Source organism: uncultured Metabacillus sp., from assembly GCF_947503125.1.
Classification (GTDB): Bacteria; Bacillota; Bacilli; order Bacillales; family Bacillaceae; genus Metabacillus.
Genome location: NZ_CANNCR010000004.1, coordinates 57,672 through 115,342, shown reverse-complemented (window position 1 = coordinate 115,342; position 57,671 = coordinate 57,672). Strand labels below are relative to the sequence as shown.

Here is a 57,671-nt window from a genome sequence, read left to right as displayed (position 1 = left end):
GTTTCATCCCGTTCTTCATTGCCATCCTTATGCCAGCCGACAACGTCTGTATATTCTTCGTTTAATTTAGAAATATAAATCGTCATGTTTTCTTCACTGGAATAGATCAGATAAGCCGTCCCGTCATCATCCTTAAACAGGTTCATATCACGTGCCATGCCTGGCTGATCCGGCTGTCCATTATATTCTGCATCCTCTGGAGCTCTATCCATACGGTTGCTTTCTTGATAAACAAAAGGTCCGGTAGGAGAGTCACTTAACGAATAGCCTGCTTCAGCTTTCGCATACATCGCATTCGATGTTTCAGAAGGGCCATCTGTGTGCATCCACATGACATATTTCTTCGTTTTTTCGTTGTAGATTACTTTAGGTCTTTCAATTACCCTATCTGTACCGATGTCATTCAAGATATCAGCTTTATCAGTTCGTCCTTCATATAGCTTTGAAATAAGCGGATCGGTTTCGAATTGTTCCATTGATTCAATAGCCGTTAGTGCAAGCCCCTCATCCTTCCAGTTATAAAGATCTGTAGATGAATAAACTCTTACACCCCTTGCTGGAAGATAACCATTTGTTTTATCTTCACCATACCAATAATATTTTTTCGTATTTTCATCGTACATGATTCCGCCGCCATGTGCTTGAATGATGGCACCATTCGTATCTCGCCATTCTTGTCCCGGCTTAAAGGATTCATTTGGAATATCTAATGCAAGTCCGTTTATGGCTTCTTCCAAGTTTGCTAACGCCTCTCTTATTTTTGTTTGGACTTCTTTTGATTTAATATCAAGGTTATTTTCTTTGATAGAACGTACAAAAGTTTCAGCTTCTTCAATCGCATTACTTAGTGCTTCCAAGGTATACTTTGTATAGGTATCTGTCTTTTCCGCTTCTGTTTTTGCAGCTTCAATTTTCGTTTCCAAATCAGAAAGAGGAATGACAACATATTTTCTAATGATGATGTAGTTAACCAATGGATCATTATGAACCGTTAGATTAGCTGATGCCGGTCCTTTAATCAAAACATCAAGTTCCCCGTCAGTTACCTTCACCTGCTGATACGTAACTTCTTTTTCAGCTGAATAACTGCCAATATCAAAATCTCCATTTGATAGATTATTTCCTTCACCCAGAATATTAACGCTTCGGCCGCTCCAAGGATTCTTAAAGCCTAAGGTAAGATCGTACTCTCCCTCAGGTAATTCAAACTTATATTGAATTGCCTTGTCACGTGTTTGAGGTCCATTGTAATAGCGTAATGTCCCATATTTATTTCCTGTATCATTAACACTTGTGCTTGTAGTTGTGGTGACTAAGCCCCACTTTTTCCCTGTTATTGGATCAGTGCCATATATTTGCTCCGTATTACTAGAAAAGAGCCCCATTTTATCGGCTCCTTCAACAGTTTCAGGGGTAGGGTCACCTGCATTTACAAAATAAAGAATGTAGTCATTTTCTTTTAGTTCTTGTTCTGAAAAGGCTGTTGGATCTCCGCTATTTGTCTCAGCTGCAAAGGATGGTGTAATAAAGAAAGAAGATACGGCCATTAAGATGACCAGCATGAGTGAAACTACTTTTCTTGTCTTAGGCAAGGTCATTCCTCCTAAAAAATAATGAATTGGTGAAAGAGTTCTAGGAAAGCAGTTCGTGATGTAATGTGTTTCGTTTTTTCTGTTGTGTAGGTCTTGGGGTAAAAGGGTCTTCAAAAGAGGGAGGGGGCAATTCAAAATTCTGAATATTTTGAAACTGCAACCGGTTTCAATATACTGTGTATTTTTTATTCTGTCAATAAAAAGTTAAAATGAAAATAATCATTTTTTATTGGATGATGTTTTCCTAATTTTTATATTCTTCCTTGTTTTATTAAGCTTAAAACCAAGCCGAAAAAAGAGAAATATGATACAGTTGCTTTGTGTGAGATTTGAAGAAAGAATTACTTCGGATTGAATGGTAGCAGGTGATGACTCCTTTAATTTATTGAACAAAAGGTAGGGAAATCGACAGGTAATGACGAATGATTATGATAGTATTTTAAACAGGTGACTTGAGTTTTTTTCAATGACCTTCTAGAATACAAAGACATCATTAGCGATGGAGGAAACTGATGAAAAAGGAAAATATAACAATATATGATATTGCTAAAGAAGCTAATGTATCTCCAGCTACAGTATCGAGAGTCTTAACCGGAAATGCAAAAGTACGGCCACAGACCATGCGGAAAATCGTTGATGTGATTGAAAAATATAATTTTAGACCTAATAGTTTAGCAAGAAGCCTATTCCATAAGCAATCGAAAACGATTGGGTTTATTTTACCAGACATAAATCATCCATTTTTTTCAACATTGGTACAAAAAAGTGAAGCACATGCATTGGAATTAGGGTATACATCCTTTTTGTGCAATACGATGAACAACTCTGAAAATGAGTCTAAATACTTGCAAAGTTTAGTAGAAAAACAGGTTGATGGGATTATCTATCTGGGTGGTAGAATTAACGATACTGATACCGATCAGGAATATGCTGAAGAAATGAAAACAGTGATGGAAAGAATTCCTGTTGTTTTTGTTAATGGTCAAATGGCTGGGGTAGATGCACATATTGTGAGAACGGACGAAGAGTCAGGGATTGAAAAGCTTGTTGAATTATTAGTCAATCTAAATCATAAAAAGATTGGTTTTCTTGGCGGAAAAGAAGGAGTAAGTTCAACTGACTTGAAAAGGAATACTTTTGGTAAAGTGATGAAAAATAAAGGTTTAACTATTAACAGAGATTGGATTTTTGGTACAGGGTTTAGTATTGAATCAGGTGAAGAAGTTGCTGCACAATTACTTTACTTAAAAGAAAGGCCTACAGCGGTTATATGTGCCAATGATTTTGTAGCGATCGGAGTAATAAAAGTACTTACCAAATTTGGCTTAAAGGTTCCAGATGATGTTTCAGTTGTTGGGTTTGATGATATTTATTTGGCAGAGCATTTCCCTCCAGGAATAACGACTGTAAGCCAGAATTATGATCAGCTGGGTCAAACGGCTATCAATGTATTAGTAGATTTAATTAATGAGAAAGAAGCAGAAAAAGAAACAATTGTTCCAACATCACTCGTCTTAAGGGATTCTTGCAAATTATTTTCAGAATAATCAAATATAATATTGCCTCTTTCAAAAAAATGGAGTACCATAAAAATGAAAGGGGTTTCATTGTTTGGGAATAGGATCTATTAAAGATGAATGTACAATTGTTTTTCGTTAATTTTTATGAAACGGGTTTCATAATTAGTTCAATTTATGGAAAAGAGGTATTTTTATGCTCAAACAGCTGAAGAAATATAGGTACACTCCACCCGAAAATGGATATCCAGAGTGGAATAATAACCCTGAGATTTTTCAGTTAAATCGATTGGATGCTCATGCGACATTAATGCCATACAAGACAGTTGAGGAGGCATTAAAAGGTGACCGAACTTCATCTGATTTCTATCAGTCGTTAAATGGAAGCTGGAAATTCGCATTTTATGAAAATCCTGAAATAAGAAATCAAGCTTTTTATAAGCTGGATTATGATGCCAGTGAGTGGGATGAAATCAAAGTGCCTTCACACTGGCAATTGCAAGGTTATGATTATCCTCAATATACAAACCTAAGATATCCTTGGGAAGGAAAAGAAGATATCAAGCCGCCTTTTGCACCAATTAACTATAATCCTGTTGGGCAGTATATTCGGAACTTTACGATTCCAGAGGATTGGAATGGACAGCCGATTTATATTAGCTTTCAAGGAGTAGAGTCAGCATTTTATATGTGGGTGAATGGAGAATTTGTTGGATATAGTGAAGATACGTTTACTCCAGCAGAGTTTGATTTAACACCATACTTAATTGATGGAGAGAACAAGCTAGCAGTAGAGGTCTATCGTTGGTGTGATGCGAGCTGGTTAGAGGACCAGGATTTTTGGCGGATGAGCGGAATTTTTCGAGATGTCTATTTGTATTCAACTCCTGAGGTTCACATTAATGATTTCTTTGTGACTACGGAGCTGGATCAAGATTATAAGGATGCGACATTAAAAATCGAAGCAAAAATTAAAAATGTCTTTGAACAAGAAGTTAATGGTTATTCAATTGAAGCAATGCTCTATGACCAAAAAAAGAATCCTGTTTTAAAGGAATCACTCCAAATAAGGGTGGACATGAAGAATCAATCCCTTATTTCGATCTATGCTTCAACCAAAATAGAAAATCCTTTTAAATGGAGTGCAGAAACACCATATCTATATACACTTGTTTTCATTTTGAAAAATGAAAGCGGAATCATCAAAGAAACTGAAAGCTGTAAGGTTGGATTCAGAACATTTGAAATAAAAGACGGCCTCATGAAAATCAATGGCAGACGAATTGTCTTCAAAGGTGTAAATCGTCACGAGTTTGCATCAGATAAAGGAAGAGCAATTGATTATGATGATATGATTCATGATATTAAACTAATGAAACAACATAATATTAATGCCGTCCGTACATCTCATTATCCGAATCATCCGTTGTGGTACGAATTATGTGATCAATATGGTTTATATGTCATTGATGAAACAAATCTTGAAACTCACGGGACATGGAAGTATGGGCAAAAAGATGAAGGCGATACAGTACCAGGAAGCAAGGTTGAATGGCAGGAAAACGTTCTTGATCGATGTAATTCAATGTTTCAACGAGATAAAAACCATCCTTCGATTATTATTTGGTCGCTTGGAAATGAATCGTTTGGCGGGGATAATTTTCTAAAAATGCACGATTTTTTAAAGAAGAATGACCCTACGAGAATTATTCACTATGAAGGCATTTTCCATTACCGAAAATCAGAAGCAGCTTCAGATATCGAAAGCACTATGTATATAAATCCTGATGAGGTAAAGAAATATGCTGAAGAAGCTAAGAACGCGGAAAAGGCGAAACCGTATATTCTATGCGAGTATAGCCATGCGATGGGAAATTCTTGCGGCAATCTTTTTAAGTATACCGATTTATTTGAAAAATACCCTATTATTCAGGGTGGATTTATTTGGGACTGGAAGGATCAAGCTTTAGAAACAAAGACGAAGGATGGTGCACCTTACCTAGCTTATGGCGGGGACTTTGGCGAATCCCCTCATGATGGAAATTTTTCAGGGAATGGTCTCATTTTTGCAGATGGTTCGATTTCCCCAAAGATTATCGAGGTGAAAAAGTGCTATCAGAATGTTCGTTTTACAGCGAATAATATCGCAGAGGGCCAAGTTGATTTGGTAAATAACTATCTGTTTACAGACTTGCAAGAGTTCGAATTAGTTTGGCAGCTTGAAGAAAATGGTGTATTAATCCAAAGGGGAACTTCAGAGATTGAGGTAGAACCATGCTCCACGAAAACAATTAAATTAGGTTACTCTCTTCCTGAACGCTGTAAACAATCAGATGAATTTATTTTAACTGTGAGCCTGCAGTTAAAAAGTAATACAATTTGGGCTCAAAAGGGTCATGAAGTTGCTTTTGAACAATTTGTGATTCCTACTGTAAATGCAACATTAGAAAGTACTACTGTCAATTTACCTGAAACAAAAGTATTACGAGAAGAAAATGATGTAACGATAATTGGTTCCGGCTTTAATATTGTATTTAATAAAAACAATGGAGCTCTGAAGTCATATAGTTTCAATGGTGTTCCTCTACTTGAAAATGAATTAGGTCTAAATTTTTGGCGTGCGATGACAGATAATGACCGTGGGAATAAATTGCATGACCGTAGCTCCGTATGGAGAGAAGCGGGAATGGATAAAATTCTTACATCGTTTTTAGTTGATACGAAAAGTAGTTCGACAACTGTTGTTACAACCGAATACCGTTTGCCTACAACAAAATCATCTTGCAAAATTATTTATACCATAACGGGTGATGGCGAAATAACAGTAGATTATGAGCTAAAACCTGGGAAGGACCTTCCAGAGATACCTGAGGTTGGAATGATGACAACATTAGATGGAGCGTTTGACACCATCACTTGGTATGGAAAAGGACCTTATGAAAATTATTGGGATAAAAAGAAAGGTGCAAAAATTGGATTATATAGTGGTAAAGTAATAGATCAATACGTGCCATACTTAAGACCTCAAGAATGCGGCAATAAAACAGATGTAAGATGGGCATTACTTTCCAATCATGAAGGGGTAGGATTAAAGATATCCGGATGCCCTACAGTTGAGGTGAATGCGTTACCTTATACCCCATTCGAGCTTGAAGAACATGATCATGTCTATAAATTACCGGAAAGCACTAAAACGGTAGTACGGATTAATTATAAACAAATGGGTGTAGGTGGAGATGATAGCTGGGGACAAAAAACACATCCTGAATTCACGCTTTTTGCGAATCAGTGTTACACATATGCCTTTAAGCTAAAGGGAGTTAATAGGAAGGATATATAGCATCATGTCTAGATGGTGTGTTTCCTTGGATTATATATTTTTTCCAAGGGAACCGCTATTTTTGCGATTGTTTCAGTTCAAGATATGATACCAATTATTTTTCGAACAGTACGAATTTTTAAAATAAACGTAATTTTTGGAATATTAGTATTTACTTTTCATAAAAGCCCGAATATAATGAAGATATGGTAACCGCTTTCGAATTAAGGGATCTTTTGATTAGTTGTTTAACATAATTCAGTTTATTTAATTTTATGAAACCCGTTTCATAGATTTTTTGAATAAGGCTTAATAATATAAGATAAATGTTTGGTAAGTGAATTTTTGAAACCCATTTCATTTCCTTGCTAGCTTATATTAGTCTAAACCATCTATCTTTACAAATTAAAAAGTCTTAGTTTGGTAAAGACTTTTTATATGTATGGAGCATGGCAATAGATTAGTAATCTGCAAGATCACCTCATCACTGTATTTTGTAAAGTCGGTTGCTGCTTTCTGCTTGAAGATTATGTTGTTTAGGGGGGATTTATATGAAAACCGTCACTGTTCAATCACAGACATCTATCGTTAAAAAACAAACGAAAGAGTCTGCATTTAAAAGAATGTGGAAGAACCGAACCCTTCTTCTTATGTGTTTGCCTGCGATTATTTTCTTTGCTATCTTTGCGTATTTGCCAATGCCGGGGCTTTATCTTGCATTTGTAAACTATGATTATTCCCTTGGTATATTTGATAGCGCTTTCGTTGGACTTGATAATTTTCGCTTTTTGATTATGACAGGTGATCTGTGGAAGTTAACCTTTAATACGATTGCTTATAATTTAGCTTTCATTGTTTTGGGGAATTTCCTGCAAATAGCTGTAGCCATCATGCTTAACGAACTGACAAGTAAATGGTTCAAAAAGATTTCACAAACCATTATGTTTCTTCCGCACTTTATTTCCGCAGTTCTAGTTGGACTTTTAGCTTATAACATACTTAGTTACGATTATGGTGTACTTAACTCATTTTTGAAAATGGTCGGCTTAGATCCAGTACAAACTTATTCGAACCCGGCGATTTGGCCTTATATCATTGTCATTACTTTCCTATGGCAATCCACAGGTTATGGATCGATCGTTTATTTTGCTGCAATCATGGGTCTTGATAAATCCATATTAGAAGCAGCAGAAATCGATGGGGCAAATGCTTTCCAGCGTATTAGATATATCATTATTCCTTGGCTTAAACCAACCTTTATCATTTTATTACTATTCTCTTTAGGGGGAGTATTAAAAGGAAATTTCGGTTTGTTTTATAACTTAGTTGGTGCTAATAATACAATGCTTTATCCAACCACAGATATCATTGAGACCTACGTATTCCGAACATTGATGACGAATTTTAATTTTTCATTAGGAAGTGCTGTAAGCTTATATCAATCCATTTTTGGCTTCCTTATCGTCATTATTGCTAACTGGATTGTAAAAAAGGTTTCACCAGAAAACTCATTGTTTTAAAGGAGGGATGTATTTATGGAAAGTACAGCAAGACGAAATATAGATTTTTCTACCATTATGGTTCGAATTATTGGATATGGTTTTATTGGTCTTTTTGCTCTATGTTGTCTTTTTCCCTTTATTTTGATCGTATCATCATCCTTTTCGTCTGAAAAGGCAATTATGGAAAGCGGATTTGCTTTATGGCCGAAGGAATTTTCGACATTTGCATATGAAATTGTTTTTCGAAATCCAAGACTGATCATTGGGTCATATGCCGTAACGATGGTCATTACACTTGTCGGGACAGCAGTAGGTTTGTTTATAATCGCGATGACAGGTTATGCTTTGCAACGCTCGGATTTCTTGTATCGTAACAAAATATCCTTTTATATCTACTTTACAACCCTTTTTTCAGGTGGACTTGTACCGTTTTATCTCTTAGTCACTCAGTATCTGCACCTTAAAGATAATTATTTAGCAGTACTGCTGCCAGGATTATTGAGTCCGTTTCTAATCATTATGATGAAGGCGTTTACAAAGTCGATTCCGCATGAAATTACGGAATCAGCAAAGATGGATGGTGCCGGTGATTTCACAATCTTCTTAAGATTAATTCTGCCAATGTCTACTCCAGCTTTGGCGACAATCGGACTTTTCATTGCCTTGGGGTATTGGAATGAATGGTATAATGCGATGCTTTTCCTTTCACCTAATATGGAATATAGGCCTTTGCAGTTGTTTCTTTATAACGTGATTACGAGTGCCGATTTCATAAGGAACTCTGCGGCAGCTTCCAACGTAGCACCACAAGAAATACCATTGGAAACCATGAAAATGGCAACAGCAATTGTGGCTACTGGACCGGTTATCCTATTTTACCCGTTTGTACAACGGTACTTTATTCAAGGGATTACAATTGGTGCAGTTAAGGGGTAATGGAATATGATTAAGGAATCTTCCTTGTTTCATAGAGTATTAGAATGAAAAAAGATAAAGGGGAGGAAATGAAATGTTGAAGATGAGAAAGGTCTTAGTTCTATTCATGGTCATGCTGTTGACCTTTAGTCTTGTAGCTTGTAATGGATCCAGCCAAACAAGTTCAGAAAAATCAGAGCCAAGTACAAAGGTAAACGAAAATGGGGAAATTGATACATCTGAATTTGTAACCATTACGATGCTGGCGTTGGGAGATAAACCGACAAATGGACAGTTAGAAAAAGTAATGGAACAAGTAAATGCGAAATTAAAAGAAAAAGTTAACGCTCATCTTGAAATAAAGTGGATCGAATGGGCGGACTATATGACAAAGTATAATTTAACTCTAGCTTCTGGTGAACCAGTTGATTTAATCATCACTGCAACTGACTGGTTAGATGCATGGGGAAATGCACAAAAGGGCGCATTCAAGGATATTACAGATCTATTGCCAACATATGCACCTAAAACATGGGAAGAAGTTTCTGATGAGAATTGGGAGCAAACAAAATATGATGGCAAAATTGTCATGATTCCTGAGGACTCTTTTACTCAATGGGTTAACCACGGCTTTTTCTATCGCACAGATTGGGCAAAAGAATTTGGAATTACTGAGCCTATTGAAGATTTTGAAACAATGGGTAAATACTTTCAAGGCATTGTTGATAATAAACCAGGCGTTATTCCTTGGGATACACCAGGAACAAACGTTACGACAGCATGGGGATATACACAATCTTATTCAGATGCAATTGAACTTCCAATCGCTACTGGAGTATTTCCAATTTATTGGGGTAAATCTCATGATGATCCGTATACAGTTATGAGCCCAGTGTTCGAAGACCTTTTTGTCGACTATGCTAAGCTTATGAAGGATTGGGCAGATAAAGGCTACTGGCGTTCTGACGTATTGAACTATAAAGGTGACACCAGGGCTTTATTTCAAGCAGGAAAAACTGGTGCTGACCAGCATCATACAGAAACATTCTCAGGCTTGCGTGTGCAAATGGACATGAAACAACCAGGATCAGAAATTGATATGTTTGCTTGGTCTGATACACGTGACAACTTAACTGCAATGTCCGTTACTCACGGTGCTACAGCTGTAGGAGCTCATAGTAAAAACCCTGAGCGTGCCCTCATGGTATACGATTTAATTCGAAACGATGAAGAAATTTACAAATTATTCAACTATGGTATTGAAGGCGTACAATATGAAATTGTTGACGGCAAACGTGTTCGTCCTGAAGGTTATGATGAAACAAAACATTCATTCTCTTCAAACTTCTGGGGTGGCCGTGTTGACAAGTTCGAAATCCCGAGTGCTGACAAATGGAAAGGAATTACTGAGATTTACGCAGAGTACGATAAAATTAAGAAGCCGTTCCCATATGGCCGATTTGTTTTTGATAGTACACCTGTAGAAGCTGAAGTTGCTGCTCTTTCGCAAGTGACTGCACAAATGGTACCTGCGATTGCATTCGGAAAAGCTGGAGATCCGGAAAAAGCTGTTGAAGATTTCCGTAAGAGATTAGAAGCAGCAGGTTATGAAAAGGTTTTAAAAGAAATCCAAAAACAAATGGATGAATATAAAAAGCTTGTAGAAGGTAATTAATTTGAGGTTAAAGGTATGGGAAAGAGGGCTATCATACATGCTTGATAGCCCTCTTTCTATCACTACATTATATGACCATCGTTTCATGAATAAATAAGGGGTGTATGTGAATATGAAAAATGTACTGACACAAGAATGGGATCTGGCTGTTAAGAGGAGAACGTTTAACTTTGATTGGAAATTTTTCAAAGGTGATAATTCTGACGCATTTAAAAACCAATTTGATGATTCAGATTGGCGAACATTGGACTTGCCGCATGATTGGAGTATTGAAGGACCCTTTAAAAAGGAATATGCAAGTTCAACAGGATATTTGCCAGGTGGAATTGGCTGGTATCGAAAGAAATTTAAAGTACCTGAAAGCTTAAAGGGAAAGAAAATCTTTATTCAATTTGATGGAATTTATAAAAATAGTGAAGTCTGGATTAATGAACAATTTCTTGGTAAAAGACCTTATGGATACAGTTCATTTCATTATGATTTAACCCCATATGTTAACTTCGAATCACAAGAAAATGTTATTGCGGTAAAAGTAGATCACTCCGATTTTGCTGATTCCCGTTGGTATCCTGGATCTGGTATTTACCGAAATGTATTTATCCACTTGACTGATCAAATGTATATCAAGCCGTATGGAATATTTGTGACAACTCCGAACATCTCAACATCAGAAGCAGAAATCCAAATTCAAACCAGTGTTAAAAATGAAAATCAAAACGAAACTACATGCCAAATTAGACATCAGATTATAGATGCAGTCGGAAAAGAAATAGCAGCTTGTTCTTCTGTGGAGACAATTCCAGCATATGGTGAGCAAGATTTTTCTCATTCTATATTTCTAGTACAGCCAAATCTTTGGGCACCAGAAAATCCGTATTTATACAGGGTGGAAACGAAAGTAATAAAAGATGGTGAAGTGATAGATGCCGAGACTACTCCGCTTGGTGTTCGATCTTTTCATTTCGATGCGGAGTCGGGATTTTTCCTTAATGGGAAGAATTTGCAATTGAAGGGTGTATGTATCCATCATGACGCAGGGTGTCTTGGAGCAGCTGTTCCTGAAAAGGTCTGGCATAGACGTCTGCAACGATTAAAAGAAGCTGGTGTAAATGCGATTCGAATGAGCCATAACCCTCCTGCACCAGAGTTACTTGATATGTGCGATTTTTATGGATTTTTAGTCCAAGAAGAAGCATTTGATGAGTGGGAACATCCTAAGAACAAGTGGGTTGAGGGATGGAATATCGGCGAACCATCACTGGATGGATATGCTTCCGACTTTATTGAGTGGGCAGAGGTTGATTTGAGGGATATGATTTTAAGAGACCGAAACCATCCGTCGATCGTTTTCTGGAGTATTGGCAATGAAATTGATTATCCAAATGATCCTTATTCACATCCAGTATTAAAAGATCGTTACAATGTTGACAAACCTGAAGCAAAGGGAATGGGGGATATTGCAAAAAGGCTGGCAAAGGTTGTAAAGCAATATGATCCAACCCGACCTGTTACAGCAGCTTTAGCAAGTGTCATCATGTCAAATGAAACGGATTTTCCAGATGCTCTTGACGTGGTTGGTTATAACTATCAAGAGTATCGTTATCTAAAAGACCATGAAAAATACCCAAATAGAGTGATTTACGGAAGTGAAAATGGAAGGCATCACGATGCATGGATGGCAGTAGAACAAAATCACTTTATATCAGGTCAATTTATCTGGACTGGGATTGACTATTTGGGAGAAGCCCGTGGTTGGCCTATTCGTCATGCAACACCTGGAATGCTTGATCTTGCTGGATTTAAAAAGCCTTTATACTTTTTTAAACAAAGTCATTGGTCTGATAAAGATATGGTCCATATAGGTTTAACTTCTCTTAAGGAAGAACATCCTGATCATATTTATTGGGATCATGAAGTTGTCTGCGATTGGAAAGGAAATGAAGGAGAAACAGTAAGGGTAGCTTGTTGTACAAATTGCCCTGAAGTGGACTTAATGTTAAACGGTAAATCTTTCGGTATCAAAAAACGAGAAAATTTCCCAGGTGGAACAATCTATTGGGATATTCCATACTCTAAGGGTACGTTAAAGGCGGTCGGTAAAAGGAATGAAACCGTTTGTTGTACGCATGAATTAAAGACAGCGGGTGAACCTGCAAAAATACAGCTGCATTCGGATACAACAACCCTTAAAGCAGACAAACAGGATGTTGCACACGTAGAAGTAAATATTCTTGACGTGGATAATAACCTCGTCTATGACGCAAATAATCTAATAGATTGCGAGATTGAGGGACCTGGTGAAATTATTGGAATGGAATGCAGTAACCCTGCTAGCCATCAGGACTATAAAGCAACCTGCAGAAAGGCTTATAACGGGAAGCTATTAATTTATGTAAGGGCTGCTGATCAACCTGGGACCATTATAATAAAGACATCTTCAGTTGATTTAGAAAGTTCATCTGTCGTCATAAAGGTTGGTGAGGCATAATGCCGGTGCCTGGAGACTTATTTTGCACCATCCATTCAGTACACCTGAATCTCGAGCAAAAATTTATGATGTAGAGGAAACGGAAGATCGCTTTAAGGTTATTAAACCTAGAGTTGATCTGCATGGATAAATAAACATTCTGCAAAGGGGATGGTCCATTATCTATAAAGGAGGTGATGCCTATCGTACAAGGTAATGAATTATCCAAGCACTAGTTATTGTGTCCGAATTTCATAAGTGTAGGAAAAAGAAAAAGTATCCAATCATTCGTGAGATGTATAGGAGATTATTATAGTGCCATCAAGTAATGGAGGTAGAAGATGTTTCAAAATAAAAAGGTAGTTTCTTGGTTCTGTAAATTATCGATATTCTTACTTATGTTAACATTTGTTCCAACAGATATTAAAGCAAAGGAAAACAATATGTCTACGAAAAAAGATGAAAATACTCAGGAAATCAATATTGATGTAGAAAATAAGTATCAAGAAATTGATGGATTCGGAGCATCTGGTGCTTGGTCCTTTGATAAAATAGGGTCTGAATGGTCAGAGGAAAATAAGAAAAAGGTTGCCGACCTCTTATTTTCAAAAGAAAAAGGAATTGGCTTATCTATGTGGCGTTTTAATATTGGTGCTGGAAGTGAAGAAACAGACAAGGAAATTATTACAGATCCATGGAGAAGAACCGAGAGTTTTAAATCAGGTGAAAATAAACCATATGATTGGTCCAATCAAGCTGGACAGCAATGGTTTCTAAAAGCAGCAAAGGAACGTGGTGTCGAAGAATTTATTGCGTTTGTCAACAGTCCGCCTGTATGGATGACAAAAAATGGACATGGTCAGCCTGATCCTTCTGTAGGGAGCACAAATTTAAAAGAAGATTCTATCGATGATTTTGCTGTATTTTTAGCAGATGTATTAGAGCATTTTGAAGAAGAAAAATTACCTTTCCAATATATTAGTCCTATTAATGAACCAACATGGAGCTGGGATTATGCGGGACAAGAAGGGAATCGGTATAACATTGAAGATATTAAAAAAGTGATCTTAGCTTTGCATAAGGAACTTAAGAATAGAGGACTTGATACAGAAATTGACACTACTGAAGCGGTAGAGTATACATCTTTGCTAGATGATGAAATGTATGCAAAATTTACCGGCAATAACAGTGTATATAACAGTGGCAATGCCAATGGCAGTTACCCTGGAAAATATCGTGAATACATCAAAGAATTATTAGGGGATCCTGTAATGAATGAAATCATTGGAAACAAGATTAGTGCACATGCATATTGGTCAGATCATTTTTCAGGTGCAAACCGTCTTGTTCCTTTAAGAAAATATGTACGTGAAAATTTAAATCAATATGGACAAGATGTGAAATTTTGGATGTCTGAATATTGTATTTTGGGAAGCAATGGACCTGGACGAGATTTGACAATGAAGACAGCCCTTGATGTTGCCAGATTAATTCACTTTGATATGGTAGAAACTCAAGCTTCAGCCTGGCAATGGTGGTTGGCCTTGTCAAGATATGATTATAAGGATGGTTTGATTTATACGGATTATATTAATCCTGGTGATAAAGAGACGATCATTGAGTCAAAATTACTCTGGACATTAGGAAACTACAGTCGCTTTGTTAGACCTGGCGCCTACCGGGTTGATTTACAAGGGGCGAATGATCAAGAGGAACTAATGGGATCTGCTTATTATCATGAAGAGGATGATCAATTATCGGTAGTGTTTGTCAATTATAGTAATGAAGAAAAATCTGTGCAAGTTAATGTAGACAATCTTCCAGGGAAAAAGCAAGCGATTCAATTTAAACCATTTATTACATCAGAAAACGCTGATTTAGAGGAAAAGAATCTAGTCCCTGCTAAAAAAGCAGTTAAAATCCCTCCTAGATCAGTCGTGACGTTAGTTGCTCAATAAAAATGAGCAGTTCAACCTTTATACTTAGAAAAACTAACTTGAAATGAAAAAGGAGGAGGGATAAAATTTAAATCCCCCCTCTTATAGTCCTAACCTTTTTACGAACAAACGCAATACAAAGCAAGAACATCGGGAATACGATTTGCAAAGGTATATGTGCATATAATGTGATGAATTCCAAGCCGAATTTATTATAGGTAACTTGATTTGGTGAATTTACAACAGACCAAGGCGTAATAATCAGTCCCAAGCCGAGGAAGACTGATTTGGTTTGTTTTAATTTAAATAGATGTGCAATTCCAATTGCAGCTCCGAATGTCCAACCCCCTACCTTAAAAAATACTCCAGCTACCATCATTAAGATAACCAATGCATCAAATCGTTCCAGAAAATCCGCGATGGAAACCATACGTGTTGCGGTAAGTAGCGGGAAAAAATCTCTGCTATATATTTCTGGACCTAAAACCGATAGCACAATAATTAAATCCAGTGTCATCAGTAAACCAGTAGTGAGGATGACGGCCATTCCTACCCGTTTTACATAACGCTTGTTATTTAAAAATGGAAAGAACATCATGATAATCACTGCTTCACCAAACGGGAATGTTAAGACAGTTGGAAATACCTCTTTTAAAATAGGTTGTATGCCATTCCCTAATATAGGTATTAAGTTATTAAAAGTAAATGGCTTAACAGTAAATAAAAGAATCCAAATAACAAACATGGAAAAAGTATAAATCGGAAAAACTGCTTCTCCCATTCTGCCAAATGTTTCAACTCCACCCCGCAAACAATAAATCATTAAGACCATAAAACTTCCAATCACAAAGATGAGCGGAGTTTCAACTAAAATTGTTGCAGCGATAAGTTCGGCGAAATCCCGGCAAGCTCTTGAAGCTAGATAGGTAAAATACACGATGTAAATCAAAATAATTGGATAGGATAAAAACTTTCCAATTATTTTTGGGATCATCTGTAACAGGGTATCATTTGGATAATAGGATGATAATTTTGTATAGACAAACATCCAAATAATTCCGCATAATGTGGCCAATACGATGACCAACCAAGCGTCTTGCTTTGCTCCTCCGCCTAAGCCATAAACTAATGTATTCCCTATTTGAAAACTAACGATGACATAAAATAACTGGAGAGCGCTTATTTTTGTTACATCCATTTGATCACCCTATAAATAGAAAAGTGAATGCTATGACCTTGCAGTCTAATTTTTCATTTTATTAGTATGGGTGACCTAGGAAAAGATATACAGGGGAGGAATAATAAATAAAAAAAGTGCAAATTCCAATTTGAATTGCACGATGATTAAGCCCGTAAATTGCTTAGCTCTTATTTACATTTTACCGATATGCTAATCAATAAGCCCTAGTGATTTCAATCCGTTGAATATACCTGAATCCGTTACTTTTGTTGTTTTATGTTTAGCATATTGGAAAAGATCAGGGTGCGCATTTCCCATTGCAAAGCCCTCTCCAACAACGCTTAACATTTCCTTGTCATTCATTCCATCTCCAAAAGCGATGGCAGATTCTTTAGGAATATCAAGGAGTTCAAGAATATGTTGAACCGCAATACCCTTATTAACATTATCTCTGATTACATCATAGCAATGGCGAAGCCCATCAACATTTACCTGTGATAAATGAATGGAAGGATCATCCTTTTCATATAAAGCAGGCTCGTTTTCACTTAAATTAATCAGCGTAATCCCAAGTATAGAATGGATCACATCTACTGAGTAACCTTCATTGTTTTGCAAATGGAAAGAATGAATAAAATCCTTTACGACAGAGCTTTCTAAATCTGAGAAAATATTCTTCTCATGTGTGTATAAAACCAGTTCATGGCCATTGTATTTTGCAATTTCTACAAAGCTTCTAACCGTTTCAGCTTTCATTGGCGACTTAAAAATATCCTCACCTTTATGAATTGCGTATGCACCGTTATAGCCAATAAAGGATTCAATCTTTAATTCTTCAGCAATATGAGCAATTTCATGCAAAGGTCTTCCGGTAGCAAGAAATACATCTACACCTTTTTGCTTTACCTCCGCAACTGCTTTCTTCGTTGATTCTTCGATTGTGTCATCAGGTCTTAAAATCGTTCCATCAATGTCAAGAAATAAAATCTTATAGTTTGTCATTTTCTTCTCCAAATTTTCTTTATTTTTATGTAAATTTTAACATAGATCAGATTTTAGTGAAAATGTCCTGTTTATTATTTTCAGATAAGCAGCAATGTTTTATTTACAAAGAGGGCGAAATAGTGATCAAAGAAGGTTTTACTCCCCATGAAAAAAGGATTTATAAAAAAAGTTAATAATTTTGGTTTAATATTTTTCAATAAGGTAATACTATATAGCGAAATGATGATCAAACGTGTTTTGATTGATTTAGGAGGAAATTGTTAATGGCACAAGGAAGAGTAAAATGGTTTAATTCTGAAAAAGGTTTTGGATTTATCGAGGTTGAGGGTGGAGATGATGTATTCGTTCATTTCTCTTCAATTCAAGGAGAAGGTTACAAAAGCTTAGATGAAGGTCAAGAGGTTACATTTGATATTGAGCAAGGTAACAGAGGGCCTCAAGCTGCGAACGTTCAAAAAATATAAAACCGATAGAAACCATACATACAGACCCGATTAGGGTCTGTTTTTGTATGTTTTCTTTTTTGAAGAAAAACAGGTTAATCGTAGGGAATGAAAATACCACCTAAAAAAAACACAAATTCTCCTAAAGAAAACACATTCAATAAAATTCGATTCATTCGTAAAATTAGGTTATTGAAAACGCTTTCCAAGAGGAGGATGCTTATGAATTTTATTAAAAAGACGGGGCTGATCATTGATTCACTCTTTGAAAATATTGCCCTTTTGTCACTACTTGGATTAGTTATCATTGTAACCACCCAGGTAATGACAAGAAAATTCTTAAATTTTGTTTTTTTCTGGTCTGAAGAAGTTACCTTGCTATTGTTGAGTTGGTTTGCCTTTATGGCTATTGCGATTGGTTTTCGCGAAAATATACATTTAGGGATTGATGCTATTACAAACTTTTTTTCAAAGAGAGTAAATACGATTCTCGATAAAGTTATACATGCGAGTATTTTTGCATTTGGGTTATTTCTACTTGTTCAAGGCTGGGATTTTACTATCCTTATGTTAAAATCCACTTTGCCTGCAACAAAACTCCCTACAGGTATCCAGTATCTCATCATGCCGATTACCGGTATCATGATCTGTGCATACTCATTATTACAATTTTTTTCTATTAATACGAAAAGGCATCATAATATAGAGGAGGGAAATGAACATGCCGACTGATTACATGGCCATTACGATTCTGATTGCCAGCTTTGTTGGATTAGTGCTCTTGCGTTTTCCGATTGCTCTGACACTTATTGCTTCATCGCTTTTAACGATTCTCTATTTAGATGTCCCTCTTCCTGTTGTAGGACAACAAATGTTTCAAGGGGTTAATTCATTTTCCTTATTGGCTATTCCGTTCTTTATTTTAACGGGCCATATTATGAGTGAAGGGGGACTGGCGCTCAGGCTGGTTAACTTTGCAAACCTATGTGTCGGCAGGGTAAGAGGCGGTCTCGCAATGGTTAATAGTGTAGCATGTATGTTTTTTGGGAATATTTCGGGCTCTGCGGTTGCAGACGCTTCTTCTGTTGGCTCGGTCATGATTCCGATGATGAAGAAACAAGGCTATGATGCAGATTATTCTGTTGGTGTTACCATATCTTCTGCGATTCAAGGTGTTGTTGTACCTCCAAGTCATAATCTCGTTTTATATTCTCTTGCCGCAGGAGGCATTTCAATCGCAAGCTTGTTTATGGCCGGCATAGTACCTGGACTGATTCTATTAGCCTCCCTACTCATTACAGGCTATATCATTGCAAGAAAACGGGGTTATCAAAAAGGAGAGCCTGTTCCAAAAGAGAAACGCGCAGGCATCATTTTTCATGGGATTCTCTCACTTACACCTGCGTTCATTATTTTAGGCGGCATTATTTCAGGCTGGTTTACCGCAACAGAATCTGGAGCTCTAGCATGCTTGTATTCTTTCATTTTGGCTTTTGTTGTTTATCGTGAAGTGAAAATAACTAGAATTTGGACGATTTTAAAAAGAACCATGCGAACCGTATCAATGGTGTTCTTTCTCATCTCTGCGTCAGCAGCATTTGGCTGGATATTAGCTTATTTGCAAATCCCTGGAATGGTAACGGAACTGTTTCTGACTATTTCTGATAATCCACTTATCATTCTATTAATCATAAATATTTTACTTTTATTGCTCGGGGCACCAATGGATATGGCACCGATGATTTTAATCATGACACCAATCCTGCTTCCTGTTGTGACAAGCTTTGGGATGGATCCTATTCATTTTGGAATTATTCTTATCCTCAATGCTGGATTAGGACTTTTAACACCGCCGGTTGGAACCGTCCTATTTGTCGGATGTGCCATTGGTAAAGTATCGATTCAAAGTGGAACAAAAGCGATGTTGCCATTTTTCTATGCGATGTTAGTTGTATTGTTAATTATCACGTATATTCCAGAGGTTGTGATGTGGTTGCCGAATTTCTTGGCTAAATAAGGATTTGACCACGCAATAAAAAACAATCAAACTATTATAAGGGGTGTGTATGATGAAGAAAAAATTTGTCTGGGGCGTTATGGCAAGTCTATTTCTTGCAAGTTCAATTTTAGCTGGATGTTCAAGTCAATCAGGTTCATCTGCAGGAGGGAATGCTGAAACAGGAAACAAAGCAACATATACCTTTCGATTGGCGGACACACATCCACCTGACTATCCAACTGTTATCGGGGATATGAAATTTGCTGAGCTAGTAAATGAACGAACAGATGGCAGAATCAAAATTGAGGTGTTTCCATCTGCACAATTAGGGGAAGAAAAAGCGGTTATTGAACAGGTCCAATTAGGGGCCATTGAATTTACCCGAGTAAATGCAAGTCCTTTGGCTGAATTTAATAAGGAATTCTCTGTGCTTGGTCTGCCTTATGTTTTTGATTCTGATGAACATCTCTGGAATTTCCTCGAAGGAGAAACAGGGAATCAAATGTTGGATAATCTTGAAGATTCCAGAATGAAAGGTCTTGCCTATTATAGTTCTGGTGCACGAAGCTTTTATTTTACCAAACCAATTAAAAGTTTAGAAGATATGAAAGGACAGAAAATTCGCGTGCAGCAAAGTAAAGTGAATATAGACCTTGTATCAGCTCTAGGTGCTAGTGCAACTCCGATGCCGTATGGGGAGGTATTTAGTGCACTTGAGACAGGAGTAATTGATGGTGCGGAAAATAATTATCCGAGTTTTGTGTCCTCAAATCATTACCAGCCTGCAAAGCATATGATTTTGGATACACATCAACGAACGCCAGAGGTTCTCTTAATAAGTAAAGCTGCATGGGATAAGTTATCAGAAGAAGACCAAAAAATTATAAAACAAGCTGCTCTTGATTCTGTAAAAACACAAAGAGAAGCTTGGGATAAATGGGAGAAGGAATCGGAACAAAAATTGCGTGATGCAGGTGTAACCATTACTGAAGTTGACGATCTTTCGCCATGGAAAGAAGCGGTTAAGCCTGTAGTTGAGCAATATGGAAGCGAATTCAAAGAAATTATGGATGCGATAGACGAAGCACGTTAAAATAGGTAACAGGTGATCTCCAGGTCTTTATGGCCTGGATTTGCTTATTTAATTGTTTGTTAAAGATGGAGGGGAGGAACTAAAAGAGGGATGAAAAAGTTATCTAGCTTTCTTAGTACAATCTTACAATATAAAAATTATTCTTTTATGACAAAGCTTTTTCTATTCTCTAGTTTTATCGTTATACTCCCAATTGTTACTGTGGGCCTCATTTCTTATTATATCTCTTCCGTCGAGCTGAAAGAGGAGGCAACGCATTATAATCTGCAAGTAATTGAACAAGTAGAAGCTAGGATTGAGTATTATATAAGAGATTTTGATTTAACAAGTCTTAAGATTGTTAACTCGCCTGATATCAGTAAGTTTAGCACATTACAGTCACAGGAAGAGGATGAAAATGGCGAAATCAGGGAAGCGGTCCATAAGGTTTTAAAAGATGCACACTATTCAAGACCAGATATATCAAATATTACGGTCTATCTGGATAACCAATCCAGGTTCATTGATTTACTAGGAAATAGAAATTATTATCCTGCTTATAAAATAAAGAATGAATATTGGTATTCCTCAGTTCCTCATAATGGTTTAGCAATTCTCGTTAGCCGGACTCTTTCATTAAAAGATAAGGAAGAACCAGTGATCTCTCTTATTAGACGATTATATAACCCGAAAACATTACAACCTGTGGGCATGCTAATTATCGATATTAATTTTCGAAGGATACGGGAATTTTCTGATAAGGTCACTCCAGGCAATAATGGGTATTTTTTTATTCTAGATTCAAAAGGTCATTATGTTTATCATCCTAATTCAGCTATTCTTGGTGAAAAAGTAAAATTGAGAGAATTACTTCATTTGCCCTCTGAAACAAGCGGGTCTATCCTGCTGAAAAATGATCGGAAAGATTTTGTTACGTATACGGTTTCGAACGATCTTGGATGGACTTTTTTTACAGCAAATCCTTATAAAGATGTGACAAAAGGGACGATCCTGATCCGGCGAACTATTTTTTGGACGATTGTTATTTCATTAATTGTTGCCTATGTATTAGGATTTGCATTTGCGAAAGGGCTTTTGAGGCCAATCAAACGGCTTCATTTTTTTATGAAAGAGGTTGAGGTGGGTAAGCTTGATTCACGGGTAAAAATTGAAACAAACGATGAAATTGGGCAATTATCTAAAGGTTTTAATAACATGGTGCAAAAATTATCAGACCTGTTTGAGGAAGTGTATTTTGCTAAATTAAGAGAAACGGAAATGTCATTGCGACAAAAAGAAATTGAGTTGCAGGTCTTACAGTCGCAAATCAATCCTCACTTTTTATATAATTCATTGGAAACAATAAGGGGAATGGCTCTTGAAGAAAATCAGGAACATATTGCAACCATGTCCTCTTCACTTGGGAAGCTGCTGCGCTATAATTTGCGAAATGCTTCACCAACAGTTACATTACAAGAGGAATTAAAATTTAGTGAAATGTACTTACAAATCCAGAAATTTCGTTTTGGCAATCGCTTTGAATACGAAAGTGATATACCACAGTGGGCGAAGAACTTAACCGTACTCAAATTTACTTTGCAGCCGATTTTGGAAAACTGTTTTTTGCATGGGATACGGTCAGCTTCTACTATGATCAAGATCTCCATAATCGTTTATAAAGATTCTGAATCTTCTTTCATGATTGAAGTGAGGGACACAGGTGTCGGCATCTCTGAAGAAGAACTTCGAAACATTCTTTTTAATCTTGAACATAGAGAAATAACAAATGGCGGAACAAGTATTGGAATTATTAATGTTCACCAAAGGATTGTTAAATCTTTTGGATCAGAATATGGGATACAGCTGGATACCTTTAATGGAAGAGGTACAGCAGTAAAGATTCGCATGCCAATTGTTGAGTTAGAGGAGGAGTCAAATGTTCAGCATCTTACTGGTAGATGATGAAAAATGGGTTCGTACAACTCTTAAATGGACCATTAATCAATTGAATCTCCCGTTTCACATCTCACATGAATGTGAGAATGGGCTGGAGGCTCTCGATTGGATGAAGCAAAATGAAATAGATTTGATTTTTACAGATGTTAGTATGCCTGTAATGGATGGACTTACGTTTATTAAGGAATTACGACAATTTAAAAAAGACCAGGATACGATCATTATTAGTGTTCATGATGAATTCCAATTTGTCCAACATGCAATCCGGAGCGGAGTAACTGATTATCTTCTAAAACCGATAGAGGAAAATGATCTAAAACTTTGTTTAGAAAAGTGGTTAGATAAGCGAAAAGGTGAAGAGGAGAAAAGAGAGGACATGATGTACGAAGATCTTCCAACTTCAACAATCGATCAGGTTTTGCATTATTTAAACAATACACCACTTAATGAAATAACCCTTAAAGAAGCAGCAGAGCGGGTTCATATGAATCCAAGCTACCTCAGTCAACTATTTAAGCAGCAGCTTAACAAAAAGTTTGTTGATTATTTAACCGAGCTGCGGATTGAGGAAGCGAAACGCTTATTATTATTCACTTCCAGCCGATTTTACAACACAACGCCTTGTTGACAAGATGGACAGGGAAGTTACCTATGCAAACGGTTTAACGTCGACAGTATGTGCACCAACTAAAATTGCAACAACCTTAGCGAATGATCGGGATGCCATAAAAGCTGCAATTAAAACCTGCAATATTTTAGATTTTACGAAGGTTAAAATGGTGCGTATTAAAAATACATTAGATATAGCGGAAATTGAAGTGTCTGAAAGCTTGCTTGATCATATTGCAAAACATCCGGAATTGGAGCAAGTCTCAGACCTATATGATCTATCCTTTGATGAAAATGGGAATTTATTTTGAATTTGATCAGTCTGTCTGAATCCTTGAATTATAGAAGAAAGAGGGGAATTAAATTTGAGTAGCTTATTTGATTTAACTGGAAAAACAGCTGTTGCCATCGGAGGAAATAGTGTATTAGGATCATCTATTGCAAAAGGGATGGCTGCTCACGGGGCAAAAATAGCTATCGTCGGCCGAAATCTTGAAAAAGCAATTCAAGTTGTTCAGGAAATTGAAGAAGCAGGAGGAACAGCAAAAGCGTTTCAAGCTGATGTCAGCAAAAGGGAATCATTAGAGAATGCTGCTGACCAAATTGAAAAGTGGTCAGGAGGATTTGATATTCTCTTAAATGCACCTGGTAAAAACAGTACCACACCGTTTTTTGAGCTAGGTGAGGATGAATGGGATGATATCATGGATGTAAACTTAAAAGGAATGATGGTCTCCTGCCAAATTTTCGCAAAGAAAATGATTGAGCAGGAAAGAAAAGGCAGTATAATTAATATATCGTCTGTTTCTTCAACAACTCCCCTATCAAAAGTATTTACGTATTCCGTATCAAAAGCTGGAGTGAATAGCATGACACAGTATTTAGCACGTGAATTTGCTCCACATGGTATTCGGGTTAATGCAATTATACCTGGCTTTTTCCCTGCGGAACAAAACCGAAAAATCTTAAGTGAAGAAAGAATCGAATCGATTATGAACCATACACCGATGAAACGTTTCGGCAGCCCGGATGAACTACAAGGAGCAGCTGTTTGGCTGTCTTCAGAAAAGGCTTCAAGCTTTGTAACCGGGGCTCTCATCCCTGTTGACGGCGGTTTTGGCAGTATGACGATCTGATTCTATCGAATTGAATATGGAAATATAAACGATGAGTAATGACAATAATAGATGTAAGAAAGGAGAAGACCATGATACATGAGAAATATCAAAAACTAGTGTCGATTCTCCAAGAAATGGACTCGGTTGTTGTTGCATTTTCCGGCGGGGTGGATAGTACTTTCTTATTAAAAGCGGCAGTAGATACCCTTGGAAAAAGCCGAGTATTAGCAGTTACCGCCGATTCTGAAACATACCCCTCCAGTGAGCTTCAAGAGGCAAAAGAATTAGCCGGAAGGATTGGGGTCAATCATCAAGTGATTGAAACATCTGAATTGGAAATTCCAGGCTATACAGAGAACGATAAAAATCGCTGTTACTTCTGTAAAAGCAGCTTGTTCGAGCATTTACTGCCTTTGATGGAAAAAGAAGGATTCAAAAATGTGGTATACGGCGTCATTGCTGATGACCTAAATGAATTTCGGCCTGGAATGAAGGCGGCTAAGGAGAAGGGGATTCGCGGACCACTTCAAGAAGCCAATTTATTTAAAGCTGAAATTAGGGAGCTGTCCCGTGAATTTGATTTGCCAACATGGAATAAGCCTTCCTTTGCTTGTTTATCTTCACGAATTGCTTACGGTGAGAAAATTACCATTGAAAAGCTGTCTAAAGTGGAAAAAGCAGAAGCTTATATAAAATCACTTCAAATTCGGCAAGTTCGTGTCAGAACCCACCAAGAGATTGCGAGAATTGAAGTAGAACCAAATGATATGAAAATCGTATTAGAAAATCATGAATCCATTTCTAAAGAACTTACAAAGTACGGATATAAATATATCACGTTAGATTTAATAGGATATAAGAGTGGTAGTATGAATAAGGTTCTTTCTTAATAGAAAAGGCTTTGGGATTTCTCCAAGGCTTTTTCTGTGTAAACGTTTGCTGTTATGAATACTTATTTGAAAAGGAAGATGAAATCGTGTCACAACAATATGTTATTGGGCTAGATTTAGGAACAACGAGTGTTAAAGCTGTTGTTTTTCAGTTAAATGGAAAAGTAATTTCAGAAGCAGATATACCAATCACAACTTATTACCCGAAAAGGGGATGGGTGGAGCAAAATCCAGCTGAAATTGAGCAAAAGGCTGTCCAAGCTGTTAGAGATGCATTAGAGCAAGCAAATATACAGAAAAGTGAAGCTTTAGCGATTGGGTTTTCTTCCGCCATGCACTCACTTATTTGTGTGGATGAAAATGGGGAACCATTATCACAGGCGCTTATTTGGTCTGATGGGAGAAGCAGTGAACAAGCAGAAAAATTAAAGGATACAAATGGAATCGAAATCTACTCAAAAACTGGGTTGCCAAATCATCCTATGTCTCCATTATCAAAGTTATTATGGATGAAAGAAACAGAGTATGATCCTTATTTAAAAGCAACATATTTCTTATCTATAAAGGAATTCATTCTTTTAAAATGGTTTGATCAAAGAGTAATCGATTATTCAATGGCAGCGGCAACAGGCTTATTTAACGCAAAAACATTTCAATGGGATGATGAAATCATCGCTCTTGCAGGAATTAAAAAAGAACAGCTTTCAAAAGTTGTGCCGCCAACAGAGCTATTAACAAGAATAAAAGAAGATGTTGCTGAAAAAATGGGAATTTCAAATGAAATGCCATTTGTAATTGGGGCAGCTGACGGCCAATTTGCTAATCTAGGAATTGGCGCTATTTCTCCAGGTGAAGTTGCAATAACTGCTGGAACTAGTGGTGCCATTAGACAATTTACAAAAGGTTTTCAAATTACTGACAGACATGAAACCTTTTGCTATGCATTTACTGAAGATTTTTCCATCATAGGGGGGCCGACAAATAATGGCGGTATTGCCTTGCAATGGTTGAAAGAACTCCTGAACGATCAAGGCAGTTTCGATGAATTCACGGCCATTGCGGAAGATGTTGCACCCGGTGCCGAAGGAATGCTTTTTCTCCCTTATATAAATGGTGAAAGGGCACCTTTATGGAATCAAGAGGCAAAAGGAAATTTTTATGGGATGACTATTACCCATAAAAAAGAACATTTTGTTCGTGCTGTGTTAGAGGGTATTACCTTTAATCTATATCAAATTGGACAAGCGTTAGAAGAATTAGCTGGTAAACCGGAAAAAATTTATGTGAATGGCGGATTGTCCAGATCTCCATTATGGTTGCAAATGTTAGCGGATATGTTTGGAAAAGAAGTTTGCATTTCAGAAAGTCATCATAGTGCAGCCTGGGGAGCTGCATGGACAGCACTAATCGGAATAGGAAAGGTCAATTCTTTTGAGGAAATTAAAAAGAATATACCAATGGGAGAGCCTATTCGTCCAAATATGAAGAACCATGAAATTTATACAGCACTTTATTCAAAATATGAGAATTTATCTAGAGATATTGCGAAATACTTTTAATTGGTTAAACGGTATAAAGGAAGATCTTTAGTTATTAAGGTGAGTGGTAAATATGATGGAAGAGATATTAAAGCAAGTCCAAAACGGTACATTAAGTGTTGCTGAAGCAAAGGAGCAATTAGCTACTTATGAAAATTTAGGCTTTGCGAAGGTTGATCATCACCGAAAAAACCGTCAAGGGTTCCCAGAAGTGATCTATGGGGAAGGGAAAACAGTACAACAGATTCTTTCTATTATTAAAGCGATAAGATCAAAAGACCATGATGTGCTAGTCACACGTATTTCAAAAGATAAGGCTGAATTTATTATAAGTGAATATCCAGATTTTATTTATAAGGAAACAGCACAAATTCTCTATTGGAGGAAAATAGGTAAGCTTAAAAAATCAACAAACGGCTATATAGCAATTGTTTGTGCTGGAACTTCTGATTTAAGGGTTGCCGAGGAAGCAGCTGTTACAGCGGAAGCTTTAGGATGTGAGGTTCGCCGATTTTACGACGTAGGTGTTGCTGGAATTCATCGACTCTTTGATCATATTGAAGAAATCCAACAAGCCACTGTTTCTGTTGTAGTAGCAGGAATGGAAGGTGCCCTGCCAAGCGTTGTCGGCGGACTGGTTTCCCATCCCGTCTTAGCTGTTCCGACAAGTGTTGGCTACGGTGCAAATTTCAATGGACTGTCTGCATTGTTAACGATGTTAAATTCATGTGCATCTGGTATTAGTGTCGTTAATATTGATAATGGTTTTGGAGCTGCATATAACGCTGTATTAATATACCAATTAGCGCAAAAAGGGGCTATTGAAAAATGAAGGTACTATATTTTGATTGCTTTTCAGGAATAAGTGGGGACATGGTTATTGGTGCTCTCATTGATGCCGGTGCAGATCCAAATGTATTAGTAGAGGAATTAAAGAAGTTAAACATTGAAGATGAATATGAGTTGCATTGGAAGAAAATTGTTAAGAACGGCATTACAAGCACGAAATTTGATGTGTTGTTAACAGATGAGAACCTACACCAAGCTCATGACCATGACCACCAACATGACCATGACCACCAACATGACCATGACCACCATCATGAGCATGACGACTATCATGAGCATACTCACCATAATGGACATGATCACCATCATGAGCATGACCACCATCATGGACATGACCACCATCATGGACATGACCACCATCATGGACATGACCACCATCATGGACATGACCACCATCATGGTCATGACGACCATCATGAGCATGATCACCATCACGGCCATGACCACCATCATGGACATGATCATCACCACCGTTCATACCGTGATATTGTAAAAATGATTGAGTCATCAGGATTATCGAATGAGGTAAAAGAGACAGCATTACAAATCTTTAAGAAGATTGGTGAGGCGGAAGGTCATATTCATGGCTTGCCATTAGAAAATGTACATTTTCATGAGGTAGGGGCAGTTGATTCGATTATTGACATCGTTGGAACGGCCATCTTAATTCATCAATTGGGAATTCAAAAGGTGAAATCATCTTCTATTCCGGTTGGCACAGGAAAAATCCATATTGATCATGGAATTTATCCAGTTCCAGCGCCTGCGACATTAGAAATGTTAAAGGGGATTCCAATTGCACAAAGTGAGGTAAATTTTGAGCTAACAACACCAACAGGTGCCGCAATTGCAGCAGTACTTGCAGAAGAATTTTGTACTCTTCCTTCAATAAAGGTAACCTCAATTGGATACGGTGCAGGAACAAAAACGTTTAAAGACCGGCCAAATGTGCTTCGTGTCATTATTGGTGAAGAGTAATAAAGGAAGTCGGCCATTGTCACCATACTGATAATGGCTTTTTCCTACTATACAGAATGAGAGGTGTTTGCAAGATGGTTTCACAACCTCCTCCAAATGATGAACATATTGATGATCAAATGATAAAAATGGAAGTAAATCTTGATGATACTCCAGGAGAATGGCTTGGCTATGTCATGGATTTGTTATTTGAATCCGGTGCAAATGATGTATTTTATACACCTATTTATATGAAAAAAAATAGACCGGGAATTTTACTGCAGTTACTCTGTTCCCGTGAAAAGATAAACATAATGAAAGAAATTTTGTTTAAGGAAACAACAACACTTGGTATCCGTTATTACCCTTTAACAGTTCACCGGGTAGAACGAATATTTAGAAAAGTACCAACAAAATGGGGAACGGTGACAGTTAAAGAAGGTATCTTTAACGGACAAGTTATCCAACGCGCACCAGAATATGAAGATTGTAAACAAATTGCAAAGCTTCATAATATTCCTTTAAAAAAAGTGTATGAACAAGTATGGAAGCAGTTCGATCTTTAAGGGCAGCTAAAAGTCAGTTCTCACATTCAACATTGAAAAAGACTTTGTAATATAAGTAGATAGAATTCGGAACGCTTCTAACTACTGAGTATATGGCAACAAAGTTTACGAAACAGCCAATTAATAAGTTCTTTTTATAAAAAGAATAAGAACATAGCAAGGTACTTTTTTCTGTCCCTATTGAATAGGTTGTACTATAAGTGATGTTGAATCGATCTATTGAATGGGGGCAAGGAAATGAAGGTTGTCGATCAATTAAAAGAGTTTATTGTCAATCAGGATGTTATTCCGAAATCAATTAAAATACATCCGGATGCACTATCAGAGCTGGAAGCGGAAAAATTTGTGTATATGATTAATAAAAATGCGGCGAAACGGTTTATGGGGATTGAGCTGATTCCTGACACACAGGTTGAGTATTTTGATATTGTTGAAAAAGATGACAAAGATGATAGATGGATTGTCAAAAGAGAAGTAAAGAAAATTCGAGAGAAATATATCCATCAGGATGGGGAATTATCAAAAGATATAAGCTTACTTTTTGCTTATCTCGGCTACTTAGAAAGAGAGCTTGAAGATAAAACGAACTTCCTAAACTACTTAAGAAAAAAAGAGGGAAGTCAACCAGAAGATGAATAATAAAGCGAGACTTACCGGAACTTTATGGACAGAATAACCTTTCTTATCTACATAACAGAAGTCCGGTACTGCTGGTAAGAATTTCTGCTAGCTACAGGGCTTCTCCTTTTTTTAGGACTGAGTTTATTGATAAAGGTAAAATTGCAGGATAGCAGAGTTATCATTTCAGCGAAGTAAATCTTTCCTATTTGGAAGGAAATAGGAAGCGATTAAAGAATAGATTAATGATTAAAAATAAAGGAGGATGATTAAAATGTTCCAAACGAAAGAGCGATTTCTGCAATCATGGAATTATGAAGCTGCACAGACTCAGAAGGTATTAAATAACCTTACAGATGAGTCACTAAAACAACAAATAACTCCGGATAACTGGGATTTAGGCCGGCTTGCCTGGCACACGGTTTCAGCGATTAAAATTATATCATCTCAGTCTGATTTAACATTTGAAGCCCCTGCTAAGGACTTTCCGGTACCAAGTTCCGCATCATATATAGCGGAAAGCTATCAACAAGCAAGTGCCGCATTTGTCGAAGCCATCAAAACGCAATGGATGGATGAAAGTTTGAATGATGTTATTGACTTTTATGGACAAATGAAAATGACAAAAGGAACACTGTTATTGTTTTTGCTTCAGCATCAAACACATCATCGCGGACAAATGACAGTCCTCATGAGGCAAGCAGGATTAAATGTACCGGGTCTATACGGTCCTTCAAAAGAAGAATGGGCCCTTATGGGGATGGAAGCACCCCAGATGTAGTAAAGCCTTCAAATATTATTTATTATTCTAGCTGTACAATTAAAAGAACTACTCTTAATATAAATGGAAAATGAGAGGAGGGAAATGGTGGGAAGAGAAATCCATTTTGGTCAACAAGAGCTAACATTAAAACTGACAGGAATAACAAGATTTTTCGCTATCAGAAGGAAAGTAACCATGCCATATTCAACAATTAAAGAGGTTTTAGTAAGTGATTTTGAAGCTCCTAAATGGATGATTAGAGCGCCAGGAACCTCCATTGCTCCATTGAATATTTATGAAGGCAGCTTTAAATATGGAGATGAATGGTATTTTCTTTCGTTTGAACGTAAAGAACCAGTGGTCATTATCACACTTGAAGGTCATTCGAAATATCGGTATGTCGTGTTTGCGATGGATAACCCAACGAAAACAGCTGCTAAGATTCGCAGGCATTTACACGAAGTGGTATAACAGATAATACGAATAGGGATGCTAATCAGGGCTGATCTATAGTCAGCCCTTCCATTTATTTGAAAAATTTCCCTTTTTTCTTCCCCTTTAACAGATCTCCTGTCCATCCTTTCATTTTAAGGTAGATATATACAGCAATCATGGATAATGCAATGATGATGATCGAAATGAAGTATCCATACTTCCATTCCAGTTCAGGCATGAACTTAAAATTCATCCCCCAAATTGCCCCCCATGCCATGGCAGGAGTAAAAATAGCTGTCATAACCGTTAAGGTTTTCATAATCTCATTTCCGCGGTGGGTGGAGATTACTTCTTCCAATGTTATGATTGAATGAATTTCATGCTCATATTCATCGATTAAATACAGAGCTCTTTTTATTCGTTTAGCTGTAAGAGCATAGGTTTTATTATCATTCAATATCTCATGACATGCCTCTTCGATTCCCATGATTAGCTCCTTTAAAGGGATAAGCAAGTTGCTCCAAACAAGCAAGTCATGGCGGCGTTTATAAATATCTTCTAAAATACTCGTTTTATTTTTTTTATGAATTTTCCAAATGAGTTCCCTTAACTCATCTTCAAAATCATCAATTTTTATTAAAAATTCTGCCAATAGTTCCAAAAGGATAAATAAAAACCCATCAATTGGTTTATCCGCTTTTGCTATTTTTCGCAACATTTGTTCGATGTTAGCATGTTTAAATAATGACAAATCTAAATCAACTGTTACAAGCTTATCCTGTGTTAAAAAAAATTGAAATATTTTATATTCTCTTTCATCATGAAAATTTTGGTCATAAACGAGAGAACCTTTAAGGGTAAAAGCACCATTCACAGCGTGGCTAATCTCCAAGTAATTTGTATCATTCATCTTTATTTTATCTAGCCAGGGCTTTTGTGAGAGGATTTCATTTTTATGTTCAGATTGCTTTATTTTTTCTAATTCATTTTTATTATATTGATACCATTTCCACTTATTCATCACTAAATCCCTACTTATTTAATAAATTTTTTTATGTGATTTACCAAAACAATGCCCGTATTTGATAGCTTTGAAACCTTTTATTTTAATTGAAATGTTTGAATCCTTTTTAAAAGGGTATATAGGACAAGTAATTACAGCTTTTTCTGAAAAAAAATTCAATTAAAAGAGGAGTGGTAGTAATGAAAAGAATGCTAGGTATGAAATCAATTGTTGCTGTTGGAATGGGAACTTCTCTTGTCCTATGGGTATCATCAAAACCAAATAGAATTAAATTGGAAAATACATTTAGAGAATTGAAGAGGAAGATAAAACCTTCAGCAATTGACAAGTGTGATAACCTACCTGTTGAAAAGGGAGGACATCCAGACCCGCAAGATATTGAAGATAACAAGATGGTGAGTGAGGGTGCAATGTACTCGGTGAAATTTTACGATGAGAAGAAGCAGTAAAGGTTTAATAATTTGGTTGGGGCTCTTAATGCCCCAACTATTTTTATGTTAAGAGCAAAAAGAGGTGAACAGGTTGACTCTATTATTTTTACTCATTTATTTTGCGATTATTATGACAGTCATTGAAATCCATGTTATTTTATTTCAATTAACAGGTCTAAAAAAGAAAGTGTCAAGGTTTCAAGTCATTTCCATGATGACAGGGACAGGTTATACCACAGGTGAATCCGAATTTATCCTATCCCATCCATTTCGTAGAAAGCTTGGTGTTTTCCTTATTTTATTTGGCGCCTTTTCTTTGGCAGTTATTATTTCTTCGGTTAGCAGTTTATTCGAGGATGATTTAAGAACAAGTTCCATTATTTATATCGCCGTGTCATTAATAATTGTTTTAAGTATTTTAAAACTGCCAGTTTTGCAAAAATACCTGGTAAATAAACTTGAACATAAAGAGGAGAAAGAGGAATCATCATTTCCTTTACCAATAAGAGAAGTAACGTTAAAAGATATTGATGGTCAATTAGTAGAATACCAGATTAAGGCAGATTCTCCGCTTATCAATAACACGGTTAATCAAATCATGGAAGATCACGAATTCTCTGATTTTGTTATTTTAATGATTAAAAGAGGGGATGTTAGAATTCGGAAAAACATAGCAGAGGAGCAGTTTCAATCAGGAGACCGGCTTTATTTCTTTGGACATAAACCTGACATTGAGGAGGCATTAGAAAAAGAGATTCAATGATATTTGATGATGATAAAAAATAGGAGAATAATAGTTTAGGTTTTCTATGGAGGGGTAAATAAAGATCAAACACCATTAATAAAAAACTCAATAAAAGGAGTGTTAAAAATGGGATTTCTTTGGGCATTAATTATTGGAGGTATTATTGGCTGGTTAGCAGGATTGATTGCAGGACGTGATGTTCCAGGCGGTGTGATTGGAAATATTGTAGCAGGATTTATTGGAGCATGGCTCGGATCATTCATCCTCGGTCAATGGGGGCCTGAAGCTGGCGGATTTTACATCATCCCTGCGTTAATCGGTGCCATTATATTGGTATTCATCGTAAGCTTTATTATGAAAAGCATGCGAAAACATGCTTCATAAATAAATGATGATGGAGAAGAGATATTTATTCTATTGGAACTAATTAATAGGGAACATACAATGAAGGCTGTTTTGAGAGGTTCTAATCCTTCTTGAGACAGCCTTTATTTTTATGCTTTTTTAATGAGAAATTTTCCATATGATAGTAACATAGTTTATGAGAATTCTTATTAAAAGGAGGGAGTGTTGATGAAGGGAATTTTCTACATAGTTAGCTCGCGAATCTTTCAGGTATCAGGATCCTAGATTTCGAGAAGGGTGGTCCTTTGATTTTGAGACAGTTGTTTGGGCTAAAGCAACCTAAATAAATCACATATGGTCAAAAAAATTTTCTCATGATAGGAATGATAATATGAAAGAAAGGCCAATAGTAAGTGAATATGATGCTTATTTTGAAAAATACTTAGAACTTGTTCCAAACGGGGATATCGTTCAGCAATTAGAGCAGCAACATAAGGAAACTGACATCTTGCTTAGCGAACTGACAGATTCACAAGGGTTATTTCGATACTCTCCTGAAAAATGGAGCATTAAAGAATTGATTGGTCACTTGATCGATACAGAACGGATTTTAACGTACACCCTTCTTTGTACTGCAAGAGGTGAGCCGGTTCCCCTACCTAGGTATGATAAGGATGTTTACATTCAACATGCAGAGTTTGATAAACAGTCGATAGAAGATCTTTTAGCCCATTTTGCTGCTTCTCGAAAAGCAACTTTGTATTTACTGAAGAGCTTACAATCAAAGGATTGGGTAAGAAAAGGGATCGCTTTAAACTCTGAGGTTACTGTCCGTGCCCTCGTATATATTCTTGCCGGTCATGAACTCCACCACCGTAAGATCATAAAGGAATTATATATCGGATCTTCTAGTTTTCCTCTATAGAATAAAGTCTTTTCTTTATTATTACCTTTAATGTGAATAAACATTGTTAGATGGTTCATTCTAAACATTATAAAAGAATGATAAAGGAGAAAGCATGTTGAAGCCGTACTATATAACAGACATGATTATTGATGACAAGTTTGATGGAGAAGAAACGGTAACAGTAGATTTTACCCTGAACAATGATGTTCACAGTATTACGTTTAAGAAGTCAGATCTTGAAATCCTAAACTCCTGGATTTTTAAAAACGGAACTTCATTACCTGCGAACTTATCAGAAAATATATTAGAATCACTAAGAGAAGAGGTAAAAAATAAAATTTAGTCTATTAACGACTTATGATTTTTTAGGCGTGGATTCTTAGAGGATTCACGCTTTGATTTCGTCTGTTCACACTCTTAAATGAATCCCTTTCTTTCTCTTATTTCTTTGTGAAGTATTCATTGCTTGGATTGATCTTAGAAGAAAGGTACAATTAATATATATTTTTGAAGAATGAGGTAGGAAACAATGATTGCAAAAACAGAAGAAGATTTTAGCGGTTTGAAAGAAATAGGCAAAATTGTTGCCAGCATTAGGGATGAATTAGTGCAAAGAACAGTTCCTGGTATTACTACGAAGGAGCTTGATGAAATTGCCGGAGAGCTTTTCGAAAAGTCCGGTGCTATTTCTGCTCCTAAAGGGGAATACAATTTTCCAGGTTATACATGCATTAGCGTCAACGATGAAGTGGCACATGGCATTCCTGGAAAACGGGTAATTATAGAAGGGGATCTTGTCAATATAGATGTTTCTGGTTCAAAGAACGGTTATTTTGCAGATACAGGTATTTCCTTTGTCGTAGGAGAAGGGGAAGAAATCAGCAAGAAAGTATGTGAAGTAGCACAACTAGCATTTGAAGCAGGTCTCAAAAATGCCAAACCTGGCTCCAAAAAAAGCAGAATAGGTAAAGCTGTTTTCCAAACGGCTAAACAGCATGGACTAACAGTAATCAAAAACCTGACAGGACATGGTGTGGGCCGTACAATCCATGAAGCACCTGATCATATTTATAATTATAATGAAACCTTTGATGATGAGCTGCTAAAGGAAGGTATGGTTATCGCATTTGAGCCCTTTATCTCGAACCTGGAAGAGGAAGTATTTCAAAAAGAAGACGGCTGGACTTATGCTACGAAAGAAAGCTATGTCGCTCAAGTAGAGCATACGATTATTCTTACAAAAAATGGCCCGATTATATTAACACAGTAAGTAAATCTACATGAAAAAAGACTCGTTCAAAGAAGAATGAGTCTTTTTTCCATGTTAATACCTGATTTAAAACCCTTTTGTTTTATCACTGAATGAGAATTCTGATGCATTAAATTGTCAGTAATAATGTTTTACTTGTTGACGTGTATGATAAATATTAATTTAAATTTCAATTCGTTGTAGAGCGTTTCATTAGGAAGAAACTTTTTTCTCTTTACAATTATTTACCTAATCTTTACGTCTGAAAAAAACTCTCTTAACATTCTATCTTTATATTATTAGTTGTATACAAGTTGAATACTACGTGAGGTGAAATGAAATCCAATCTTTTTTAATTAGGTGAGAAGGAATTAGTAGGGTTGCTAATGGTTCAATGAATGATGTTTTAAAATTTTTAGTTCAACCAAAGTACCAAGCAAGTTATTCATTTAATTATTTTAATTAACTCTATGAAGGAGACATACAAAATGATGAAAAAATTATCAAAATTCTTTCTAACATTAGGACTTGTATCCACTTTGGCAGCGTGTGGGAATGGAGCGAATTCATCATCCTCTGCTTCAGCTGATTCAGCAAACAAGGGGTGGCCAGAAGAACTTACCTTGGTGCAAATGCCAAATGAAAACAATCCAAATGCTGCTTCTATGCATACAGCATTGAGAGATCACCTTTCTGAAGAATTAGGAATTGAAGTGAAAGAGTTTGAAGGCGGCAGCTACGCTGTTGGAATTGAAGCTCTAGCAAGCGGGAATTTAGATATTATGTTTGCTAGTCCAATGAGCTATTACCAAGCAGACAAAAAAGCTGGGGCAGAAATATTAGTTACTCCTCAAGTAGAGGGTTATGAATATTATACTGCTTTTATTACAAAAAAGGATAATGAAGAAATCAACAAGATGGAGGATTTAAAAGGAAAGAACTTTGCGTTTGTAAATGCTGCTTCTTCCTCAGGCTATCTTTATCCAAAGGGAACCCTAGTTCAAGAGTTTGACCTGGATCCTGATTTAATTGAGCAGTCTGGCTACTTTTTTGAAAATGTTACTTTTTCCGAATCCCACGCAAATAGTGTCATGGGTGTAAAGATGGGTGACTTTGATGCAGCGGCAGTGGCTATTGGTCAGCTGGATAGTATGATTGAGGCAGGAACGATTAAGGAAGATGAATTTAAAATTATCGGACGTACAGATGATATCCCTGATGCTTCTTATATTATTCGCGAGAATTTACCAGAAGATTTTAAAAAGGCCTTAAGAGATGCGTTCGTATCATTTGAAGATGAGAAATATTTTGAAGCCGTCCATAATGATCCAAAGGCACGTTTTGTAGCGACTGAACAAAATTATTATGATCCTACAATTGAAATGCTTGATGCCATTAATGCTTTAGAGGAAGAAGCAAAATGAACCCATTATTAACAATAAAAAATTTAGTGAAGGTCTATGGTAAAGATACTGTGCTTTGAATGGCATTTCTTTAGATTTCTACCCAGGTGAATTTATCGTTGTCATCGGTCCGTCTGGTGCTGGAAAGTCAACCTTTATCCGATGTATCAATCGCCTTGTGGATCCGTCCGAAGGGGAAATTATATTTGATGGACAGCATCTGGAAAAGCTGAATGGGCGGAAGTTGAGGAAAGAAAGATCAAAAATTGGAATGATATTCCAGCATTATAACTTGGTTGGAAGAACGAATGTCATTAAAAATGTTCTACATGGGCAATTAAGCAGCATTCCTTTATACAAGAGTTTGCTTGGACTCTATTCTCATAAAGATAAGCAAGAAGCTGTTGAACTGCTGAAAAAAGTGGGTCTTCAAGACCAAATTTATAAACGAGCTGATGAGCTTTCTGGAGGACAGATGCAGCGGGTTGGAATTTGTCGAGCAATCTTGCAGAGACCAAAACTTCTGCTTGCGGACGAGCCGATCGCATCACTAGATCCGCTTTCTGCCAATATAGTGATGCAGCAGCTTCATACGATTTCTCAAGAAAAGAAATTAACCTGTATTGTGAATCTCCATCAAGTGGACTACGCCAAAAAGTATGCTACACGAATTATCGGGATCAAAAAAGGGTCGGTTGTTTTTGATGGAGCACCATCCCATTTAACGGATGAAATGATTCGAGATATCTATGAAGGAAAAGAATCGCAAATGACGCTTCAGGAAGAAAGCGGAACGCAGTCAATGCAATTGGCGGTGGGACAAAATGATGAATAACAAAACCATTCATAAGATCCCACTCGATCAAAGAGATCCTAAAAAAACTATTGCCGTTGTTGCTGCCATCTTTGCCGTGTTGATTTTTTCCGTTTTTTATTTAGAGATTTCCTTTATAGAGATGCTCATGGGCTTACCAAGCTTTGTTATGTTTTTCTTTGAAAAGTTCTTTCCTCCAAATGCGGAGAATTTAGAACAATATATACCAGCAGTGGTCGATACGCTCGGTTATGCGATCATCTCAACCTATATTTCTACGATTATTGCGTTTATTTTCGGGATTTTAATCTCGGAAAATACGAATAAGTTTAAATCATTGCGGGTGATTACCCGCGGTTTTGTATCAATATTACGGAATATCCCTTTTATTATTTGGGGAGCATTATTGGTTTATATTTTCGGTATAGGCGGGATTGTTGGCGTTTTGGCGTTGATTCTTGTAACCATCGGATTTTTAAGTAAAAGTTATGCAGAATCGATCGATGAAATTTCTGGAGACAAGCTTGAGGCGTTACGGGCGAATGGTTCCTCTTATTTTCAAATCTTGTTTCATGGAGTCATCCCTCAGTTTGTTCCAGCTTTGATTAATTGGACGTTATTTGCTTTTGAAATTAATGTCAGAGCGTCCGCGGTTTTAGGTCTTGTTGGGGCAGGAGGTATAGGCGTCTTAATTGATACAAATATTAATTTGTTCAAATACGGAGAAGCGATTACGATTATTGCCGTAGTCGTCGCGATTATTTTATTAACAGAGTTAGTAACCAATTCGATTCGTAAACGTTTCGTTTAATGAAAGTAAGGAGATTGAAGACATAATGGAGCACATTCGAGTCACGTCAAAAGGAAGTGTTGGCAAGTCGATTCTTCTTGTTCTTATATTGGGTGCGGTGTTTATTGCAGCTTTGAAGCTTATCAACTTAGATATACAAAAATTTTATGAACGGTTAGAAAATGTTCCCGACGTCTTAAGTCGAATGATGGCTGTGGATTTTTCAATTGTTCCTGATGCTCTTTTGAATATTGTGACCAGTTTAGCATTGGCTTTGTTAACATTGGTTGTGGCTGTTTTTTTAGCCATGTTTTTAAGTTTTTTAGCAGCATCAAATATTGCACCGAATCGATATTTAGCGATTTTTATAAAAGGGTTTTTCGCCATCATTCGTTCCGTCCCTTCATTGGTATGGGGATTAATGGTGATCGCGAGTCTAGGTTTTGGTAATGTGTCAGGCTTTGTTGCCATTTTGATCTCTGCTGTCGGCTACCTTGTCAAAACTTTTACAGGGAGTATAGAAGAGACGGGCGGCGAGATTATTGAAGCGATGAAGTCAACAGGGGCTTCTTGGTTTAAAATTGTTTATCACGGATTGATTCCGCTTTGTATTACCGCTTTTGTGGCTTGGATAACCGTTTGCTTTGAATCCAATGTTTCTGAATCCATCGGTTTAGGAATCATCGGGGTCGGCGGGATTGGTCTTTTATTGACACAAGCGATAAATACGTATAATTATGCACAAACAACGACAATTGTCATTATGATTTGTTTACTCATGGTTGTGCTTGAACTGGTGATGACGAAGATTAAAAATAATATTAAATTTGGGAACAGTTGATTGTAGGAGGATACTAAGATGATGAAAAATGCAAAATTAAATTGGGTACGCTTGCCGATTAATAGTGTAGAAAACTGTCGGGAGCTAGGTGGATACAGTACTGAATATGGGCAACAAACTAAGTGGCACTCCTTTTTAAGGTCAAGTGATATGAGCAAGCTCACTCGAGAAGACATCATCTTTTTAAAAGAGTACGGGGTGAAAACCGTCATTGATCTGCGGGGAGTAGATGAAATCGAAACTCATAAAAACCCACTTGGAGAAGAGGATTTTTGTAAATATCATAACATCCCGTTTATTACCGAACTGGTTTCAGATATTACTCTATCTTCGTATGAGATTTCAATGGGAGATTTTTATATAGATTTATTGGAGCAAAACAACGATTCGGTAAAGAGAATTTTTGATGTAATTGACCAAGCGGAAGAAGGCTGCATCGTCTTTCATTGCGCGGCCGGAAAAGATCGTACAGGGATCTTAGCGATGCTGCTGCTAGGCTTGGCAGGAGTGGAAAAGAAAGATATTGTCTCAAATTATGAAGTAACCTACACGAATTTGGAGTCTATTCAACAGATCGAAAATCCGAATGGAAATATTCCAAAGGAGTACATGTATTCAAATCGAGACTATATTATAAGAGCCTATGAGTACATCCTTCATACTTATCAAAGTGTTGGACACTATTTGCTGGCAAAAGGTGTGGGGCAGGATGTAATTGAGCGAGTGAAGGGACGTTTTTTAAATGTAGGTGAAACTGTTGCATTATAGAGATATTTATAAGGTAGAAGGAGAAGTGTTATAGCACTTCTTTTTTTGTTCTCTCTATGTTGGAAATGAAGAAGAACACTATCCTTATGATGTTTAAGCAATTTAATATATGATAGACCAATTGTGAGGTAAATATAATAGAGGATAGTTACTTTCCATTATCCCGCGATGTAAGGGCAATTGTTCTTGCGGATAACTGTAGGGTAATTTAGAATTAGTGTGTGTAATTCTGTTTTTGAAAGGAATTGTAAAATGACCAAAAACTCACTTGTTGACATAGCTTATACGACAATCCGTGAAAATTTAATTACTGCTAATTATATGCCAGGTCTGCTTCTATCGGAAAATGTATTAGCAAAAGAACTAAATATGAGCCGTACCCCTATTAGAGGCGCAATCTCCCGTTTAGAGTCAGAGGGATTTGTCACATCTATTAAAAACCGTGGAATTATTGTGAAAGAGATTTCTATGAAAGAATTGCTGGACATTTCGCAAGTAATCTTTTTTTTGCAAGAGTTTTCTGTTGATGAGGTAGAGGCAAGGGGCCACAGCTTCGATCTTGATAAATTAAAAATGTATTTAGACCTGCAACTTGATGCAGAAAAGAATGATGACTATTATAAGTATATTCAATACCATCTTCTTTTTACTCGGTGTATGATTTCATCTGCAAACAATAAAACAATGCTAGAATTCATGGATTCGTTGAAAGATAAATTTGTGAGAATGGCTATGGTTAATTGGAAATTAACCCCAAACCAAAAGCATTACTCTGCAAATCAATTAAATAAGTTAATCTATGAAGCAATTTGTTCGCAGAATTACTCCAGCATTAAGCAGATTTGTAAAGAAACATTCATAAAAAACCGAGAAAGAATCATAATGTCAACAGCATTTTAAGCCGTTATTGACTCGAAAAAGTTTGATAGGGACTTATATCCTCCTCTAAGACTATCTGAATGAATCAACTATGGTTCTATAGTTCATTATGAAGCAAACACGGTTGATTTTAAACTAAAAAAACAAGTGATTATAAAGGTATCAAAGCATGTCTCTAAATAGCTTTGCTGCTTTTTTAATATATTGTTATATGCCTTGAACTAACAAAAAATCAATTAGGAGGAAATGCGAAATGAAATTTAGCAGCGAAAATATATTTGTCAGAACATTAGAACCTGATGATGCTAAGGCCTCCTTGCAGCTTGAGCTGAACAATCGGGAATTTTTTCAAAAGTTTGCTGCACGCCGGGAGGAATCTTTTTATACATTAGAAGGTCAGCTGGCGAGAATTAAGAAAAATAAAGAACTGCAGGAGCTTGATCAATATTATTTTTTCGGAATATTTTTAAAAGAATCAAAAGAACAAATTCGTTCCATTATGCTTTCAGAAGTGTTGAGAGGGGCTTTACAGAGCTGTTATGTCGGTTATTCTTTAGACCGCAACCATAATGGAAAGGGATATATGACAGAAGCGGTTCGTTTAATCGTTGATTTTGCATTTAATCAATTAAAGCTACATAGAATTGAAGCTGGTGTAATGCCGCATAATATTGGCTCCATCAGAGTTTTAGAGAAAGCAGGGTTTCACAAGGAAGGCGTTGCTAGGAAAAATGTTAAAGTCAACGGAAAATGGGAAGACCATCAAGTACTGGCCATTATAAATGAGGATGATACAATTTAATTATCTATAAAGCAAAGATGAATAGAAATAAAAATGAGATAAAAATGAGATAAATCTTGTTATACCCCCTTCTTCTTTTCATATACATAAATGAAGAATAAAAGGGGGTGTGTTGTGAAAACAAAGGATCTCTTCTTATTTAAGCTTTTCTATGTTCCCGCTTTGACCGTGATTTTTGTTTTTTGTTTAATCGGCCTTATTATAACGTTTAATGTGAGAGTTGATTCTAAAAATATTCAAAGGACGATTGGTGATTTTAGCACAGAGCAACTATTTGTTCATTTTCTCCAGGCTGAAAATCAGTACTTTTATCAAAATCCCGATAACCCCTTATTTACCACAGCAAATCTTTCAGCATTAGCCATCCAATTAGCAACAAGGATAAAACCAACAGATGTAAGAACGTATTTAGGAAATGAATTGCCTGGATTGAAATTGTATGAAACAGAAATTGCTATAGCAGGGGAAGGGACGAATCTTAGTAATCTTCCCTACGAGTCACCGCCGCCGACTGAGGTTTTACTGAAGGAAAGACAAGTGGCGGAGGAAAAGCTTAGTGAACGACAAAACTCAGAAACAGATCAAAAGCCTGTTGCTAATCCTGAGCATAAAACTGTTTTTATTTATCAAAGCCACAGCTGGGAATCGTTTTTGCCATTATTAAAGGATGCAAATAACTCCAATGAGGCGATAAGCTCTGACGAAAGGGTAAATGTGATTGGTCTTGGAAGCCGATTAGCTGAAAACCTGATGAAACGAGGAATTGGCGTCATCCATGATAAAACCAATATGACACAGGAGTTGCATAAGAAAGGCTGGAAATCTACCAGAGCTTATACTGTATCAGGTGAGATTGTTGAGGAAGCTGCTGCTGCGAAGAATGCGAATTTAGATTATTTTATTGATATTCATCGCGATTCCGCTCGAAGACACATCACGACAAAAACAATCAATGGAAAAAATTATGCTAGGGTTTATTTTGTCGTTGGAAAGGAACACGAAAATTATCTAGAAAATCTCGATGTAGCGAAAACGTTTCATCAAAGACTTGAGGCAAAATACCCTGGGATTAGCCGCGGTGTGTTTCTTAAGTCTAAAAGTGATGGAAATGGAGTTTACAATCAGGATGTGTCCAATAATGCCATGCTTTTGGAAGTTGGCGGTGTGGATAATAACTTAGAAGAGCTGGAAAGAACAATCGATGTCTTTTCAGATATTCTCGCTGATTACTATTGGGAGCAAAATGAAGCAAAAGAGGTAAATGGTGATGGGGAATGATTTCTCATCATCATTTTTACTTTTAAAGCTAAGACTTATATAAAAAATGGTCAACCAAATAATAAGATTGACCATTCTATAGGAAACCTAATAATATCGAATTTTATTCACAGGCTTTTTCCACCCTTTTTTCATTTTTAAGCAAACTAAGGCAATAACTGCGACAAAATAAATTTTCAATTTTATCAAACCCTTTTGTTCCGGAAATCACCACCAAAATTGAAAGAATGGCATAGCCTGCTGCAAAGATCCATAACGGAATATGGGGGAACCAAAACCGTGAAAGGATAGCAAGTGCAGTTAGTTGACTACCCATAATAAGAATATTAGAACACCAATAATTCCAGCCGCAGCTGAATTCCGCCCACTTTCCAAAAGCCTTGCCGGCATAATAACAAAATGATCCTTCTTGAGGGTCTTCAGACGTCATTTTCGCCAAAACATTAAAAACAATAAATGTTCCAAGCGCTGCTAAGAGAAATGAAATAACAATAGAGGGTCCAGTTATTTCTACACCTATACTCGAGCCAAGAAAATATCCGGTACCAATTGTGCAGCCAATCCCAATCAACGATAACTGCCACCATATTAAATTTCCTTCTTTAGAACTTGTATGTGATTTATTGTTTGCACCACCAGGGTTACTGCAACTTACATTACTCATCTCTTACCTCCTCTACAACCCTAGTTTTTAGTGTTCAATGTGTAAGCAGTGAAAATGTATCATCATGTAATACATAAGATACATACTTTTCTGAAACATACATGCTGATACTCTATTAAAAATAAAACCCCCAAAAGGTTTTGAAGGGGATTTTATTGCCTGAAGGTGTTTTAGTTAAGTAAATCGAAAGAAAAGCCATCTATTGATGAAATTCTACCTCTCCACCAGGAGCCATTAGGTAATTGAGTTGGTTTACTGTGATACTTGGCATGTTTTAAGTGAATGAAGGTTTTTAAACTTCCCTTTTGCTCTTTTTCAGCCTCTTCTTGTTTTTGTTTGGCGTAAGCTTCTTTTAAATCACCGAATTTTTTTGAAATGATTTTTGACATTGTACTGTCCTGAAGGTGTTTGGAAGCTTCTGTTACGCCTTCATAGTAGGCGCTTGCTCCAATTAATGTCCCTGAAATAATCGCCCCTTGGACACTTAGAGTTACTTCTACTTCGATTCCGTCTTCTTCAACCAAATCTAAGAACATAAGAATAATGGCATCATCAGTGCCAGTTTGTTGTTCCTTCTTGGCCATAACATCCACCTCACAAATGAAATACGTATGTATATCATGCCCTTAATAGACAAATTAAACCTAAAGATCTTTTCTTCGAAGTATTCTGATAAAAGTTATTTCAGGGATATCGTTAATTTGATTTGGTGTTTATTTAAGGTATGAAGGATTAATGGCGCAATAGGTACTTGATCATCAAAAAACAGATTTGATCTACTGCTTAATGATTCATGTGCTCAATAAAATCAATTAATTTCTCATTGTTGATTAGTTTTTGGTTGCATTCCATGCTGTCTTGACATATATATCGTCCCTTATTAATGTAGGTCCCCTTTACTGAAGGCTTAGATTCAGTAATAAACATACCTATTTGTCCATGGGAATTACATAATGAACAAATTCCTTTCTTATGGCTGTTTTTAAATGTCCCTTTTATTCCAATTAGTTTATTTTCTTTTACAAAAACAAGATATTTTCTTTCCGAAGCTTGATCTGTCCAGCCTAAATAGGAGATTTCTGTAAAATCAATTTTTTCAAGATTTGGGAGCTTTAGCTTTTTTATCTTTGGAAATAAATTTTTCAAGGATTTATCACTTATTTCTTTAAAAGGAATAACATAAGGCTTTAATCCATGTAAAAACGTTTCTGCTTGTTGTTTTTCTTTTATGGTCTGAATGAAATAGAGTAATTGTTCTTGCTCCTTATTTAAGTCAGGAAATAATTCATATACTTTTTCGATTGCAACTAATTTAAGAGCACTTAAAACCCCTGGATCTTTTGTGCTTGAATGACCATTTAAAAGAATCTGTGTTTGTTTCTTGATAAAATGAAATTGATAACTTTTGATAAAGGGTTCCATCGTTATCACTCCTCCTACAAAATTTCAACATTATATCTCCTTTTACTTTAAAATCTTAGTCTGCAAAATTATAGGTAAAAAACAATTCAGAAATAAAATAGCCATATAAAAAAGCACTGTTTATGAATCAGTGCTTTCAAATGTTTTTGAGTAAACTATTTTTTTTATCGTTTCAATCGAGAGAAAAAATTCATCGGCTAATTGGTCAATCTCATTCCCGTTTTTGAAAGATTTTTTTATTTTAGCATTTCGGTCATCTATTAATTGTCTGCTACCTGAGTTTGATCCCCATTTTTGATGATTCCTTTTTGGTTTAGGAATATAAACAGTTTCTCCTTGTACATACTTTTGGATTTCTTTGATCAATTCTTCAGGTAATACGCGACTTGCATTTACATATTTCATTTCCGCTCAGCTCCTTATTTTTTATAAATCAAAAAATAAGTGCAAAGCCGAAATATTAGTCAAGCAGTCGATTATTATGGGCGATATTTAGTAATTAGACCGTCCCATGCAAAGAATCGCCTTCCTAATACCAGGCTTTGCATGGGGTGTTAAAGTCATAGGTGAAGGTTTCATGTTCACCATTTGAAAGTCACCTCTTTAAATCGTTTTATTCACTTACAATATCTATTTTCCTATAATTAGTAAAAAAAATAAACACTATTTTACTTTTGCTTGTGCATAATTCTAGGTAAAATAAACTTTAGGCAACCAGAGATGATTGCCTAAAGTTTAACGAGAGTCATTATATGGTTCTTCAGTATTTATACTTTTTTCATCGTGTGGCGGATGTGCATTCGGGAATTGCCTTGGCATATCCTCGTGCAAAATGCGGTTTTCATAAGTAAAAGCGCTATAAAATTGTTGTCCATGCTGCCATGGTGTATTTTTATTTTCTACCTTTTTATTCTTACCAATTGGTGAGCCGAAAGAACCTTCCGGGAATTCTTCAGCTGTTAAGAAGTTTCTTTGGGTTTCGACATTTGAAAAATCTGTATATTCCTCATCATTGCTTAACATAGGAACACCTCCGTGATCTGGCTTTTGATTAGTTTGACCACAGTGGAGGAATTTATTAGTTCTTTAATTGAAATTGAAAAACATCAGTACTTTTCTTGTGATACAAGACTACATTTCTTCAGGAGCAGTGATCCCAAGCAATCTTAAACCTTCACTCAAGACGGTTGTAACAGATTTGACTAAAGCGATACGTTGCGCCTTTTGTTCATCATCAGCTAATATCTTCACAATGCCATAGTATTTATTGAATTCTTGTGAGAGATCAATCAAGTATTTGGCGATTTGTGATGGTTCATATAAAGTCATGCTTTTTTTAATGACAGCAGGGAAGTCCATCAGCATCTTTACTAATTCCCAGCTTTCCTCTCCATCTAACCCTTCAGCTAGACTATCTTTTGCTCCCCCAGCTTTTCTTAAAATGGAACAAGCTCTGGCATGTGTATATTGCACATATGGTCCAGTTTCGCCTTCAAATTTCAGCATATCTTTTAGTGAAAATTCAATATTATTTAAGCGCTCATTTTTTAAGTCATGAAAAATTAAAGCTCCAATTGCAACTTGCTTCGCTACCTCATCTTTATTTTGTAAGCCTGGATTCTTCACTTCAATGTTTTCTTTTGCTAAAGAAACGGCTTCACTGATGACATCTTCCAAAAGGACAACCTTGCCTTTTCTCGTCGACATTTTCTTGCCATCCTTTAAAATGAAGCCGAATGGAACGTGGACTAAATTGTTTGCCCAGTTATATCCCATTTTCTTAAGAACAAGAAATACTTGTTTAAAGTGCAGGCTTTGTTCATGACCGACAACATAGATTCCTTTTTTGAAATGGTAGGTTTCTTGTCTATATAATGCTGCTGTTAAATCCCTTGTTGCATAAAGGGTAGCCCCATCTGATTTTTTTAGTAAACATGGCGGTAATTCATACTCATCTAAATGGACGACTTCTGCACCATCAGAGGTTGAAAGCAGCTTTTGATCATTGAGTAGTCGGAGAGTTTTCTCCATTTTATCGTTATAAAATGCTTCACCATGGTAGGAATCAAAGGTAATCCCTAATGACTTATAGATTTTTGAAAACTCTTGGAGAGACTCTGATCTAAACCATTCCCAAAGCTTGGTTGGTTCCGCATCACCATCTTCAAGTTTTTTAAACCAGATTCTCGCTTCTTCTTCAAGATGTTTTTGTTGCTCAGCTTCTTCATGAAATTTTACATAAAGGCTCAGCAATTCCTTTATCGGGTTTTGCTTTACTTGCTCCTCATTTCCCCATAGCTTATAAGCGACAATCAATTTTCCAAACTGGGTGCCCCAATCCCCTAAATGGTTAATTCGAATTGCATTATACCCACATTTTTCAAAAATATGGGCAAGTGAGTTTCCAATTACAGTTGAACGTAAATGCCCCATTGAAAAGGGCTTTGCAATATTAGGAGATGAAAAGTCTATTGTTATGTTTTTGCCATTTCCAATGTCGGATGAACCATAGTGTTTCCCTTGGTCAAGAATCGAAGTAATCACTACATTGCTGACGAGTTTTTTATGAAAAAATCCATTAACATAAGGTCCATCTGCCACTACTTTTTCAAACATTGGATGATTGATGCGAGTTGCAATTTCAACAGCAATCTGGTTTGGCGCTTTCTTTAAGGTCTTTGCCAACGTGAAGCAAGGGAATGCGATATCACCTTGAGTAGAATATCTAGGTTTTTCAATTAATTCTAAAATATTTTCAAGAGAGAGAATGCCGTTTAAGCTTTTCGTTAATTCTTCAGCATATATGTTTAGTAAATCCATCTTCTTTATCACCTTTCTTTTGAAAATAAAAAAATCCCGCCTCTAAACTAGAGACGAGATTTGCCCGCGGTACCACTCTTATTGTTCATTAAGAACCTTCTTTTCCTTGATATCGAGGTGTTCCCCGGCTGGACCTACTATAATTTCGGAGCAGCTTCTCAGAAGTGCGCTTCATTTTACATCATCCATTAGGCTCCCACCATCCCTAACTCGCTTTGGATTTTTTGTAAAATTACTCTCTTCGTCATCGAACCAAATGATCTTTTTAGCGATTATAAAGAATTTACGGAAAGAAAGCAATTAATTTTTACAAAATTAGGTACAACAAAACGAGGTTATAGTATTTTTCTCCAATCTTTTGTAAGATGGTAAAAAAGTAGATTCATAGAATCAAGTCGGAAAAAGAGGTGGACAATGAGTACCATAATTGAGCTTACTAACGTTTCGTTAAAGAGAAACGGACACTGGTTGTTAAAAGAAATTAATTGGACAATACATAAACAAGAAAACTGGGTGCTTTATGGGTTGAATGGTGCGGGAAAGACAGCGCTATTAAGCATGCTTTGTGCATACTATTTCCCTACAACAGGTAGTGTTACCGTTTTAGGAAAAGTGTTTGGTAGAGACTATTTAGCAGAAAAACTGCGGCAAAAAATTGGTTTGGTGTCTTCAAATTTACAGCAAAAGCTCTATCCGTCAGATACGGCATATCAAATTGTTTTAAGTGGAGCATTCGCTTCCATTGGTTTATATGAGGAACCTACAGATGAAATGAGACAAAAAGCAATTGGACTGCTGGAGGAACTTCATTGTTTGTCCTATGCTGATAGAGCTTATGAAACTCTTTCACAAGGTGAGAGACAGCGGGTACTAATTGCCAGAGCATTAATGGCAGACCCTGAGCTATTAATCTTGGATGAGCCGACAACTGGCTTGGATTTTCTTGCTCGTGAGCAGCTGTTGGCAGCATTGGAGACGATCAATAAACGCGAAAATGCCCCGACATTCCTATATGTCACACACCATGTAGAAGAAATTCTCCCCATTTTCTCCCATACGCTTTTGTTGAAAAAAGGTGAGGTGTTCGATTCGGGACGTACAGATGAGATGATTTCAGAAGAAAAACTCTCGCAGCTTTTTGAACTTGACGTTTTCGTAAATTGGGAGAATGGACGTGCTAGTTTAAGGAGAAAACTGTAAAAAAAGCTTTAGGAGTTGCAGGGATGAAGATTTATCTGGTAGCCAAAGATGGACTTGAAGCACAAGGAATACGTTGGATCATACAATCACATGTCACAGGAATTCAGTTGACGTCATTTGAAGAAATAAAAGAACTTTCCAATGTTATTAAGTATGAAAAGCCAGACTTTGTCATCATAGATATGGATAAATGGGCATTGAAAGATGACCCTTTAAAAGAAGTGCTGCAAACTAAACAAATCCGCTGGTTAGGGATCTCTTCGGAGAGAGTGTTTCAGGTTGCCTATCGCGGCCTGAGCCTGCATGCGGAGGATATTTTGTTCCGACCGTTTTCCCCTGGAGATTTAATTAAACAAGTTCAGCAATTACGTTTTCAAATTCGAAATCGTAAGCAATTTTCGGCTGGCAGTAATGAGGAGGAGAACGATCATATCGATATCGATTATGCTGATTTTTTCTTGAATGACAAACTCCATCCGCAATCGGTTATCATGTCGGCATTTATCACCCCAAATGGGCATGCATTGCCTTATGTATATGAAACACTGCAAGAGTTCCCTTTTACTGGAAAGTATCGGTTTTTTGCCTTATCTCAATTTATATTAGGGATTCATGAAACAGAGGAGCAATCACATCTAAAGGAACAGTGTCGAGCATTTCTTGCAAGCTGGAAGGAACAAATGGAGGAACCCCTAGCCCTTGTATTGAATTCACCTGCAGGAAAAAGCACATTAAAGGAAATCTATCGACAAACAAAGGAATTAACAGAGCAAGTGTTCTTTGAAGGGTATGACATTATTTTGGCGGGAGATGAACGAGCAGGATGGCGGGATATGGATCCTTTTCTGACACCGCTCGAACAGCGTCAGTGGATTGAAATGCTTGAAAAAAGAGATACTAAAGCGATATGCGAATGGGTAGAACATGAATTTTTCACCTATAAAAAACCGTATCCAAGCCCTGACATGGTACGAATCAGATTGACAAGTGTTTTGGCGCAAATCCGCAGGTATATGAAGGCATATAAGACAAATGAAGCAGACTGGGAAATCGCCTACCACAATGTCTTTCAGCAAATTATCCGAAATCCGGTCATATATCAAATTGTTTCTGAACTGCTTACATTTGTCACCCATCTGCTTGCAGCAAGGAATGACAGTCACCAGAAGGGCACAGAGACACTTGTCGAAAAGGTTAAAGACATGATGGAAGCAAATTTTTGGGATGCTCAGTGGAATTTGGCTGCATGTGCTCAAGCACTCAGGATCAATAAAAGCACGCTTAGCCGTCGCTTTGCTGCAGAATCTGGACAATCGTTTCGAGATACACTGCATCAAATGCGGATTCGGGAAGCAAAACGGCTTTTGCAGGATACTGAACTTTCGATAGAGGAAATTTCACGGTTAACAGGCTATACACATCAAACGTATTTTAATACGAAATTCAAACAGCTTGAAGGGTGCACACCATTTGCCTATCGTTCAGGAATAGAGTAACTATTTTCCTGCAAGTATCACAAATGCCGTGTCTTTTTCATATTATAGTGGAAGATATGGCGCTTTATCCCAATCTTAACGGTCAGTAATCCCCATAACAAGATTCAATTGAGGCATAGGAGTCAAGCGGTAGAACTGCCCGTAAAGATTCCGATAAGTCTCGCTTTATGAAAAATATGGTTGACACTCAATTTTCAAGCGCTTACAATGAAACTAGTTATTAGCTATTAGAGTATTTTAGATAAATAGTAAGTGAGAAAGAGTTGTTTATATGGCATTGAGTAAAGATCGTCGTATCGGTCGGCACGCCATTCTTCTTCTACTATCTGACGATTCAACTGAACAGCTGGCAAAACTCGAGCAGTCGAATTGGAAGGGTTGTGTAGGGAAAGTCGGGTCGATGGATGCACATAAAGTAGTTGCTGCAATTGAAACAGCAGCAAAGAAAAATGAGATTATCCAGTCTGATGTTTATCGTGAATCACATGCATTATACCATGCAATAATTGAGGCGCTTCATGGTGTAACTAGAGGCCAAGTTCAAATAGGGTCAGTACTTAGAACGGTTGGCTTATCTTTTGCCATTTTGCGGGGGAACCCGTATGATAATGAGCAAGAGGGAGATTGGATTGCTGTTTCCTTATATGGTACAATTGGTGCGCCTGTTAAGGGATCTGAGCATGAAACCATTGGTTTTGGCATTAATCATATATAATTTGCCCATAGTATTTTAGTAAATAGGGGGCTATATCTTGAAATCATATTTGATTTCATTGATATAGCCCCCTTTTCTATTGCCTCTTTACTTAACTAAAGGATTTTGAAGGGAGAAAGAATGATGGTTACATTAACGGGTCAAACACTTACATTTTCTGAACTAAAGAAAGTTCTTTTTGATGGTGAAAAGGTTGTGTATTCGGAAGAAAGCATGAGAAAAGTGCAAGAAAGCCGAAAAGCGGTGGATAAAATTGTCGCAGAAGGAAGAATCGTCTATGGGATTACAACAGGTTTTGGAAAATTTAGTGATGTTCTTATTGGCAAGGATGATGTGGAGTCGTTGCAGCTAAATCTCATTCGTTCCCATGCTTGCGGAATTGGCGAACCGTTTCCAGAGGTCGTTTCACGAGCAATGATCCTGCTTCGTGCCAACGCCTTGCTGAAAGGATTTTCCGGTGTCCGGCCTGTTGTGATTGAACGGTTGTTAGACTTATTAAATACAGGGATCCATCCTGTCATTCCTCAGCAAGGTTCACTTGGAGCAAGCGGTGATTTAGCGCCGCTTTCCCATCTTGCCCTCGTTTTAATTGGCGAAGGTGAGGTTTTCTATAAAGGAAAGCGAGTACCTGCGATTGAAGCTTTAACGAAAGAGTCGATTTTTCCCATCACATTAACAGCAAAAGAGGGATTAGCCCTTATCAATGGAACACAGGCAATGACAGCAATGGGGGCAATAGCCTATATGGAAGCTGAAAAACTAGCTTACCAAACAGAATTAATTGCCTCATTGACAATTGAAGGACTTCGTGGAATTATTGATGCCTTTGATGGGGATATCCATCTAGCAAGGGGCTATAAAGAGCAAGTAGAAGTTGCAGAACGAATTCGCGGACTGCTTAGTGATAGTCAACTAACGACAAAACAGGGAGAATTACGCGTCCAAGATGGCTATTCAATCCGCTGTATCCCGCAAGTACATGGAGCAACATGGCAAACGTTAAATTATGTGAAAGAAAAATTGGAGATCGAAATGAATGCGGCAACAGATAATCCATTAATCTTTGAAAATGGTGAAAAGGTTTTATCAGGGGGAAATTTCCACGGGCAGCCAATTGCCCTTGCTATGGACTTTTTAGCCATTGCAATGGCAGAGCTGGCCAATATTTCAGAACGAAGAATTGAACGCTTAGTAAATCCGCAGTTAAATGATTTGCCGCCATTTTTAAGCCCAGAGCCTGGTCTGCAATCAGGCGCCATGATTATGCAGTACGTTGCAGCCTCACTCGTTTCGGAAAACAAAACATTGGCACATCCCGCAAGTGTTGATTCCATTCCTTCCTCAGCCAACCAAGAGGATCATGTCAGCATGGGGACAATCGGTTCACGGCATGCTTATCAAGTCATAACAAATACACGCAGAGTAATGGCGATTGAAGCTATTTGCGGGATGCAGGCAGCTGAAATACGCGGCATCGATAAAATGGCGACAGCAACAAAGGCATTTTTAGAAAATGGCAGAAAGATCATTCCATTTATTAGTGAAGATCGAGTTTTTTCAAAGGATATTGAAGCAATGAACGAATGGTTGAAAGAGGGAGTTTTCCACTTTGATTATTTAGGAGAAAAGAAGACTCATACACAAAATTAAGTATTCAATTTTAAGGGAACAGCACCATTTGTAGTTAATTAGTTGAGATGAAGGCCTGTTCCCTTTCTATATAGATTGAACTAAAAATGTAAGGCATTCGAAAGGGTAGAAAGGATGATCAGATGTTAAATGCAGTAGTAGTTTCAGTCATAGTAATGTCTGCATTGAGTCTTCTTGGTGTAAATGTCATGTTTGCGATTTTAATTGCAGCCGGTGTAGCTGGTTTGATGGAAGGCCTGTCATTAGTGGAAGCGACGAATATGCTGATCTCTGGCATGGGAGGACAGGCGAATACAGCATTAAGTTATGTTATGCTTGGTATATTTGCTGTTATGATTGGTTATTCGGGTATTACAGGATTTCTTGTAAAAAGTCTTGTAAGCGTTTTAAAAGGGAAGCGAACCATCTTGTTGTTGACAATTGCCGGAGTTTCTTGCTTATCCCAAAATATTGTTCCGATCCACATTGCGTTTATTCCAATCTTAATACCTCCTTTGCTCCATCTATTCGATACGATGAAGATCGATCGCAGAGGTGTCGCCACGGCATTAACGTTTGGAGTGGAGGCGCCTTATATCATGATTCCTGCCGGTTTTGGGTTAATATTTCATGGAATTATTGCCGATGAAATGAAAGCAAGCGGTATGGACATCCCCCTTTCATCTGTTGCAAGCGCGATGTTAATACCAGGTCTTGGCATGATTGTAGGAGTATTGATTGCGATTTTTATCTCTTATGGCAAGGCTCGTGAAATCCCTGAAAGGAATCAAGGGGTTATCAATGAGGCAGCAGTATCAATAGAGAGCGGACTAACATTTACGAAACGTCATTTCTTTACAATTGTCTCTATTATATGTGCCCTGATCGTCCAGTTAGTTTCCAGCTCCCTTGTTTTGGGAGGCATAACTGGGATTATTCTCATGTTTCTGTTAACGGTTGTCCCATTTAAAAAAGGAGAAATGGTTGTTAATGAAGGGATTAAAATGATGGGAATGATAGCATTTGTCATGTTAATTGCTTCAGGATATGCGACAATTTTAAAGGAAACTGGTGCGATTGATGAGCTTGTGAAATACTCAACCGGAGTTTTGGGTGATAATAAATTTATTATTGCCGTCGTGATGCTTCTAATTGGCTTACTTATTACTATGGGTACTGGCTCTTCATTTGGGACAATCCCAATTATTGCTGCCCTGTTCGTTCCGATTTGTGCAACAGTCGGATTTTCTCCAATGGCGACTGCCGCATTAATTGGAACAGCTGGTGCACTTGGGGATGCTGGCTCACCAGCTTCAGATAGCACACTTGGCCCAACGTCAGGGTTAAACGCAGATGGAAAACATCATCATATTTGGGATACATGTGTACCAACTTTTTTGCATTTTAATATTCCTCTCTTCATCTTTGGCATTATTGCCGCAATGGTGCTTTAAAAAATACAAGCCAGGTATGTAAGTGTAATGAACTGCCTACCTGGTTTTTCAATGATTATAAAACAATATGTTTCTCCATAAATATCATAATAGCTATCTCCTTTTTGATCATTTCATACCCCAAATTATGTCATTCGTAACAGCAATGAATAGGTTATATCCTTAATACATCATCACATATTCCTTAGTAAGCTTTTCATGAATTCACCAAAAAATAAAAAAGGGGGATTATCATGCCTTCAAATAACTTTCAACCTTTAGTAGATTTTGCAAAACACTTAGATAAACAAGATAGCCTTCAACGCTATCGTAAGGAGTTTTATTTAAAGCCTGACATCATTTATATGGATGGGAATTCATTGGGCCTTCTTTCAAAAAGAGCTGAACGTACACTGCTTGAATGTATAGATGATTGGAAGGAGCTCGGAATCGATGGTTGGTTACAAGGAAAACACCCCTGGTTTTACTTATCAGAGAAATTAGGCGAAATGTGTGCACCATTAGTAGGCGCTTCCCCTGAAGAAGTGATTGTTACTGGCTCCACAACTGTAAACCTTCATCAATTAATCGCGACTTTCTATAAGCCTAAAGGAAAGCGTACAAAAATTTTAGCCGATGAACTAACTTTCCCATCCGATCTATATGCCCTTCAAAGTCAGCTTCGTATTCGTGGATATGATCCTGAAACTCATCTTATTCGTGTAAAGAGCCGAGATGGCCGTTTTTTAGAAGAAAATGAAATAATCGATGCGATGACAGAAGAAATTGCGGTCATAATTATGCCTACCGTGCTTTATCGGAGCAGTCAAATCGTTGATATAAAACGGTTAACAGCAGAGGCGCATAAAAGAGATATTATCATTGGATTTGACGCATGTCATTCAGTCGGTGCCATTCCGCATTCGTTTAGTGAATGGGGAGTTGATTTTGCTTACTGGTGTCATTATAAACATGTAAATGGCGGACCAGGTGCTGTTGGCGGTTTATATGTTAATAAAAAACACTTTGGAACAAGTCCTGGACTCGCAGGATGGTTCGGGTCGAGAAAAGATAAGCAATTTGATATGGAACATCTTTTCACTCCAGCTGAATCGGCAGGAGCGTATCAGATTGGAACACCACATATATTAAGTCTTGCCCCATTAATTGGTTGCTTAGAGCTTTTTGCTGAGGCAGGGATTGAAACGATTCGCGAAAAGTCGCTAAGCATCAATCAATATTTAATGGATTTAATTGAATACGAATTAGCAGACTGGGGCTTTTTCATTGGAAATCCTAGAGAAGATGAGTGTCGCGGCGGTCATGTGAGTCTTGAACATCCTGAAGCTGCCCGCATTTGCAAAGCTTTGAAAGATAACGGTGTCATACCGGATTTCAGATCCCCAAATATTATACGGCTAGCGCCTGTTGCTCTTTATAGTTCATACGAGGATGTTTGGAAAGTGGTGCAAATTCTTAAGAAGATCATGTCAGAAAACCAATATAAAAAATATGCGAAAAAGCGTGAAAACATTTCATAAAGGGATGTTCTTACGAAGACACAGGAAAAAATAACGAAAGAATGGTAGTATTTAAGATTTGGAAGGTGATCAGAGCATAGGTATGACAGAGGGGGAATTTAAAATGAACGACCAAAACAATGAGCCAAACAGTGGAAAAGAGTTGGAAAAAGGGATTCGAACGGATTTCCAGCATGCGATGTCTTACGGAGATTATCTGAAGCTTGATCACATCTTATCAAGCCAACATAGATGCTCTGATCATCATGATGAAATGCTGTTTATAATAATCCATCAGACGAGTGAGCTTTGGATGAAGCTTATTTTGCATGAGTTATCAGCTGCTATTCAGTGCATCAGCAAAAATGAGTTGGAACCGTCATTTAAAATGCTGTCACGTGTTTCGAGAATTCAGCAGCAGTTGATTCAATCATGGAGCGTTCTTTCCACTCTGACTCCTGCAGAATATATGGAATTTAGAGATCAATTGGGGAGCTCTTCTGGATTTCAATCTTATCAAAATCGATTGATTGAATTTGCGCTTGGTAATAAGAATGTTCATACATTATCAGTCTATCAACATCAGACAGACCTATTTGAGAACATGCAGCAGGCTCTACAGAAGCCAAGTATTTATGACATCGCCATTCAAGCACTTGCTGCGAATGGATTACCTGTCGATAAAAATGTAATCGAAAGGAATTTCTCACTAAGTTATGAACCGAATGACAGCGTGGAAGCGGCTTGGTTGACCGTTTATCGCAATGTTGATCATTATTGGGATTTATATGAGCTTGCTGAAAAACTGGTGGATATTGGCTATCAACAGCAAACCTGGCGCTTTCATCATATGAGTACGGTAGAAAGAATCATTGGCCATAAAAAAGGTACTGGAGGTTCATCTGGCGTAACGTATTTAAAAAGAGTGCTGGATCAACAGTTCTTCCCAGAACTATGGAGTGTAAGAACGAAGCTGTAAGATGAGATGGAGGAAAAGATATGAATAAATGGATTGATATTTCACAACCTTTGGATGAAAAGGTGCCAGTTTGGCCAGGTGACACACCTTTCTCTAATAAATTGATTACGAATATAGAAGAAAGTGGATCAGTGAATGTTGGCCAAATCAATATGAGTACACACACCGGCACGCATATTGATGCTCCTTTTCATTTTGATAATGAGGGGAAAAAAGTGATTGACTTGGATGTAAATATCTATATTGGAAAAGCGAAGGTCATTCACCTCCCTAATATAAGTTGTATCGGAGTAAAAGAATTATCTAGTTTAGATCTTAATGGTGTTGTTCGTCTGTTAATTCGTACCGATGCCTGGAAGGATCGGCAGAAATTTCCGCAAACGATTCCTTATATCCAGCCGGAGTTATCTAAGTACCTTTCCGAAGTTGGTATTCGACTTCTTGGTCTTGATTTGCCATCAGTTGACCCTTTAGATAGTAAAGAGTTATCAGCCCATCATCAACTTGCTGCCCATGGCATTCATATATTGGAGGGGCTTGTTTTAGCAAATGTGCTACCAGGTGATTATGAAATGGCGGCTCTACCACTGCCGCT

At 37.1% G+C, this 57,671-nt stretch carries 52 protein-coding genes, 3 pseudogenes and 1 other annotated feature (2 of these 56 cut by a window edge); of the genes and pseudogenes, 45 read left to right on the top strand and 10 right to left on the bottom strand.

Annotated features, from left to right (window positions below):
* A protein-coding gene (locus Q1B07_RS05025; RefSeq protein WP_299089702.1) for a family 43 glycosylhydrolase crosses the window boundary here: on the bottom strand, positions 1 to 1,592 show its start. 1,879 nt of this gene lie to the left of the window's left edge; only the first 1,592 of its 3,471 coding nucleotides appear in the window; its start codon is at positions 1,590 to 1,592; the stop codon falls past the left edge of the window.
* Between the two features lie 512 nt (positions 1,593 to 2,104).
* Between Q1B07_RS05025 and Q1B07_RS05020 the strand changes: the two genes are divergently transcribed.
* The 7 genes from Q1B07_RS05020 to Q1B07_RS04990 all read left to right on the top strand — a co-directional run bounded on the left by Q1B07_RS05020 (position 2,105) and on the right by Q1B07_RS04990 (position 14,945).
* Positions 2,105 to 3,139 carry a LacI family DNA-binding transcriptional regulator gene (locus Q1B07_RS05020; RefSeq protein WP_299089704.1) on the top strand — a complete coding sequence of 345 codons (1,035 nt, stop codon included), beginning with the start codon at positions 2,105 to 2,107 and terminating at the stop codon, positions 3,137 to 3,139.
* 166 nt (positions 3,140 to 3,305) lie between these two features.
* A complete protein-coding gene (locus tag Q1B07_RS05015) occupies positions 3,306 to 6,449 on the top strand; it encodes a glycoside hydrolase family 2 TIM barrel-domain containing protein (RefSeq protein ID WP_299089705.1) in 3,144 nt (1,047 codons plus the stop codon).
* Between the two features lie 530 nt (positions 6,450 to 6,979).
* Positions 6,980 to 7,948 (top strand): sugar ABC transporter permease, encoded by a 969-nt coding sequence (locus Q1B07_RS05010; protein ID WP_299089706.1) that lies wholly within the window; start codon positions 6,980 to 6,982, stop codon positions 7,946 to 7,948.
* Positions 7,949 to 7,963: 15 nt separating this feature from the next.
* Positions 7,964 to 8,866 (top strand): carbohydrate ABC transporter permease, encoded by a 903-nt coding sequence (locus tag Q1B07_RS05005; protein ID WP_299088992.1) that lies wholly within the window; start codon positions 7,964 to 7,966, stop codon positions 8,864 to 8,866.
* 73 nt (positions 8,867 to 8,939) lie between these two features.
* Positions 8,940 to 10,520 carry an extracellular solute-binding protein gene (locus tag Q1B07_RS05000; protein WP_299088994.1) on the top strand — a complete coding sequence of 527 codons (1,581 nt, stop codon included), beginning with the start codon at positions 8,940 to 8,942 and terminating at the stop codon, positions 10,518 to 10,520.
* A 112-nt stretch (positions 10,521 to 10,632) separates the two neighbouring features.
* Complete coding sequence (locus tag Q1B07_RS04995; protein ID WP_299088996.1) at positions 10,633 to 13,008, top strand: glycoside hydrolase family 2 TIM barrel-domain containing protein; 2,376 nt, start codon at positions 10,633 to 10,635, stop codon at positions 13,006 to 13,008.
* Between the two features lie 320 nt (positions 13,009 to 13,328).
* Positions 13,329 to 14,945, top strand: a complete 1,617-nt coding sequence (locus Q1B07_RS04990) for a glycoside hydrolase (protein WP_299088997.1) — start codon at positions 13,329 to 13,331, stop codon at positions 14,943 to 14,945.
* 67 nt (positions 14,946 to 15,012) lie between these two features.
* On the opposite strand, the gene Q1B07_RS04985 is transcribed toward Q1B07_RS04990, so the two are convergent.
* Positions 15,013 to 16,122 carry a GerAB/ArcD/ProY family transporter gene (locus Q1B07_RS04985; RefSeq protein WP_299088999.1) on the bottom strand — a complete coding sequence of 370 codons (1,110 nt, stop codon included), beginning with the start codon at positions 16,120 to 16,122 and terminating at the stop codon, positions 15,013 to 15,015.
* 192 nt (positions 16,123 to 16,314) lie between these two features.
* Entirely contained in the window at positions 16,315 to 17,106 is a 792-nt protein-coding gene (locus tag Q1B07_RS04980; protein WP_299089001.1) for an HAD family hydrolase, read from the bottom strand.
* Between the two features lie 266 nt (positions 17,107 to 17,372).
* Here Q1B07_RS04980 and Q1B07_RS04975 point away from each other — a divergent pair, with 266 nt between their 5' ends.
* The 16 genes and pseudogenes from Q1B07_RS04975 to Q1B07_RS04900 all read left to right on the top strand — a co-directional run bounded on the left by Q1B07_RS04975 (position 17,373) and on the right by Q1B07_RS04900 (position 30,958).
* Entirely contained in the window at positions 17,373 to 17,573 is a 201-nt protein-coding gene (locus Q1B07_RS04975) for a cold-shock protein (RefSeq protein WP_046510818.1), read from the top strand.
* A gap of 201 nt (positions 17,574 to 17,774) precedes the next feature.
* Complete coding sequence (locus Q1B07_RS04970) at positions 17,775 to 18,284, top strand: TRAP transporter small permease (RefSeq protein ID WP_299089006.1); 510 nt, start codon at positions 17,775 to 17,777, stop codon at positions 18,282 to 18,284.
* Positions 18,274 to 19,569 (top strand): TRAP transporter large permease, encoded by a 1,296-nt coding sequence (locus tag Q1B07_RS04965; protein ID WP_299089008.1) that lies wholly within the window; start codon positions 18,274 to 18,276, stop codon positions 19,567 to 19,569. Before Q1B07_RS04970 ends, Q1B07_RS04965 begins: the two co-directional genes overlap by 11 nt.
* 49 nt (positions 19,570 to 19,618) lie before the next feature.
* A complete protein-coding gene (locus Q1B07_RS04960; protein ID WP_299832063.1) occupies positions 19,619 to 20,644 on the top strand; it encodes a TRAP transporter substrate-binding protein in 1,026 nt (341 codons plus the stop codon).
* 90 nt (positions 20,645 to 20,734) lie between these two features.
* The gene (locus Q1B07_RS04955; RefSeq protein ID WP_299089013.1) at positions 20,735 to 22,585 is read left to right on the top strand and encodes a histidine kinase; all 1,851 of its coding nucleotides are present in this window, start codon (positions 20,735 to 20,737) and stop codon (positions 22,583 to 22,585) included.
* Entirely contained in the window at positions 22,560 to 23,207 is a 648-nt protein-coding gene (locus Q1B07_RS04950) for a response regulator (RefSeq protein ID WP_299089015.1), read from the top strand. The genes Q1B07_RS04955 and Q1B07_RS04950 overlap by 26 nt, the downstream gene beginning before the upstream one ends.
* Positions 23,179 to 23,499, top strand: a pseudogene (locus tag Q1B07_RS04945) (hypothetical protein); the annotation flags it as partial. The gene Q1B07_RS04950 and the pseudogene Q1B07_RS04945, both read left to right, overlap by 29 nt.
* Positions 23,500 to 23,553: 54 nt before the next feature.
* Positions 23,554 to 24,324, top strand: coding sequence for an SDR family oxidoreductase (locus Q1B07_RS04940; protein ID WP_299089017.1), 771 nt, complete (start codon positions 23,554 to 23,556; stop codon positions 24,322 to 24,324).
* Between the two features lie 71 nt (positions 24,325 to 24,395).
* Positions 24,396 to 25,196: an ATP-dependent sacrificial sulfur transferase LarE gene (gene larE, locus Q1B07_RS04935; RefSeq protein WP_299089018.1), complete on the top strand. Its 801-nt coding sequence runs from the start codon at positions 24,396 to 24,398 to the stop codon at positions 25,194 to 25,196.
* A gap of 86 nt (positions 25,197 to 25,282) precedes the next feature.
* A complete protein-coding gene (locus tag Q1B07_RS04930) occupies positions 25,283 to 26,755 on the top strand; it encodes a gluconokinase (RefSeq protein ID WP_299089020.1) in 1,473 nt (490 codons plus the stop codon).
* A 52-nt stretch (positions 26,756 to 26,807) separates the two neighbouring features.
* Positions 26,808 to 27,566, top strand: coding sequence for a nickel pincer cofactor biosynthesis protein LarB (gene larB / locus Q1B07_RS04925; RefSeq protein WP_299089021.1), 759 nt, complete (start codon positions 26,808 to 26,810; stop codon positions 27,564 to 27,566).
* Complete coding sequence (locus Q1B07_RS04920; RefSeq protein WP_299089022.1) at positions 27,563 to 28,561, top strand: LarC family nickel insertion protein; 999 nt, start codon at positions 27,563 to 27,565, stop codon at positions 28,559 to 28,561. The genes larB and Q1B07_RS04920 overlap by 4 nt, the downstream gene beginning before the upstream one ends.
* Before the next feature lie 74 nt (positions 28,562 to 28,635).
* Positions 28,636 to 29,106, top strand: coding sequence for a nickel insertion protein (gene larC, locus Q1B07_RS04915; protein WP_299089023.1), 471 nt, complete (start codon positions 28,636 to 28,638; stop codon positions 29,104 to 29,106).
* A gap of 237 nt (positions 29,107 to 29,343) precedes the next feature.
* Positions 29,344 to 29,745 carry a hypothetical protein gene (locus Q1B07_RS04910; protein WP_299089024.1) on the top strand — a complete coding sequence of 134 codons (402 nt, stop codon included), beginning with the start codon at positions 29,344 to 29,346 and terminating at the stop codon, positions 29,743 to 29,745.
* A gap of 253 nt (positions 29,746 to 29,998) precedes the next feature.
* Positions 29,999 to 30,505, top strand: a complete 507-nt coding sequence (locus Q1B07_RS04905) for a DinB family protein (RefSeq protein WP_299089026.1) — start codon at positions 29,999 to 30,001, stop codon at positions 30,503 to 30,505.
* A gap of 87 nt (positions 30,506 to 30,592) precedes the next feature.
* On the top strand, positions 30,593 to 30,958 hold the full coding sequence (locus Q1B07_RS04900; RefSeq protein ID WP_299089027.1) for a hypothetical protein: 366 nt from the start codon (positions 30,593 to 30,595) through the stop codon (positions 30,956 to 30,958).
* Between the two features lie 55 nt (positions 30,959 to 31,013).
* Here the strand turns inward: Q1B07_RS04900 and Q1B07_RS04895 are convergent, their stop codons facing one another.
* Positions 31,014 to 31,943, bottom strand: a complete 930-nt coding sequence (locus Q1B07_RS04895; RefSeq protein WP_299089028.1) for a magnesium transporter CorA family protein — start codon at positions 31,941 to 31,943, stop codon at positions 31,014 to 31,016.
* A gap of 344 nt (positions 31,944 to 32,287) precedes the next feature.
* On the opposite strand from Q1B07_RS04895, the pseudogene Q1B07_RS04890 reads away from it, so the two are divergent.
* The 14 genes and pseudogenes from Q1B07_RS04890 to Q1B07_RS04825 all read left to right on the top strand — a co-directional run.
* Positions 32,288 to 32,395, top strand: a pseudogene (locus Q1B07_RS04890) (hypothetical protein); the annotation flags it as partial.
* Positions 32,396 to 32,468: 73 nt separating this feature from the next.
* Positions 32,469 to 33,140, top strand: coding sequence for a TrkA C-terminal domain-containing protein (locus Q1B07_RS04885; protein ID WP_299089029.1), 672 nt, complete (start codon positions 32,469 to 32,471; stop codon positions 33,138 to 33,140).
* A 108-nt stretch (positions 33,141 to 33,248) separates the two neighbouring features.
* Entirely contained in the window at positions 33,249 to 33,506 is a 258-nt protein-coding gene (locus Q1B07_RS04880; protein WP_299089030.1) for a GlsB/YeaQ/YmgE family stress response membrane protein, read from the top strand.
* A 352-nt stretch (positions 33,507 to 33,858) separates the two neighbouring features.
* Positions 33,859 to 34,392 (top strand): DinB family protein, encoded by a 534-nt coding sequence (locus Q1B07_RS04875; protein ID WP_299089031.1) that lies wholly within the window; start codon positions 33,859 to 33,861, stop codon positions 34,390 to 34,392.
* A gap of 94 nt (positions 34,393 to 34,486) precedes the next feature.
* A complete protein-coding gene (locus Q1B07_RS04870) occupies positions 34,487 to 34,717 on the top strand; it encodes a hypothetical protein (protein ID WP_299089032.1) in 231 nt (76 codons plus the stop codon).
* 186 nt (positions 34,718 to 34,903) lie between these two features.
* Complete coding sequence (gene map / locus Q1B07_RS04865) at positions 34,904 to 35,644, top strand: type I methionyl aminopeptidase (RefSeq protein WP_299089033.1); 741 nt, start codon at positions 34,904 to 34,906, stop codon at positions 35,642 to 35,644.
* A 467-nt stretch (positions 35,645 to 36,111) separates the two neighbouring features.
* Positions 36,112 to 37,047, top strand: a complete 936-nt coding sequence (locus Q1B07_RS04860) for a phosphate/phosphite/phosphonate ABC transporter substrate-binding protein (protein WP_299089034.1) — start codon at positions 36,112 to 36,114, stop codon at positions 37,045 to 37,047.
* A gap of 55 nt (positions 37,048 to 37,102) precedes the next feature.
* The gene (gene phnC / locus Q1B07_RS04855) at positions 37,103 to 37,861 is read left to right on the top strand and encodes a phosphonate ABC transporter ATP-binding protein (protein ID WP_366945137.1); all 759 of its coding nucleotides are present in this window, start codon (positions 37,103 to 37,105) and stop codon (positions 37,859 to 37,861) included.
* Entirely contained in the window at positions 37,851 to 38,651 is an 801-nt protein-coding gene (phnE, locus tag Q1B07_RS04850) for a phosphonate ABC transporter, permease protein PhnE (RefSeq protein WP_299089035.1), read from the top strand. The genes phnC and phnE overlap by 11 nt, the downstream gene beginning before the upstream one ends.
* 25 nt (positions 38,652 to 38,676) lie before the next feature.
* Entirely contained in the window at positions 38,677 to 39,471 is a 795-nt protein-coding gene (locus Q1B07_RS04845; RefSeq protein ID WP_299089036.1) for an ABC transporter permease, read from the top strand.
* A gap of 18 nt (positions 39,472 to 39,489) precedes the next feature.
* Entirely contained in the window at positions 39,490 to 40,239 is a 750-nt protein-coding gene (locus Q1B07_RS04840; protein ID WP_299089037.1) for a tyrosine-protein phosphatase, read from the top strand.
* 252 nt (positions 40,240 to 40,491) lie between these two features.
* Complete coding sequence (locus Q1B07_RS04835) at positions 40,492 to 41,139, top strand: GntR family transcriptional regulator (RefSeq protein WP_299089038.1); 648 nt, start codon at positions 40,492 to 40,494, stop codon at positions 41,137 to 41,139.
* Positions 41,140 to 41,371: 232 nt separating this feature from the next.
* Positions 41,372 to 41,920 carry a GNAT family protein gene (locus Q1B07_RS04830; RefSeq protein ID WP_299089039.1) on the top strand — a complete coding sequence of 183 codons (549 nt, stop codon included), beginning with the start codon at positions 41,372 to 41,374 and terminating at the stop codon, positions 41,918 to 41,920.
* A gap of 114 nt (positions 41,921 to 42,034) precedes the next feature.
* Complete coding sequence (locus Q1B07_RS04825) at positions 42,035 to 43,198, top strand: stage II sporulation protein P (protein ID WP_299089040.1); 1,164 nt, start codon at positions 42,035 to 42,037, stop codon at positions 43,196 to 43,198.
* A gap of 169 nt (positions 43,199 to 43,367) precedes the next feature.
* On the opposite strand, the pseudogene Q1B07_RS04820 reads toward Q1B07_RS04825, so the two are convergent.
* From Q1B07_RS04820 to argS, 6 genes and pseudogenes are all read right to left on the bottom strand, one after another.
* Positions 43,368 to 43,862, bottom strand: a pseudogene (locus tag Q1B07_RS04820) (amino acid permease); the annotation flags it as partial.
* Between the two features lie 170 nt (positions 43,863 to 44,032).
* On the bottom strand, positions 44,033 to 44,446 hold the full coding sequence (gvpU, locus tag Q1B07_RS04815; RefSeq protein WP_299089042.1) for a gas vesicle accessory protein GvpU: 414 nt from the start codon (positions 44,444 to 44,446) through the stop codon (positions 44,033 to 44,035).
* A gap of 199 nt (positions 44,447 to 44,645) precedes the next feature.
* Entirely contained in the window at positions 44,646 to 45,284 is a 639-nt protein-coding gene (locus Q1B07_RS04810; protein ID WP_299089044.1) for a FusB/FusC family EF-G-binding protein, read from the bottom strand.
* A 120-nt stretch (positions 45,285 to 45,404) separates the two neighbouring features.
* Positions 45,405 to 45,689 carry a CD3324 family protein gene (locus tag Q1B07_RS04805; RefSeq protein WP_299089046.1) on the bottom strand — a complete coding sequence of 95 codons (285 nt, stop codon included), beginning with the start codon at positions 45,687 to 45,689 and terminating at the stop codon, positions 45,405 to 45,407.
* A gap of 330 nt (positions 45,690 to 46,019) precedes the next feature.
* Positions 46,020 to 46,307: a hypothetical protein gene (locus Q1B07_RS04800; RefSeq protein WP_299089048.1), complete on the bottom strand. Its 288-nt coding sequence runs from the start codon at positions 46,305 to 46,307 to the stop codon at positions 46,020 to 46,022.
* Positions 46,308 to 46,415: 108 nt separating this feature from the next.
* Positions 46,416 to 48,104 (bottom strand): arginine--tRNA ligase, encoded by a 1,689-nt coding sequence (argS, locus tag Q1B07_RS04795; protein WP_299089050.1) that lies wholly within the window; start codon positions 48,102 to 48,104, stop codon positions 46,416 to 46,418.
* A gap of 46 nt (positions 48,105 to 48,150) precedes the next feature.
* Positions 48,151 to 48,361 (bottom strand) — a binding site (T-box leader).
* A 157-nt stretch (positions 48,362 to 48,518) separates the two neighbouring features.
* Between argS and Q1B07_RS04790 the strand changes: the two genes are divergently transcribed.
* From Q1B07_RS04790 to kynB, 8 genes are all read left to right on the top strand, one after another.
* On the top strand, positions 48,519 to 49,304 hold the full coding sequence (locus Q1B07_RS04790) for an ABC transporter ATP-binding protein (protein ID WP_299089051.1): 786 nt from the start codon (positions 48,519 to 48,521) through the stop codon (positions 49,302 to 49,304).
* Positions 49,305 to 49,327: 23 nt separating this feature from the next.
* On the top strand, positions 49,328 to 50,800 hold the full coding sequence (locus Q1B07_RS04785) for a response regulator transcription factor (protein WP_299089053.1): 1,473 nt from the start codon (positions 49,328 to 49,330) through the stop codon (positions 50,798 to 50,800).
* Between the two features lie 271 nt (positions 50,801 to 51,071).
* Complete coding sequence (hutP, locus tag Q1B07_RS04780; protein WP_299089055.1) at positions 51,072 to 51,515, top strand: hut operon transcriptional regulator HutP; 444 nt, start codon at positions 51,072 to 51,074, stop codon at positions 51,513 to 51,515.
* Positions 51,516 to 51,638: 123 nt separating this feature from the next.
* On the top strand, positions 51,639 to 53,165 hold the full coding sequence (hutH, locus tag Q1B07_RS04775) for a histidine ammonia-lyase (protein ID WP_299089056.1): 1,527 nt from the start codon (positions 51,639 to 51,641) through the stop codon (positions 53,163 to 53,165).
* Between the two features lie 122 nt (positions 53,166 to 53,287).
* Entirely contained in the window at positions 53,288 to 54,598 is a 1,311-nt protein-coding gene (locus Q1B07_RS04770) for a Na+/H+ antiporter NhaC family protein (RefSeq protein ID WP_299089059.1), read from the top strand.
* 233 nt (positions 54,599 to 54,831) lie between these two features.
* Positions 54,832 to 56,118 (top strand): kynureninase, encoded by a 1,287-nt coding sequence (gene kynU, locus Q1B07_RS04765; protein ID WP_299089062.1) that lies wholly within the window; start codon positions 54,832 to 54,834, stop codon positions 56,116 to 56,118.
* Positions 56,119 to 56,221: 103 nt separating this feature from the next.
* Positions 56,222 to 57,076, top strand: a complete 855-nt coding sequence (gene kynA / locus Q1B07_RS04760) for a tryptophan 2,3-dioxygenase (protein ID WP_299089064.1) — start codon at positions 56,222 to 56,224, stop codon at positions 57,074 to 57,076.
* A gap of 20 nt (positions 57,077 to 57,096) precedes the next feature.
* Positions 57,097 to 57,671, top strand: partial view of an arylformamidase gene (gene kynB, locus Q1B07_RS04755; RefSeq protein WP_299089066.1) — the 5' portion only. The gene runs 52 nt beyond the window's last position; 575 of the gene's 627 nt are visible here — the first part of the coding sequence; its start codon is at positions 57,097 to 57,099; its stop codon lies beyond the right edge, outside the window.

Coding starts and splice junctions, on each gene's coding strand:
- Q1B07_RS05020 (WP_299089704.1), top strand. CDS start 2,105: ATGAAAAAGGAAAATATAACAATATATGATATTGCTAAAGAAGCTAAT.
- Q1B07_RS05015 (WP_299089705.1), top strand. CDS start 3,306: ATGCTCAAACAGCTGAAGAAATATAGGTACACTCCACCCGAAAATGGA.
- Q1B07_RS05010 (WP_299089706.1), top strand. CDS start 6,980: ATGAAAACCGTCACTGTTCAATCACAGACATCTATCGTTAAAAAACAA.
- Q1B07_RS05005 (WP_299088992.1), top strand. CDS start 7,964: ATGGAAAGTACAGCAAGACGAAATATAGATTTTTCTACCATTATGGTT.
- Q1B07_RS05000 (WP_299088994.1), top strand. CDS start 8,940: ATGTTGAAGATGAGAAAGGTCTTAGTTCTATTCATGGTCATGCTGTTG.
- Q1B07_RS04995 (WP_299088996.1), top strand. CDS start 10,633: ATGAAAAATGTACTGACACAAGAATGGGATCTGGCTGTTAAGAGGAGA.
- Q1B07_RS04990 (WP_299088997.1), top strand. CDS start 13,329: ATGTTTCAAAATAAAAAGGTAGTTTCTTGGTTCTGTAAATTATCGATA.
- Q1B07_RS04985 (WP_299088999.1), bottom strand. CDS start 16,122: ATGGATGTAACAAAAATAAGCGCTCTCCAGTTATTTTATGTCATCGTT.
- Q1B07_RS04980 (WP_299089001.1), bottom strand. CDS start 17,106: ATGACAAACTATAAGATTTTATTTCTTGACATTGATGGAACGATTTTA.
- Q1B07_RS04975 (WP_046510818.1), top strand. CDS start 17,373: ATGGCACAAGGAAGAGTAAAATGGTTTAATTCTGAAAAAGGTTTTGGA.
- Q1B07_RS04970 (WP_299089006.1), top strand. CDS start 17,775: ATGAATTTTATTAAAAAGACGGGGCTGATCATTGATTCACTCTTTGAA.
- Q1B07_RS04965 (WP_299089008.1), top strand. CDS start 18,274: ATGCCGACTGATTACATGGCCATTACGATTCTGATTGCCAGCTTTGTT.
- Q1B07_RS04960 (WP_299832063.1), top strand. CDS start 19,619: ATGATGAAGAAAAAATTTGTCTGGGGCGTTATGGCAAGTCTATTTCTT.
- Q1B07_RS04955 (WP_299089013.1), top strand. CDS start 20,735: ATGAAAAAGTTATCTAGCTTTCTTAGTACAATCTTACAATATAAAAAT.
- Q1B07_RS04950 (WP_299089015.1), top strand. CDS start 22,560: ATGTTCAGCATCTTACTGGTAGATGATGAAAAATGGGTTCGTACAACT.
- larE (WP_299089018.1), top strand. CDS start 24,396: ATGATACATGAGAAATATCAAAAACTAGTGTCGATTCTCCAAGAAATG.
- larB (WP_299089021.1), top strand. CDS start 26,808: ATGATGGAAGAGATATTAAAGCAAGTCCAAAACGGTACATTAAGTGTT.
- Q1B07_RS04920 (WP_299089022.1), top strand. CDS start 27,563: ATGAAGGTACTATATTTTGATTGCTTTTCAGGAATAAGTGGGGACATG.
- larC (WP_299089023.1), top strand. CDS start 28,636: ATGGTTTCACAACCTCCTCCAAATGATGAACATATTGATGATCAAATG.
- Q1B07_RS04910 (WP_299089024.1), top strand. CDS start 29,344: ATGAAGGTTGTCGATCAATTAAAAGAGTTTATTGTCAATCAGGATGTT.
- Q1B07_RS04905 (WP_299089026.1), top strand. CDS start 29,999: ATGTTCCAAACGAAAGAGCGATTTCTGCAATCATGGAATTATGAAGCT.
- Q1B07_RS04895 (WP_299089028.1), bottom strand. CDS start 31,943: ATGAATAAGTGGAAATGGTATCAATATAATAAAAATGAATTAGAAAAA.
- Q1B07_RS04880 (WP_299089030.1), top strand. CDS start 33,249: ATGGGATTTCTTTGGGCATTAATTATTGGAGGTATTATTGGCTGGTTA.
- Q1B07_RS04875 (WP_299089031.1), top strand. CDS start 33,859: ATGAAAGAAAGGCCAATAGTAAGTGAATATGATGCTTATTTTGAAAAA.
- Q1B07_RS04870 (WP_299089032.1), top strand. CDS start 34,487: ATGTTGAAGCCGTACTATATAACAGACATGATTATTGATGACAAGTTT.
- map (WP_299089033.1), top strand. CDS start 34,904: ATGATTGCAAAAACAGAAGAAGATTTTAGCGGTTTGAAAGAAATAGGC.
- Q1B07_RS04860 (WP_299089034.1), top strand. CDS start 36,112: ATGATGAAAAAATTATCAAAATTCTTTCTAACATTAGGACTTGTATCC.
- phnE (WP_299089035.1), top strand. CDS start 37,851: ATGATGAATAACAAAACCATTCATAAGATCCCACTCGATCAAAGAGAT.
- Q1B07_RS04845 (WP_299089036.1), top strand. CDS start 38,677: ATGGAGCACATTCGAGTCACGTCAAAAGGAAGTGTTGGCAAGTCGATT.
- Q1B07_RS04840 (WP_299089037.1), top strand. CDS start 39,490: ATGATGAAAAATGCAAAATTAAATTGGGTACGCTTGCCGATTAATAGT.
- Q1B07_RS04835 (WP_299089038.1), top strand. CDS start 40,492: ATGACCAAAAACTCACTTGTTGACATAGCTTATACGACAATCCGTGAA.
- Q1B07_RS04830 (WP_299089039.1), top strand. CDS start 41,372: ATGAAATTTAGCAGCGAAAATATATTTGTCAGAACATTAGAACCTGAT.
- gvpU (WP_299089042.1), bottom strand. CDS start 44,446: ATGGCCAAGAAGGAACAACAAACTGGCACTGATGATGCCATTATTCTT.
- Q1B07_RS04810 (WP_299089044.1), bottom strand. CDS start 45,284: ATGGAACCCTTTATCAAAAGTTATCAATTTCATTTTATCAAGAAACAA.
- Q1B07_RS04805 (WP_299089046.1), bottom strand. CDS start 45,689: ATGAAATATGTAAATGCAAGTCGCGTATTACCTGAAGAATTGATCAAA.
- Q1B07_RS04800 (WP_299089048.1), bottom strand. CDS start 46,307: ATGTTAAGCAATGATGAGGAATATACAGATTTTTCAAATGTCGAAACC.
- argS (WP_299089050.1), bottom strand. CDS start 48,104: ATGGATTTACTAAACATATATGCTGAAGAATTAACGAAAAGCTTAAAC.
- Q1B07_RS04790 (WP_299089051.1), top strand. CDS start 48,519: ATGAGTACCATAATTGAGCTTACTAACGTTTCGTTAAAGAGAAACGGA.
- Q1B07_RS04785 (WP_299089053.1), top strand. CDS start 49,328: ATGAAGATTTATCTGGTAGCCAAAGATGGACTTGAAGCACAAGGAATA.
- hutP (WP_299089055.1), top strand. CDS start 51,072: ATGGCATTGAGTAAAGATCGTCGTATCGGTCGGCACGCCATTCTTCTT.
- hutH (WP_299089056.1), top strand. CDS start 51,639: ATGGTTACATTAACGGGTCAAACACTTACATTTTCTGAACTAAAGAAA.
- Q1B07_RS04770 (WP_299089059.1), top strand. CDS start 53,288: ATGTTAAATGCAGTAGTAGTTTCAGTCATAGTAATGTCTGCATTGAGT.
- kynU (WP_299089062.1), top strand. CDS start 54,832: ATGCCTTCAAATAACTTTCAACCTTTAGTAGATTTTGCAAAACACTTA.
- kynA (WP_299089064.1), top strand. CDS start 56,222: ATGAACGACCAAAACAATGAGCCAAACAGTGGAAAAGAGTTGGAAAAA.